The organism is Mesorhizobium caraganae, assembly GCF_016836705.1.
GTDB classification, from domain to species: domain Bacteria; phylum Pseudomonadota; class Alphaproteobacteria; order Rhizobiales; family Rhizobiaceae; genus Mesorhizobium; species Mesorhizobium caraganae.
In genome coordinates this window covers 220,351-275,303 of record NZ_JAFCGY010000001.1, presented here as the reverse complement: position 1 = coordinate 275,303, position 54,953 = coordinate 220,351, and the positions used below count along the sequence as shown (strand labels likewise).

Below are 54,953 nucleotides of genomic sequence, written 5' to 3'. Positions count from 1 at the left end.
GATCGCGGCCGACCAGTTCGGCCTTGACCGTCTCGCCCGAAGCCAATGTCAGTTCGATCTCTTCGCCGGCCTCGACGGCTTCCTCGGCGGTGACGAAATAGCCGTCACGCCAATGGAAGGCGCTGGCGGTGCGATGGTGATGGGTGGTGAAACTTGCCGTCACGGGTGCCGCCGCAGCCGCGACGTCGGCGATGGCCGCGGAAAAGGCGCTGAGATTGAAAGCGCTCATTTTGGTCTCCTGGGTTTCTTGCATGCCCCAGATATCGCTCGGCAGCCGGCTCGCAGATACTCGCCTGACGGCTAGTTCATGGTTTCACTGGCCATCTGGTCAGGTCGCGGCGCTTCCCGCCGCTTCGCACATATAGTGCGTGTCGCCCAAAAGTGCTCAGCGGTTTTGGGATAACGACGCGCACAGGAAAAAATCACGAACAAGCCTGAAAACACGGAGCCCGCCAATGGCCGTCGCCGCCGCCAAATTCCAACCGGACGACACAATGCTCGACGCCTATTCGACGACGGTGGCAGACGCGGTCGATCGCATCGGCCCCGCCGTCTGCCGCATCGAGCGCATCGGCGGCCAAGGCGGCCACGGCTCCGGCTTCGTCATCGCGCAGGACGGCTTGGTCGTCACCAACTTCCATGTCGTCGGCGACGCCAGGACGGTGCGCGTCTCCATGCCCGACGGCGCCTCCAGCGAAGGCCGCGTGCTTGGCCGCGACCCCGACACCGACATCGCGCTGGTGCGCGCTGACGGCAGCTTTGCCGATGTCGTGCCGCTGGGCGATTCCAAGCGGCTGCGGCGCGGCCAGATCGCTATCGCCATCGGCAATCCGCTCGGCTTCGAATGGACCGTCACCTCCGGCGTCGTCTCCGCGCTTGGCCGGTCGATGCGCGCCTCGACCGGGCGGCTGATCGATGATGTCATCCAGACCGATGCGGCGCTCAATCCTGGCAATTCCGGCGGGCCGCTGGTCTCGTCGGCCGGCGAGGTCATCGGCGTCAACACCGCCATGATCCATGGCGCGCAAGGCATCGCCTTCGCGGTTGCCTCCAACACCGCGAACTTCGTCATTTCGGAGATCATCCGCTTCGGCCGGGTGCGGCGCGCCTTCATCGGCATCTCCGCCGACACCACCAATTTGCCGCGCCGCGCAGCGCTTCTGTCACAGGTGTCGACCAACACCGCGGTACGGCTGCGCAGCGTCGAGAAGAACGGCCCGGCGGCAAAGGCCGGCCTGAAGGAGGGCGACATCATCGCCGCAATAGACGGCCGCCCCGTCACCGGCGTCGACGACCTCGTGCGCATGCTCGATGCCGAGCGCATCGGCCGCGAGACGCTGTGCACTGTGGTGCGCCGCACCGGCGTCAGCCAGGTCACGGTGACGCCGGTGGCAAGGGCGAGTTGAACCCTATCGCTGCTTGAGCACACGCCCGAGCAGCGACACCAGCAACGCTGCGAGGTCGCCGTCCGGGTCGAGGTCGGGATCGTAGATGGTCATGTCCATGCCGATGCAGCGCTGGTCCCCTGCCAGCGCCGACAGGATCGCAACCAGATCGTTGGGATCGATGCCGGGACTGCCTGGCGAATCCACCGCCGCCATGATTGTCTGGTCGAGCACGTCGACATCGAGATGCAACCAGTAGGGACAATCGGCGCGCGTCAGCGTGGCTCGGGTCTTTTCCAACACTCCAGCCGCGCCGAGTTCCTGCGCGGCAAAGACATCGATACGCGTGATGGCGGTCGCATTGATGTCGGGCCAGGCGAAATCGGCATCGCGGCCCTCGCGTTCACCGATCTGCACCACCGTCTCGTCGGCAACAAGCGGACCGGCAATGCCGGGCCACTCCGTCAACAAAGGCTCGCCACGTCCGGTGGCAAGCGCCAGGTCCATGCCGGCGGCCGAGCCGAGCGCGGCATCGACGTCGTAATTGCCGGGATGGCGGAAATCGCTGTGGCCATCGATATGGACCAGCGCGACCGCGCCGGACCGTCGCGCGGCCGCCAGCGCGCCAAGCAGGATCGAACAATCGCCGCCGATGACCAGCGGGAATTCGCTTTTCCCGAGCGCACTTACGACGATCTCGGCAAGGTCGAGATTGAAGCGGCGGATCGCCGGACCATTGCGTAGGCGGGTGCCCGGTTGCGGCTCGGTGCTGTAAGCGGGCCTTTCGAGATCGACCACCCGCGCCGGGACCAGCACCTCGATCAGACCGGCCTCGCTCAGCGCCTGCGGCGCGCGCCAGGTGCCGGGCACATGGCCGGCGTGCAGCGGCCGAAGGCCGAGATTGGATGGCGCACGAACAAGGCAGATGTCACGCATGCAACAGGACCAGCTTCAGCATCATCCAGCATAGACTGCATCGCGTGACCCCGGCCACAGAGGCCGGAGCCGCTGCCGACACTTGCTGCCATCGCTTAGGTGCCCGCCGCGCCCTCCGCGAACTGCGCCAGAAACTCCTCGCTGGGTGGAATCGGCTTGATGACGTCGATCAGCACGCCATTGGGGTCTCGGGTGATGAAATGGCGCTGGCCGAAGGGTTCGTCGCGCAGCGAGCGCAGGATCGGCAGGCCGGCCGCAACGATCCGCTCATAAACCGCGTCCGGATCCCTGACCTCGAAATTGATCAGCAGCCCCGACGTGCGGCCGCGCCCCTCTTCCGGGATCGTTTCGTGGTCGCCGTGGACGATGCCGAGATTGACCCGGCGATCCTCGGCCGACTGCAGATGTACATACCAGTCGCTCGCAAACAGCGGTTTGAAGCGGAAGTGGTTGATATAGAAGGCTTTCGTGCCGGCTACGTCGCCCGTCATCAACACCGGATAATAGCTCGTCGTCTTCATCTTTCTTTCTCCCTTCAGCTAACATACAGTCTGCATGTAAGTTGAAATAACATACAGGCTGCATGTATGCAACGAGAAACCGCGCGCCGCTCCAATCGCGATCGCACCGAGGCAACGCGTGCCGACCTGATCGCCGCCGCGCGCAAACTGTTCATTGAAAAATCCTATGCCGAGACCGGCACGCCGGAGATCGTAGCGGCCGCCGGCGTCACCCGCGGCGCGCTCTACCACCATTTCGCCGACAAGCAGGCGCTGTTTGCCGCCGTGGTCGAGCAGGAGGCAGAAGCTGTCGCCGCTGAGATCGATCGCGCCTCGCCGCCATCGCTGTTTGCCCGCGACGCGCTGATCGCCGGATCGGACGCCTATCTCGCCGCCATGCGCGCGCCCGGCCGCACCCGACTGCTGTTGCTCGACGGACCTGCCGTGCTCGGCCGCGCCGCCATGGACGCGATCGACAACCGCCACGGCAACCGTTCGCTGCGCGAAGGCCTGGTTGCAGCGATGCGCGAGCAGTCGTTGATCAGGCTGCCGGTCGACGCGCTGACCGCTTTGCTCGCCGCCGCTTTCGATCGCGCGGCACTTGCCGTCGAGGCCGGCGCCTCAGCCGAAGACTATCGTGCCGTGCTCATGGCGCTGATCGATGGGCTGTCCCCGGCTCTTCCTCAGGCAGGTGGTCCGGCTCGAACTCGTTGAAACAGCCGAGCTGGCGTTTGAACTGGTCGATCAACCAGGCCGCCGCCGGCTTCGGGCTGCGGTCGACGCGATGCATGGCATAGAGCGATGAGCGCACCTCGCTGTAGGGTTCGAGGTCGAGTTCCACCAGCCTGCCGCTGGCCAAATCGTCGGCGATCAGCCAGCGCGGCAACCCGCCCCAGCCCAGCCCCTCGCGCATCAACGTGTGTTTCGTACGCACGTCCGTCAGCCGCCAGGTTCGGTAGGCGAAGACACCGAAGTCGCGTCCCTTGGTGCGTTCGGACTGGTCGGTGACAACGAGTTGGGTGTGTTCGCGCGCATCTTCGAGCGCCACCGGCTTCGGCAGCCGGGCCAGCGGATGGCTGGGCGCGGCAGCCAGCACGATCGACATGAAGCCGATGCGCACGAGATGCACGTCGACCTCGCCCAGCAGGCCACCAATGCCAAGATCGGACTGTCCGCTGACGACATGATCGGGGATCAGGCCGAGCGAACCGATATGCAGGCGCAGCATCACGGTTGGAAACTGCGCCTCGAATGCCTTCAGCACCCGCACCAGCACCGGCGAAGGCAGCGTCGCGTCGACCGACAGGGCGACTTCCGCCTCCAATCCCTGATGGTGGCCGTCGACGCGCGAGCGGATGCTCTGCAGCACGCCGACCATGCGCCGCGCATCCTCCAGCATTGCCCGGCCGATCTCGGTCAGTTGCGGCTCGCGCGTGCCCTCGCGCTCGAACAGTTTCAGCCCAAGCTGCGCCTCGAGATTGGCGATACCATAGCTGATGACAGACTGCGCCCGGTTCAGCTTGCGCCCGGCGGCGGAGAAACTGCCGGTGTCGGCCACCGCCACCAGGATTTGCAATTGGTCGAGCGTCGGATTGGGTTGGATGGCATATCTACTTTATGGATGGATCATATAGAAAATATACCAGTTTTTTGAATGGATCGATAGGCCCATATCAAGCGGGACAATTCAATTCCCACTGGAGAGAACCGCCATGTCCATCCTTCTTGTCACTTCGAGCCCGCGTGGCTCGGCCTCGCACTCGACCCGCATCGCCACCGAATTCGCTGAAAAGCTCCTCGCCGCCGATCCGTCGAACACGCTTGTCGTGCGCGACCTCGTCGCCAACCCGCTGCCGCACATCGACCCCGATTATGCGACCGGCATCTACACCCCGGCTGAAGCCCGCACTGCGCACCAGGCCGAAGTCGTGGGCGTTTCCGATGTCGTCCTCGACGAGCTATTCGCCGCCGACACCGTGATTCTTGCTACCGGCTTCATCAACTTCAACATCTCCTCGACGCTGAAGTCGTGGGTGGACCACATCACCCGTTCCGGCAGGAGCTTCTCTTACGGCGAGGGCGGCCCCAAGGGCCTCGTCACCGGCAAGGAGGTCTACATCGTGCTCGCTTCCGGCGGTATCTATTCCGAAGGCGCGGCCGTCCAGATGGACCACGCTGTCCCCTATCTGCGCTCGGTGCTCGGCTTCCTCGGCATGACCGATGTCGAAGTCATCCGTATCGAAGGCGTCGGCATGGGCGCCGATGCCGTTACCGCAGCGCTCGCCAAGGCGACAGCCAAGGTCGACGCCGTGGTGGCCGCGGGTGCTGCCGAGCGTGTTGTGGCGGCGGCGTAAAACGCAAGCCCGTCACTCACTCGAATTGAAAAGGCAGGCGCCCATCGCCTGCCTTTTCTGTTGTCAACGCACCAGGCGCTAACAAGGGTGTGTTGAGATTCAGGTCAGGCCGAGCTGAGAGTGGCTGTACCGAGAACCGGAGTGGAGCGTACTTTTCGTACGTGTGCATCGGAAGCGCAGGAAGCCGGCATTCGCAGGCCGGCATCACCTGAATATCGACATACCTAGCCGAAAATCTTCTCGCCCTGCTCGTCGACGAGCTGGATGCCCTTCTTGATCGAGATGTCGACAGCGTCGTCGAGACCGGCGAAACGGTCGGCGCGGATGAAGCGGTGTTCCTTCATGACGCCGCCGACTTCCTTCGAAACCACGCCGCAGGTCTGGTACTGGCCATCAGCCTTATAAGGCGTGGCGCTGATCAGGAATCCCTTGTGCTCGATCTGTTTTGCCGGAGCGGCGCTCTTTGGCTCGCCTGCCTCACCGCCGCCTCCGCCGCCGAAAAGACGTTTCAGAAAAGACATGGGGGACCCTCCAACGGCAATCATCCCGCATCACATGGTGTGATGCGAGATGATTTTCACTAGCGGTCCTTGGCTCGGTGGGCAAGGGCCGCGGCCCTGCCGCTAATGCATGTCGCCCAAAAGTGCCCAGCGGTTTTGGGATGACGACATGCACAGAAAACCAGATCAGCCGCGCGATAGCGCCTCAAGAGCTTCGGCGGCCCCTTCCAGTATGGCGATCGCTTCGGCCTGCTTTTCGGCCGGTGCGTCGACGATCTCGCCAAGGGCAGCACGCAGCCGGTGGCGCACGGCGCGGAACTCGTCGCGGGCTTCCGAACGGCCGCCGCGGCCGCGTCGTCCGCCATCCTCGCTCTCGTCGTTCCAGCCGAACCACTCGCGCGCCTTGGCCATCTTGCGGCCGAAGCGCTCGAGATGCTCGAGCACGCCGTCGATCATTTCGCGGTTTTCGTTGAGGTGCGCCTGGCCGGCCTCGGTGATCGAAAACACCTTCTTGTTGCCGTCGGCCGCAGAGGCGGCATAGCCTGCCTCTTCGAGGAAGGTCAGCGTCGGATAAACGACGCCCGGGCTTGGGCTGTAGATGCCGCTGGTGCGCTCCTCCAGCGCCTTGATGATGTCGTAGCCGTGGCGCGGCGCCTCGGCCAGCAGCGACAGCGTGATCAGCTTGAGATCGCCGTCGGCCAGCATGCGTCCGGCGCGAAACATGTCGCCCGGGCCGCCGCGTCCGCCGCCACGTCCGCCGTGACCGAATGGGCCGAAGCCGCCGCCGCGCCCGCCGAACTTGCCGGCCATATGCAGGAAGGCGCGCTCGGCGCGCTCGCCAAAGGGATGATGTCTGTGCATTGATTGCTCCTTGAGTTCTATCTTACGATATATCTTAACTAGGCGCACACACTCGACGAGTCAAGATATATCTTACGATGTATCTAAGAGCGACGCCAGAGCGGTTGATTTCGCCGACGCTGACAGCTAGAAGGCGCGTGAGGGCTTTGCGCCTCTCCGTAGCGTCTGACGTCAAGCAACGCATCCAACCCCGGTCCTTCCGGGCAATTCCGCCGGAATCCCGGCAGGAGTGGATGCCATGCGACGGACCGGATACTTCAGGGAAAATCCCAATGACCACGACCCGTAAGCGCGGCAAGCTGCCGGCGCGCTATGCTGCCATCGTCAGCCCGCTGGTGCTGTCGCTGCTGATGACCTTCATCGTCTCGTTCATCTCGACGCTGAAAAGCCTTGGGCCTCAGCCCAACCTGCCCTCTGTCTGGCTCACCGCCTGGGGCTTGTCCCGGCTGGTGGCGTTTCCGACGCTGCTGCTTGTGTTGCCGGCCGTGCGACGCATCGTCGGCTGGCTATGCGAGCTGCCGGCCCGATAAGGCTCACGACGGCAGGCCCGAAGACACTTTCGGGCTTGCCCCCTTACCAACGTCCGTTGCGTCGATTCCAGGCATAGAGAAGGTCAGCAAAGCGATCATAGGCGAACCGGGTCAGCGGCAGCGCGACCGGATTGCCGAAGAGCGTCGCCAGCCACCCCTCGCCAGGCGTCGCCCTCCAGACTGCGACAGCGACATCGGCGCCGACCAGCAGCTTGCCCTGATCATCCGTGGCATGCAGCCGGCGGCGGATGTCCTCTAGCGAGGCGCCGTGGCCGGCGAGCGCCGCCGGTTCGAGATTGATGTCCCGAAACGCGATCCGGCCAGCCTTGATCGCTTCGATCAGCCGCCGTTTCTGCCTGGTGATGCCGCCATCGCAGACGGGGCAGCGTGTGTTGTACCAGACGGTAAGCGCAGGCTTGGGCATGGCTTTCAGACCGCGACCTGAGGGACGGAACCGACTATCCCTGCAATGCTATCGGCCTGCAACATGGCGAAGCGCCGCGCTTGATCAGAACTCGTAGCCGAAGCGCTCGAAGTCTCTGACATAGAGCCGCCGCACGATCGCTTTCGCCTCCTCATCGTAGAGGGCGCGATAGTCGACCGGCGCCCCGACATTCGATCGCGGAAGCTCGCCGGGAAGGCCGAGCCGCTCGGCCAGGACATTGAACTGCTCGGCCAGCGTTTCGAAGCGCAGCACCTCGTCGATAATCAGCTTTCCATCCCTGTCCGAAATCCAGCTCGTCTGATCCACCCGCGCCAGCCGGTTCTTGCGTTCGAGGTAGCGCAGGAACGCCTTGAAGTCCCAGCGCTGCGCCTGGCGATGCCGGCGCCGCGAGGTTTTCCGGCGCAAATGCTGGTAATTGGAAACGACCAGCGCGAAAGGGTTGCGCACCACGGCGAATTTGTAGGCGCCGTCATAGAGCCGGGGCGGCAGTTTGCGCCGCAGCCAGGCGGCTCTGTCATGCCGCTTGAAATTGACCTTCTCCGGCGCCTCTGGCACCGGCAGCCTCGACAACAGACGCTGCCAGCGCGTCGGCTTCGGCTTCAAACACCATGGCCGCAGCGAACGGGTGATCGAGGTCCCGGCCGTCTTCGGGATATGGATGAAAATGAAGTTCTTCTCGAGCGAGAGGAGCATTTCTCCTCAATATCGGCGGCTCGGGCGCCGTCAAGCGGCACCCGCACCGACCGCCAGGAAATGCATCCGGCCGCGTTGTCTCAAGCAGCCGCGCCTATCCAAGCGAGGTGATGATCTCGCGATAGGCAAATTCGGGGAAAGCCTTGAGCGTTCGCGTCTTGACGCTACCACCCGCCCCGAGCATCAGTGCAAAACGCGCCAGCACCGCATCGTCGGGCGCCTCGACCACGGCCACCATGTCGCATTCGCCCATGGTGAGATAAAACGCCTTGAACGATCCGCCCATGTCGGCCAGCTGCTTCTTGGCGGCATCGAGCCGTTTCGGCGACTCGCGCACATTCCTGGAGCCCTGTTCGGTCCAGTTCATCAGCAGGATGTAGGTCGTCATCGCACACCTCCCTCCGGCGCCACGGAGCACGGCTCAGGTCGTGGACCTGCGCCGGGGCGAACATCCGGTTTGTCACCCAGAACACGCATCCGACGGGGAAGTATCCGCCCGCAGCGAGCTTCGTGCAAGGACTGCCGCGCCAGCCCCATTGATGCGTGAAGGCGATTCTCCAAGCGCCAGGGCGGCGGCATGGCGACGACCGCAAAACTGTCGGCGCCGACCAGGGAAAGCCGGTTTAATAATCCGCCTGACTACGGCAATCTCACGTTCGTGGCCATCGACCTGGCGGAAATCCCCGCCGATCCAGCCATTGGAGAGTTTCATGCGCGAGAGCATCGACCTGCCGCCCGGACAGATCGAGATTCCTGCCGCATGGACTGGCGAGGAAATGGCGAAGCATGCTGAAAATTGGCTGGTCGAATTGGACAAGCAGGATGTCGCGGAACTGGAATTGGCGGCAACCGGCTTTCTCGCCCGTTCGCAAGATATCGGCAACCTGAGCAAGGCCGACTTCCCCTTGCCCCGGCTTGCCGGCCATCTCACCGCCCTCCGCGAAAAACTGATCGCAGGCATTGGGTTCGAGGTGCTTCGCGGCCTTCCGGTCGAGACATATTCCGCGCAAATGTCGGCAACGATCTTCTGCGGGATTGGCGCGCATCTTGGAGGCGCACGGTCGCAGAATGCTCAGGGCCACATTCTCGGCCATGTCCGCGACACAGGCGCTGACGCCAGGGACGCTACGACGCGCATCTACCAGACGGCGGAGCGCCAGACATTTCACACCGACTCCGCCGACGTCGTCGGTCTGCTCTGCCTGAAAGATGCCATGCAAGGTGGCGAGTCCCTGCTGGTAAGCACGGTGACGATCTACAACGAGATGCGCAAACGACGGCCCGATCTGGTCCGCCTGCTGTTTGATCCGATTGCCACCGACCGGCGCGGCGAGGTACCGGAAGGCGAAAAGCCCTACTTCGAAATCCCGGTCCTCAACTGGCATGCGGGATTGTTGACCGGCATTTATCAACGCCAGTATATCGACAGCGCCCAGCGCTTCCCCGCTGCCATGCGGCTAAGCCCCGCGCATGTCGAAGCGCTGGACCTCTTCGACAGCCTTGCCAATGACCCTAAACTGAACCTGTCGATGCGGCTGCGGCCCGGCGACATGCAGTTTGTCTACAACCATTCACTGCTTCACGACCGCATGGGTTTTAGGGATTGGCCAGACTCCGACAAGCGGCGCCATATGCTGCGCCTGTGGCTGTCGATTCCCGGCGACCGCCCGCTGCCCGAGTGCTTCAGGCAGCGTTATGGCTCAATAGAAGTTGGCGACCGAGGCGGCATCATCGTCAAGGGGACACGGCTGAACGTGCCGTTGTGAGCAATTCGATGAACCACTTGAAACGAAAAGGGCGCCTCGATGGGCGCCCTTAATTTCTTTGCAATCGGCGAGTGTCAGCTGTCGAGGAAGCTCCTGAGCTTGCGCGACCTGCTCGGGTGCTTGAGCTTGCGCAGCGCCTTGGCTTCGATCTGGCGGATACGCTCGCGGGTGACCGAGAACTGCTGGCCGACTTCTTCCAGCGTGTGGTCGGTGTTCATGCCGATGCCGAAGCGCATGCGCAGCACGCGCTCTTCGCGCGGCGTCAGCGAGGCGAGCACGCGCGTGGTGGTCTCGCGCAGATTGGCCTGGATCGCCGCATCGATCGGCAGGATCGCCATCTTGTCCTCGATGAAATCGCCGAGATGCGAATCCTCCTCGTCGCCCACAGGGGTTTCAAGCGAGATCGGCTCCTTGGCGATCTTCAGCACCTTGCGGACTTTTTCGAGCGGCATTGCGAGCTTTTCGGCCAGTTCCTCAGGCGTCGGCTCGCGGCCGATCTCGTGCAGCATCTGGCGCGAGGTCCGCACGATCTTGTTGATCGTTTCGATCATGTGCACCGGAATGCGGATGGTGCGCGCCTGGTCGGCGATCGAACGCGTGATCGCCTGCCGGATCCACCATGTCGCGTAGGTCGAGAACTTGTAACCGCGGCGGTATTCGAATTTGTCGACCGCCTTCATCAGGCCGATATTGCCTTCCTGGATCAGGTCGAGGAACTGCAGGCCGCGATTGGTGTACTTCTTGGCGATCGAGATGACGAGACGCAGATTGGCCTCGACCATTTCCTTCTTGGCGATCGCGGCTTCGCGCTCGCCCTTCTGCACCTGATTGACGATCTTGCGGAATTCCAGGATCGAGATCGCCGTTTCGGTGGCGAGGTTCTGGATCTCCGAACGCAGCTCCTTGATCGCGTCCTTCTCGTTCTTGGTGAATTCCTTCCAGCCGCGCGAGGTCAGATTGCCGATCGAGCGGGTCCAGTTCGGATCGAGCTCGGAACCCTGATATTCCTTGAGGAACTCCTCGCGGCGCACACCATAGCTTTCGGCCAAGCGCAGCAGCTTGCCTTCGTTCTGCACCAGCCGCTTGTTGATGTCGTAGAGCTGCTCGACCAGCGCCTCGATGCGCGCGGTGTTGAGCGACAGCGACTTCACCGCCTTGATCAGCTGGTCCTTCAGTTCCTTCAGGCGGCGGTCCTGGCTGGGCGACAGCGTGCCGGCCGCGGCCAGCCGGTTCTCGACCTGCTGGTCCTGCAGCTTGCGCAGCTTCTTGTAGGTGTCGGCGATGACGTCGAGCGTCTCCATTACCTGCGGGCGCAGTTCCGCTTCCATCGCCGCCAGCGACAGGCTGGCCTCGTCCTCGTCTTCCTCGTCGTCATCCGTTAGCCCGCGCGTGTCAGCGCCGACATTGGTGATGTCGTCTTCCTCGTCGCGTCCACGCCGCGGCTTTTCCTCGGGCTTCGGGGTTTCCTCGATGCGCTCGACCACCGGCGCCTGCTTGGCTTCGGGGCCGGCATAGGTGGCTTCGAGGTCGATGATCTCGCGCAGCAGGATCTTGGATTCGTTGAGCTCGTCGCGCCAGATGATGATGGCCTGGAAGGTCAGCGGGCTTTCGCACAGGCCCGCAATCATCGTCTCGCGGCCGGCCTCGATGCGCTTGGCGATCGCGATTTCGCCCTCGCGCGACAGGAGCTCGACCGAGCCCATTTCGCGCAGATACATGCGCACCGGATCATCGGTGCGGTCGGTCGGCTCTTTCTTGGTGGTCGTGGCGGCGACGGCGGTGCCGGTCTGCTCGGCCAGTTCGTTGGCGTCTTCCTCGGCGTCGGCATTGCTGTCGGCGGCCTCGGGCTCCTCGCCCTGGTCGTCGTCCTCGACCACGTTGATGCCCATGTCGGACAGCATCGCATTGATGTCTTCGATGCGATCCGGATCGGTCTCTTCCGAAGGCAACACCGCATTCAGCTCGTCAAGGGTCACATAGCCGCGCTTCTTGGCGGCCTTGATCATCTTCTTGACAGCATCATCGGAAAGGTCGAGCAGCGGGCCATCGGTGGCGCCTTCACGTTCGGTCTCGACCTCTTCCTTTTCCTTTGTCGCCATAGTCTTTATCTTCTCCTAGCGGCCGAACATCGAAGCCGCGTAAGCTGCCGCACCGGTCAAATTATGCGCTCGTGACGAAACGCGCTTCACCGGGCCGGTAACCGCATCAACTCTTTTGTTTGGTTCATATCGTGCCCCAAAACCGGTTTTCACTTTTGGGCGACATGCATTAAGTCCAGATTAACCCTGATATCTGTGGCAGGCTAACAGCCTGTCCAGTGATCAGCACCTCACATCGCTGCATTTCCCATCGACGCCGGCACAGGTTAAGGTTTCGAATCGTCCTGATTCCGTCATTCTGCCAGAAGGTCAAGCGCCTCTCGCATGATTCGCATCAAAAAAGCGAATCAATTACCCGACTTAGAGGCGTCGATTCGATGCGCAGCACGTTTCAACTTCACTCTTGCGCAGGTTTCAACCTACACGCGTCCAGCCTTGCCCGAGGACACGCCGAACCCTTCGATCAGCGCTTCCGTTGCCTGCACATCACGAAATTGCGCCTGAATCTCGACGAGATGCCGGTAGTTTTCGTCTGTGGGATCGCTGGCGAGCGCTGCTTCCGCCTGCTTGAGCTCCTTATGTAAGGTGCGCGCGCTGCGCTGCAAGTGCAGCGCCTGGTTGAAGGCGTCACGGGCATCGTCAAGGGCGGCGGTTTCCAGCGCCGGCCATTGCCGGGCGCGTTTGATCAGCATCACCGCCCGCTCCCAGATATCGCTGCAGCCGGCGCGCTGGATCGTGGCGATCACCGCGTCGCGGTCATTGGCCATGTCATGCGCCATGGCGTCGAGGATGGCGGCGTGCAGCCGCTGCAGATCGGTGTTGGCGAGATCGAGGAACTCGACATGGGCGAAATTCTCGTCGATCAACGCGGGATGGTTGACCAGCGCCACGATGATCGTCGCCTCCCGCACCGACATCATCTCGCCGCCGCGCTTGACCATGGCGGAGCGGCCGAGGCTTTCGGTGATCGCGGCGCGCGCGCCAACGCCGCTGCCTTTCGCGAACTGCCCGCCGGGTGCGGCCGTTTTGCCCTGCCCCGGTTTCCAATCCTGACGACCCTGGCGGGCACTGCGCTGCGAGCCGAAGAAGTTCAGCACGCGCTCGCGCATCTCCTGCTGGTAGTGGTAGCGCAGGCTCTCGTCGCGGATGCGGCTGGTCAGTTCGCGCAGCGTCTTTTCCAGCTCCGCCCGCCGCTCCGGCGTGTCGAAGACGCCGCCTGCCGTCTCGCGCATCCAGAGCAGGTCGGCCAGCGGCCGCGCTTCGGCAAGCACGGCGCGAAAGGCGTCCGGCCCTTCGGCCTTGACCAGATCGTCGGGGTCCTTGCCCTCGGGCAGCAGGGCAAAGCGCGCCGAGCGTCCCGGCTGGATCGACGGCAGCGCCATGTCGGCCGCCCGCCATGCCGCCTTCAGCCCGGCCTGGTCGCCGTCGAAGCAAAGCATCGGCTCGGGCGCCATGCGCCACAGAAGTTCGAGCTGGTTTTCGGTGAGCGCGGTGCCGAGCGGCGCCACGGCATTTTCGAAGCCGGCCTGCGCCAGCGCGATGACGTCCATATAGCCTTCGACGGCAATCACTGTACCGCCCTTTGCGAGCGCTTTGCGGGCGCGGGCGAAATTGTAGAGCACATTGCCCTTGTGGAAGAGCTCGGTGTCGGGCGAGTTCATGTATTTGGCCAGCGCATCGGCGGCCAGCGCGCGGCCGCCGAAGGCGATGATCTTTCCACGCGAATCGGGGATCGGGAACATGATCCTGTCGCGGAACCAGTCATAGGAGACCGGGATGTCGTCGCCATGGCGCACCAGCCCGCAGGCCTCAATATCGGCCTTGGGCACGCCCTTGGCGGCAAGATGCTCCTTCAGCGCGTTGCGGCTGTCCGGTGCAAAGCCCAGCCGGAACGATTGCTGTGTCGCCGGCGTCAGCCCGCGGTCGCGCAAATAGGCGCGGGCTTTCGCCCCTTCCGGACCCTGCAGCCGCTCCTGGAAGAACGCGGTCGCCATCTCCATGACGTCGGTCAGGCTGGCGCGTTCCTTCTCGCGCTGTTCCTCCCGTTCGTCGCGCACCGGCATCGGCAAGCCGGCCATCTCGGCGATCTTCTCGACCGCTTCGGGAAAACTCATGCCGTCGAGTTCGGTCAGGAACTTGAAATGATCGCCCGACACCGAACAGCCGAAACAGTGGTAGCGGCCTTTCTTGTCCTCGCAGTGAAAGGACGGGCTCTTCTCGCCATGGAAGGGGCAGCATGCCCAGTAATCGCCGCGCGACGCGTTGGTCTTCTTCCTGTCCCACGCGACGCGCTGGCCGATAACCGATGAAATCGGCACACGGTCGCGTATCTCGTCGAGAAAGGCGGGCGGAAAGCGCATCGGGGAACTCGTTTCCCCAACATATAATCATGCCGGCGAAATCCGACGACCCCGAATACCGGCCATACCCAGTTTCCACAGGCAAAAAGAAAGGCGGCCGTTGCCGGCCGCCTCCTTTCAAGCTCCAGCAGTGCGCTGGTCAGGCTTACTGCGCGGCAATGGCGCCGAAGATGATGCCGGACAGGATGCTCACCAGCACGTAGTCGTTGCCGACGCGGATCCATTCCTGGCCGCGGCCGGGACGATGCAGGCCATATCGGCCATAGTCGCGGATCGGCTGGTGCTGCCTCCAGCTGGAATATTTCTGGCCATTGCGCCAATGGTTCCGCTTCACGACTACCTTCTTTTCGAAACGCTTATGGATCACGCGCTTCTGGATGACACGCTTCTTGACATCCCTGTTGGTGGGCTTCTGCCAGTCGACGTTGGTGTAGTTCGACTGCGGTGCAGCCGGCGTGTTCATCGGTGCGGCCTGGCCGGCAAGCGAAGTCGCGGCCAGCATCGAGAAAGCGAGGGCGGAAAGAACAATGCGGTTCATAACGGGGCTCCTTGGATGTTGATGCCCAGGGAATAGCGCCCGAAGGATGAACTGAAACTGAACGTCAGAATTACAATTATGTAATGAAATCATTCGCTTATATCAGATATGTGAAGATCATCATAAAGGTTGTCGCCAAAAGCGCGTCAAACTTCGCCAATCCACTGCCGTGCCATGAACCCGCCGTGCTGTGATCTGCGCGTCCGTCTATTTTCCGACACGGCCTGTCGCGTCGCGACGGCCCCTTGGAATCGACAAATTTTATTATCCGGCTAAAATATTCCAGCTAATATAAGCGACTGTCATGACCATGATTCGCACCCTCGTTGTCCCCTCCAGGCGTCGCGCTATCAGCATCGCGCGTCCTGTCCGCATGCAGGCGCCGACATGAGCGGTTCGGTCGTTCTCCTGCATCTGGCCGGCGCCGTGGCGCTGATGCTGTTCGCCACCCGGATGGTCAAGACCGGCGTCGAGCGCGCCTATGGCGACGTGCTGCGCCACCGGCTGCGCGCCACCATGCGCAATCCGATCATGGCGGTGCTGGCCGGCTGCGGCCTGTCGGTCGCGCTTCAGAGTTCGACCGCGGTCACGCTTCTGGTCGGCTCCTTCGCCGGCGCCGGCATCGTGTCGGGCATGTCGGGCCAGTTGGCGGTGCGCGGCGCCGAAATCGGCTCGGCTCTGGTGGTCAAGCTCTTGACCTTCGATCTGACGCTGCTGGTGCCGATCTGCCTTGTCGCCGGCACCGTCATGTTCATGGCGACCGAGCGGCGCGACTGGCGCCAGTCCGGCCGCATTCTGGTCGGCATCGGCCTTTTGCTTCTGTCGCTGGAGATGATCGGCCAGGCGTCCGAGCCGCTGCGCCAGAGCACGCTGATGCCGCTCATCGTCAACTACTTCTCCGGCGATTTCGTCACCGCCTATCTGCTTGCAGCCCTCATCACCTGGCTGTTCCACTCCTCGATCGCCGCGGTGCTGCTTTTGGTGACGCTGGCCGGCCGCGGTTTCATCCCGCCGGAACTCGGCATCGTGCTGGTGCTCGGCGTCAATCTCGGCTCGTCGATCATCGCGCCGCTGCTCACCCGCAACGCCGAGCCTGGCGTGCGCGTCGTGCCGATCGGCAATCTCTTGATGCGCGGCATGGGCTCGCTGGTGATGCTGATCCTGTTCATGACGCTGAAGCCGCCGGTGGCCTTCCTCGGCGCCACCGTGCCCGACCAGATCGTCAACGCCCACATTCTGTTCAATGTGCTGATCCTGCTCGCCGGCCTGCCGCTGGCCAGTCTGGTCTATCGCGTTTCGGAGAAGATCGTGGCGATGGGCACCAAGTCCGAACCGGCCGCAGCTCTCGACGTCATCGAGCTTTCCGCGCTCAACGACAGCGCGCTGGACGTGCCTAGCCAGGCGCTGGCCAATGCCACCCGCGAGGTGGTGCGGGTCTGCGAAACGGTCGAGATCATGCTGAAGCGCATCATCGAACTCTACGAGAGCGCCGACGCCGACAAGATCAAGGCGCTGGCCGCACTTGACGACCGTGTCGACAGGAAGCACGCGGCGATCAAGCTCTATCTGGCCAAACTGACCAGGAACTCGCTCACAGAGGACGAGGCCCTCCGCTGCCAGGAATTGATCGGTGCATGCGTCAAGCTCGAGCAGGTCGGCGACATCATCGTGCGCAACATGCTGGTGCATGTGAAGAAGAAGCTTGAGCGCGGGCTGGAGTTCACGCCCGAAGGCTGGCGCGAACTCAGCGCCTTCCATGCCTCGGTGCTGGCCAATGCCAGGCTCGCCTTCAATGTGCTGGTGTCCCGCGACCCCGAGGCCGCGCGCCAGCTGGTGCTGGAAAAGGACCGACTGCGCGACCGCGAGAAGGAAACCAGCGCCAGCCATTTCGTGCGCCTGCGCGACGGCACCGCCAAGAGCGTCGAGACCAGCTCCATCCACCTCGACACCATCCGCGACCTGAAACAGATCAACTCGCTGCTGGCGTCGATGGCCTACCCGGTGCTGGAAGAGCGCGGCCTGCTCGGTGGGTCGCGGCTGAAGGCCAGCTGAGTCCGAACAAGCGCCTGCTGCGGCGAAATTAGTCTTTGCGCGCCCAGCCCTCCCTCGGCTAAGCATCGGGTCAGTCCACCGGGAGGATAGTCTTTGGATACCCATTCGCGCAGCTTCGCCAAGGCGCTATCGTGGCGCGCCACCGGCACCATCGACACGATGATCATCTCGCTCGTCGTCACCGGCAGCATCAAGCTTGCCGCGGCCATCGGCGCCACCGAGGTCGTCACCAAATCCTTGCTGTATTACCTTCATGAGCGGGCGTGGCTGAAAATCCCCTACGGCAGGAAGAACGCCGCTTAGACTTGGCGGGTGCCGCCAGCTGGAATGGGCGGGATCAAGAAAACCTAAAGCGGCGTCGACAATTTCTGCGTTGCCGGCAAGCGCCATCCATGATTTGAGGCGACCTCGTCTCAGGATCGCTTCCGCGCCATGCTTCCGCTCATTGCCCTGTTCATCGCCGCCTTCGCTTTCGGCACCACCGAATTCGTCATCGCCGGTGTATTGCCGCAAGTGGCCGATGGTCTGGGCGTTTCGATCCCGACCTCCGGTTATCTCGTCTCCGGCTATGCCGGCGGCATCGCGGTTGGCGGGCCGCTGCTGGCGCTCGCCACCAAAGGCTTTTCCCGCAAAACCCTGCTGCTTTGCCTGACCGTCGCCTTCACCATCGGCCAGGCCGCTTGCGCGCTGGCGCCCGACTTTGCCTCGATGCTGCTCCTGCGCATTGCGGTCGCCGTCGCGCACGGAGCCTATTTCGGCGTCGCCATGGTGGTGGCCGTCGGCCTTGTGCCCGAGGACAAGCGCGGCATGGCTGTCGCCGTCATCCTCTCCGGCCTCACCGTTTCCAACGTCATCGGGGTGCCGGCCGGCACCGCGATCGGCAATCTCTGGGGCTGGCGCGCCACCTTCTGGGTGATGTGCGCGCTTGGCGTAGTAGCGTTTGCTGCGATGGCCGCCCTCTTGCCGCACAAAACGGGCGCGTCGAGCCCGCCAGCCAACCTTGGCCACGAGGTGCGCGTCCTAGCACGCCAACAAGTCTGGACCTCGCTGATCCTGATGCTGATGCTGATGATCGGCCAGTTTGGCCTGTTCACCTACATCACCCCGACCTTGCTTGAAGTGACCCATCTCGACGAAAACCTGATCCCCTGGGTGCTGCTGCTCAACGGCGTCGGCGCCACCATCGGCGTCTTCCTCGGCGGCAAGCTTTCCGACTGGAAGCTGATGCCGTCGCTGATCACCATGCTTGCCCTTCAGGCGGTGATGCTTGGCGTGATCTATGCCGTCAGCCCCTACCCGCTGCCGATGGTCATCGCCATCGTCATTTGGGGTGGCCTCAACTTCGCCATTGGCACGCCGATCCAGACCCGCATTCTGGCCTGGACGGCGGACGCCTCCAATCTCGCCTCCTCGCTCATACCGTCGGGCTTCAATGTCGGCATCGCGCTCGCCGCATCGCTGGGTGCCGCCATGCTCAACGCCGGCTATGGCTATCGCAGCCTGCCGGTTGTGGGTGCCGCGGCCATGTTGGTCGGGGTGGCGGTTGCGCTGGCCTCCTACATCTGGGAAGGGCGCAGCCGCTCAGCGCCGCCGCTGCCGGCCGCGGCGGAGTAGCAGGCGCTACAGATCGATCCGGAACAGCAGGCTCTCGGCGCCGCCATAAGCGACGTCCTTGATGAACGGGCCAACCAACCGGCCGCCATTGGCCAGCACCACCTTCTGCGAGGCTGGATTGTCGAGATCGGTGGTGAGCTCGACATAGTCGAGGCCGACCGCTCTCGCCTCGGGAAGCATCAGCCGCAGCGCTTCGGTGGCATAGCCGCGGCCGCGCTTCCACGGCACCACGGCATAGCCGATATGGCCGAGCACATGCGACGGCAGCGCCGACGTTCCGGGCTGCCAGCGAAAGCCGATCGAGCCGGCGGCCTCGCCGTCCCAGATCCAGCGGCGGAAGCTCGGCAGCCGCGGCACGGTCGTGCCATCGGGCAAGGCGATCGGCGGCCCCTTCGCCTCGGGATCGTCGAGGCTGGCAAGGAACGCCACCGGATCCGCCTCGATGGCGGCAAGCTGCTCGCGCGTCGCTTCCTCAAGCCGCACATTATCCGGCGACCAGCCACGCTCGAGCGCCGCCTTGTAGGACAGCAGATGTTCGAGCGCGGGTTTGACGATTTCGATCATGATTCTCAATGCATGGAACCGGGAAGCAGGGCGACGGCGAGACTAGGCAAAGCCTCCGGCCTGGAAACGAACTTCGCCCTTGTTGAGAAAACATGCCTTGTCGAACAGCGACAGATCCAGCGGGTTCGGCAAGCGGACGTCGCTGATATCTGGACAGGACTTGATCCGCGGATCGTATGATCGATCGATCTGGGAGATGAAGACCATGATCAGCCCTCGTTCCCGGGCAAATGACTTCAGCGTGCGAACCTGGGCCATCAGGTCGGGGTTTTCACGTTTCTGATCGAGCAGTTGCAGATAGTCTATGACCACCAGCGTGCCACGCGGCGCCGATCCCAGTTTGCCTATGATGTAGTCGGCGCTGACGGCGTCGGAATTGTCGAATTCGAACAGGCCGCCGAACTGCGCCGGGTCCGCCCCGATGGCGCGAAATCGGTCCAAAACGTCTCGCTCGCTGTACTCCAAGGTAAAGAATACGCCGCGATTGCCCGACCTCATGGCCTCCAACGCGAGCTTGAGGCTCATCAGGGTCTTGCCCTGGCCCGGCCGCGCCCCCACCAGAACCAGGTCACCGGGCGCCATTTGCGCAAACAATTTGCCGGCAGGCGTCGCTGCGGAGGCTTTGCTCGCAAGCAAGCTCCAGTTGTCGAAACCTTCCCTGGCTGCAATGCGGTCAAGCGCTTGGTGAAGGGGAATATTGTCTTTGCGCGCCAAGAGTTTGGCTTCACGCTTCAGATGGTAGACCGGCGCTGACAACCTCATCGAAAAACCTCCTATTGCGAGCAATCTTCGCAACCCCTCCTTATGCTTGGTGCTCGAACAGTCGGTTTTGATGATCGCATGGCCCCGCATGATCAATGCTTCCCGCTGGAGGGAGGAGGCGTGGGCGCGCCGGAATCAGATCATAGCTGAATCTTTGCCGATCGAAAATGCGTCGCCATACGGCAAGACGCTGCAAGACGCCTTGAAGGCCGGCTGCTACTGCAGCAGGCCTTTGACGATGCCGCTTGCCTTGCCGAAGTCCATCTGGCCGGCATATTTCTGCTTCAGCGCGGCGATCACCTTGCCCATGTCCTTCTGGCTGGCGGCACCCGTGGCTGCAATCGCCTCGCGGGCCGCCGCAGCCACGGCCGCATCGTCCAGCTGCGTCGGCAGGAAGCCGCGGATGATCTCCATCTCGCCGCGCTCCTGGGCCGCCAGTTCCGGCCGCTTGCCGTCTTCGAACGCCTTGGCCGATTCCTCGCGCTGCTTCACCATCTTGGCCAGTATCTGCAGGATCTCCTCGTCGCTGGCGGGCTCCTTGCCCGAGCCGCGATTGGCGATGTCGCGGTCGTGGATGGCGGCCTGGATCAGCCGCAATGTCGGCAGCCGGTGCTTGTCCTGCGCCTTCATCGCGCTCTTCAGGGATTCGGCGATTTTTGCGCGCATGATGCTTTCTCCTTCGAACGGCGCGGACAATAACCGTGGCGAACTCGTAAAGCAAACGCGCCAAGCCACTGATATCGTTCGACGAAACAAATGCCCGCCGATTTGGCCCGGCATCATTGACCGCTCTGGCGCCTTCCCCTATGTACTCGGCCTTGCATAAGACAATGAATTGATGCGCGCAGGCTCGAGAAATCGGCCGCGCCGTTTGCTGCGCAGAACCATCGAAGCGCGCAACCTGACAGGAGCGCCGCCATGGCCGAGATGACGCCCGCGTTGACCCCCGCCTGGGCAACCGAAAAGCCGACTGCCCTGCTGGTGCTGGCCGACGGCACCGTCATCGAGGGTCGCGGTCTTGGCGCCGCCGGCTCCGCCGTCGCCGAAGTCTGCTTCAACACCGCGCTCACCGGCTACCAGGAAATCCTCACCGACCCGTCCTATGCCGGCCAGATCGTTACCTTCACCTTCCCGCATATCGGCAATATCGGCACCAATGACGAAGACATCGAGGACTTGAACCCGGTCGCCCGCGCCGGCGCCGTCGGCGCCGTGTTCAAGGCCGATGTCACCAACCCGTCCAACTACCGTGCCGCCGGCCACCTCGACCAGTGGCTGAAGAAGCGCGGCATCGTCGCGCTCTCCGGCATCGACACCCGCGCGCTGACCGCGCTGATCCGCGAGAAGGGCATGCCCAACGCCGTCATCGCGCATGCGCCCGACGGCGTCTTCGACCTCGACGACCTCAAGCGCCGCGCCGCCGCCTGGTCGGGCCTCATCGGGCTCGACCTCGCCAAGGAGGTCACCTCCGGCCAGTCGTCGGTCTGGCGCGAAACGCCCTGGGTGTGGAACGAAGGTTTTGGCGAACAGGCCGAACCGTCCATGCACGTCGTCGCCATCGACTACGGCGTCAAGCGCAACATCCTGCGCCTGCTTTCCGGCCTCGGTGCCAAGGTCACCGTGGTGCCTGCCAGCACCGGTTCGGAAGAGATCCTGGCCATGCAGCCCGACGGCATCTTCCTCTCCAACGGTCCCGGCGATCCGGAAGCCACCGGCGATTACGCCGTGCCGGTGATCCAGGACCTGCTCAAGACCGACATTCCGGTGTTCGGCATCTGCCTCGGCCACCAGATACTGGCGCTGGCGCTGGGCGGCAAGACCGCCAAGATGCACCAGGGCCACCACGGCGCCAACCATCCGGTCAAGGATCATACCACCGGCAAGGTCGAGATCGTCTCGATGAACCACGGCTTTGCCGTCGATGCCGACTCGCTGCCGGAAGGCGTCGAGGAAACCCATGTCTCGCTGTTCGACGGCTCGAATTGCGGCATCGCGTTGACGGGACGCCCGGTGTTCTCGGTCCAGCATCATCCCGAGGCTTCGCCAGGCCCACAGGACTCCCACTACCTGTTCCGCCGCTTCGTCAATTTGATCCGCGAAAAGCGTGGCGAGGAATTGCTAGCCGAGCGGACCTGAGCCTCTACGCCACCGGCCGGCCTTCGCTTGCCTCCAGAATGGCGAACCATTGCTGGCGGTCGAGGCTGATTTCCAGCGCCTTGACCATCGCCAGATGCCGCTCGGTTTCATCGTTCCGGAGGCGCGCAGCTGCCGTCGAGCAGGCGCCAGGCGCCGAAGACCAGGCGCGCCACAGCGATACTCCCGTCCCTGGTCAGCGCAATGCGGCTGACGTGCCTCATACCTGTGCTCCATCTTCCGCAACACCGGTGGTGACATTTGCCCGGGCCGTCGGCCGCGCCACTTTCGTCACAAAGACGATGACTGCAAGCGTCAGGAAGCACGCGCCGAGCAGATAAGGCGCGCCGCCAAAGGTCACCGGCGCATTCGGCCCGGTGAACCAGGAAAAGATCGCGGTGTAGAGCAGCGGCGTGATGATCGAGGTGATCGAGAAGATCGAGGTCATCGCGCCCTGCAGCTCGCCCTGCGCCGAAGGCGGCACCTTGGCGGCGGCGAGGCTCCTCAGCGGCGGATCGGCCAGCGCTTCCAGGCAGCCGACAACGATCACCGCATAGATCATCCAGCCTTGTGAGGCGAAGGCATATCCAAAGGCGCTGGCCGCGGTGAATGTCAGGCCGATCACCGCCGTCCTCCATTCGCCAAGTTTTGGGATCACGCGCGGCAGCACCGTCGCCATGACGATCGCCCCGCACAGGCCGAAGGCGCCGAGCGAGAAGCCGATCTGCTGCTCACTCCAGCCATAGCGGTAATTGGAGACGAACGACCACACCGCCGGATACATCATGTGGCCGAGCGTCATCAGGAAGAAGGCGAGTCCGATCCACCCGATGCCCTGGTATTGGCGCATCTGCATGAGCGTGCCGACCGGATTGGCGCGCTTCCATTCGAAGCGGCGGCGGTGCTTCTGCTCCAGCGTTTCCGGCAGGAAGAACAGCGCGATCAAAAAATTCACGAAGGCAAGCCCGGCGGCGAAATAGAACGGGACGCGCGGCCCGAACGTGCCGAGCAGCCCGCCCAGCACCGGCCCGATGACGAAGCCAACGCCGAAGGCGATGCCGAGCAGACCAAAGTTCTTCGCCCGGTTCTCATCGTTCGAAATGTCGGCAATGAAGGCCGATGTCGTGGAATAGCTGGCGCCCGAAATACCAGCCAGCACGCGGCCGATGAACAGCATCGGATAGGACCAGGCGATGGCGCAGATCAGATTGTCGATGGAGAAGGTCAGCACCGAGGCGAGCAGGATCGGCCGCCGCCCGAAGCGGTCGCTCAATCCGCCCATGATCGGCGCGAAGAAGAACTGCATCGCCGCATAGACGAAGAACAGCCAGCCGCCTTCGATCGCCGCTTCGCTGATGCCGACGCCACTCAACTCCCTCAAGAAAGCCGGCAGCACCGGCATGATCATGCCGAAGCCGATAATATCGAGCAGCAGCGTGGTGAAGACGAGCGCAAGGCCCCGCCTGGCGGTTTTGGGGTCGATCATGATGGTGCCTGCTCCCTGGGCCGCCTTTGGGCGAAGGCGGGCGCCCCTTATAGGCGAGGCGTCATTCCGGAACAATAAGGGAACGCGCAGGAATCGCTGATCCTGACATTCCCTGACGGCAAGTTGGCGGTTGGTTTACGCTGGGAAGTGCGGGCCTGAGACAGTCTCGTCAGATTGGACCCGTCAGCGTGTTGCAATCCGACAGCTTGCCGCTCTTGTAGCCACGCGCCAACCAGGTCTGCCGCTGCTGCGAGGTGCCATGGTTGAAGCTTTCCGGAACGACATAGCCCTGCATCTTCTTCTGCAGCGTGTCGTCGCCGATCTGCTTGGCGGCGTTCAGCGCCTCTTCGATGTCGCCCTGTTCCAGAATGCCTTTCTGCCCGGTGAAGTGTGCCCACACGCCGGCGAAGCAGTCGGCCTGCAACTCGATGCGCACCGACATCTGGTTGGCTTCCGCCTCGCCCATGGACTGACGCATCTGGTTGAACTTGGGCAGGATGCCGGTGAGGTTCTGCACATGGTGACCGACCTCATGGGCGATCACATAGGCCTGAGCGAAATCGCCCGAGGCGCCGAACTGCTGGTCGAGCTGCTGGAAGAAGGTGGTGTCGAGGTAGACCTTGTGGTCGCCGGGACAATAGAAGGGGCCGGCTGCCGTCGAGGCGGAGCCGCAGGCCGAGCGGATCTGGCCACTGAACAGCACCAGCTTCGGGTCCTCGTACTTCAAGCCCTGTGACTGGAAGATGCCGGTCCAGGTCTCTTCGGTCTCGGCCAGCACCGTCGCCACGAACTGCTTCATCTCGTCGGAAGCAGGCGTGCCGGCACCCTCGTCCTGGCCGCTGCTGTTGTCGGTGATCTGGCCGCCGCCCCCCGGCAGCACACCGCCGCTGTCGCCGCTGCCCAGGATCTGCGACGGATCGAAGCCGAAATACCATCCGGCCAGCACCACAAGGATGACGAGCAGGATGCTGCCGCCGCCACCGGTGCGGCCGCCGATCGGGACGCGGAACTGGCCAGGGCTGCCGCCGCCGAAACCACCGCCGCCGCTGTCGCTGCGCTCGTCCTCGACATTGTCACTCTGACGGCGGCCCTTCCAGAGCATGGCAACTCCCCGTGATGCAAAATTCCCGGCAGACCCAGCCGATGGTATGGCCCGGTCCGACCCAACAAACGAATATCCCAATGGTTGCACCAAGTCACAGTATTTTTCGCGCCGCCGGCATCGCGGCTTCGCGCTCTGGTCGAGGCGGCCTGCGCGCTGTAGCATCCGGTTCGAACGGGGGGTATCAGGGGCTTGCGGACGATCGGTCGATTTCTGTTGCTGGCGGCGCTGCTGTGCCTCGGCCCGTGGCCGGCGTGCGCCGTGACGCTCGATTCCAGCGTCGCCGTCACCGACCCCGACACATTGCAGGCGCTCGAGCGTGGTGGTCTTTCCATCAGCCGCCTGCTCGGCCCGGCGCTGGGTCTCACGCGTGAGGTCGACAATCGCGGCCTGTTTTCGGTGCGTGCGCTGACCCCGGTGCGCAACGCCGTCAAGCAGGAGATCGCCGACGAGCCCGCCGGCAGTCCCGACCCCTATGTCGCCGCTATGGCGAAGACGAAGGACCCCAGCCAGAAATTCAACCCCAACTACATCGATGACGATGGCTCGACGCTGGACCTGACTGGCGTCGTCAACCGCATGGACCGCGGCTATCTCGGCCACACTGAATGCGGCGAGATCAGGCTGATCTACCGTTTCCATTATTCGGTGGCGGAGAAGCCGGCGAAAGGGAAGACGGCACAACGCATTTCGTCGCGCCTGCCGCTGACCATGAGCCTGGTCTTCAACGCCAAGCCCGGCGAGGCTCGCGCCCGCGCTTCGAGAGACCGTCCAAGCGCCCCCGCCGTGTCCTGTGCCGATGTGGCCAGGCGCTGGCTTGCCACCGGGCAAAAAGACCTTCCACCCGATCAGCTGGCAGCCTGGCTGCGCTCCGATGAAGGGCCGCTGTCCAACGCCATGCTGAATTCATCGCAGATCATGCGGCTCGAACTCAACATGCAGGTTCTCCGGCTATCGGCCTCGAGCCGGCGCGATTTCGGCGGCCACGCCGAATATCTCCTCAAGATTTTCAAATGGGACCCGGCGACTTCCACCTTCCAGGAATCGAAGATGGAGAACCAGATCGACAGGAAGGTCGTGCTGGCCAACCGGCCGGCCTTTGCCAAATGGTTGCTCACTGACCGCAACATCTACGACCTCGATCGCGGCCGGCTGGTCATCGACGACAAATTCCTGGCGACCAGCGCCGTCTCGGTCGCGCCCGGCGGCATGGCCAGATCGCAAAACAACATCGCCTATGGGCTGCTTGAGGATGCCGATATCGAAAAGGCGCTGAAGGACTATGTCGCCAGGGGCAACGAACTGCGAAGCGTGAAATCGGTGGCCGGCTTCAATTTGCGCCTCAATGATATGACCTGCACCGGCTGCCACCAGACGCATGGCATTGCCGGCTTCCACTATACCGGCGCCGATCCGGCGAGCGAGCCGCGCCGCAACGCTGTCTTCGTACCGGGCTCGGCGGTGTTCTTCGCCGACCTGCCGCGCCGGCGCGCCATCGTCGAGGACTTCGCCGCCGGCAGCCATCCGGATTTCTCCCGCGGCTTCGCCGCCCGTCCCGATGCCAAATACGCCGAGGCGCTGAAAGGCACCGACCTCTACAATGGTTGGGGCGCGATCTGCTACAGCGGCGAGGATGCAAGTTTCAAGGACTGGAGCTGTGGTGAAGGCCTGCGCTGCGCTGGCGTCCATGAAAGCGCCATCCATCCTGGCTTCGGCACCTGCGTCAGCGAGAAGGGCACCGCCGTCGGCGATCCCGTCGAGTTCGGCGAGATCAAGATGTCAAAATGGGGCAGCGACCAGTATTGCCGCCTGTCACCGGCCACCGCAAAGGCTTGCGCCATCGATCCTGCGCGCGACAAGAAACCGGTAATCAGGCTCGCCGGCTATGGCGCGGCGCGCCAGCGCTACGACAATCCCGAGCAGAAGACCGGCGGCTTTCCCGGCGGCATGCTGCGCAAGGCGAGCTGCGACAAGCTTCCGGACGAGGCAAGCTGTGGGCGGCTGGCCAAGACCGGCTTCAACGACTGCATCGCTTCGGGCAAGGACCACAAATTCTGTACCAAGGAATTCACCAAGACCGCCGGCCTGCGCGCCTGCGACAAGGCGCATCCCTGCCGCGAGGACTATATCTGCACCGCCGGCTACGACGATCTGGCCGAGGCCAAGCACGGCAAGGGCACCTGCATTCCGCCCTATTTCATCTTCCAGTTCCGCGTCGACGGCCATCCGCGCAGCTGGGTACAGGATGTGAGCGAAGAATAAGCAGCGCGTTGGCGCTTGCGAGCGAGAACTCAAATCTTCTGCTTGGCGCCCGCGCTTTTGCCATCCGAGCTTTTGGAGCGTTCCTCGAAACGCGCGGCGCCCTTCTTCAGCGGCCGGCCGGTTTCGGCCTCGGTCTTGCTCGTCCTTTGCAGCTGCCTGCTTCAATCCCCTGGCGGCCTGCTTGCCCTTCGCGGTCGGTGCCTGTTCGACGCCCATGGTTTTCCTCCTTGGCGCGCAACAATCGCGCGCGACGCCGGGAGCAACGAGCCTGAGGTGCAGAAGGTTCCCGTGGACTTTGGTTCGAGGCTGGCAAGGCTCAGCGCGGCGCGATCATCGCTTTGCGGAAGGCTTCCAGCGTCTCGGCGCTGACATGATGCTCGATGCCCTCGGCATCGATGCGCGCCGTCTCGGCGCTGACGCCGAGCGAACGCAGGAAGGCTTCAACCGTTTGGTGACGGATGCGGCTTTCCTCCGCCACCTTGCGGCCGGCATCGGTCAGGAACACGCCGCGATACGGTTTTCTGGAGACCAGCCCGTCGGCACACAGCCTGGTCAGCATCTTGGCCACCGTCGGCTGGGCGACACCAAGCCTTGCCGCGATATCGACCTGACGCGCCTCATTGCCGTCCTCGATCAGGTCGGCGATCAGCTCGACATAATCCTCAACCAGCGCGCTGCGGCGCGCTTCGCGCGTCTGCCGGAAGCCTTCGGAATGGACATCGGCATCCGGAAGCGGCTCTTCGCGTCGAACCGGTTTGTGCTTCAGCGCCAATACGCGCTCCTTCCTGGCTTTCGACAAATCAATCCGCCTTTGCCATTCATAGCACAGGCTTAACTGTTCCAGCCGTTTATTTGCATTCCATGGCAGGCGCAACCGGCGTTTGTGATCACCCCTGCGTGTCCATTGGCTGCCCTCACAAGAAGCACATACAATGAAATATAGCCTATTGCATAATGTTGAGCCCTGGCATAGATAGGATGGCAGATACCAATCCATTCAGTGGAAAACCATACATGTCCGAAGCCGACGCAACCGTGGGATCAACCTGGCGATTTGACAGGCCGGAGGACAATCCGCCCAGCCTGCGCGAGGTGAATTCGACGATCACGGTGCCGCAATCCGGCGTCTGGTTCCGCCGTCTGTTCGCCTTCATGGGGCCGGGCTACATGGTTTCGGTCGGCTATATGGACCCGGGCAACTGGGCGACCGATCTCGCCGGCGGCGCGCAGTTCGGCTACACGCTTTTGTTCATCATCATGCTGTCCAACCTGATGGCGATCCTGCTGCAGGCGCTCGCCGCCCGGCTTGGCATCGCCACCGGCCGCGACCTCGCCCAGGCCTGCCGCGCCTACTATCCCCGTCCCGTCAGTTTCGTGCTGTGGATCGCCTGCGAACTCGCCATCATCGCCTGCGACCTCGCCGAAGTCATCGGCACGGCGATTGCGCTGCAGCTTCTGTTCGGCATTCCGCTTATCGGCGGCGCCATGCTGACGGCGCTCGACGCCTTCATCGTGCTTTTGTTGATGAACAAGGGTTTCCGCTATCTCGAAGCCTTCGTCATCGCGCTTTTGATCATCATCTTCGGCTGCTTCGCCATCCAGATCTTCGCCGCCGCCCCGCCGGTCGGCTCGATCCTGCATTCGATGTTCGTGCCGTCGACGGAGATCGTCACCAACCCGGCGATGCTCTACATCGCCATCGGCATCATTGGCGCTACGGTCATGCCGCACAATCTCTATCTGCACTCCTCGATCGTGCAGACACGCGCTTATGAGCGGACCGAAAAGGGCAAGCGCGACGCCATCAAATGGGCGACGACCGACTCGACCATCGCGCTCATCCTGGCGCTGTTCGTCAACGCTTCGATCCTGATCGTCTCGGCTGTCGCCTTCCACGGCACCGGCCATCAGGACGTCGCCGAAATCGGCCAAGCCTTCGAACTCCTGTCGCCGCTGCTTGGCCTCGGCATCGCCTCGATCCTGTTTGCGGTGGCACTGCTGGCCTCGGGCCTCAACTCGACGGTTACGGCAACGCTTGCCGGTCAGATCGTCATGGAAGGCTTCCTGCGCCTGCGCATCCCGCAATGGGCGCGCAGGCTGCTGACGCGCGGCATCGCCATCGTTCCAGTGGTGGTCGTCACCGCGTTCTATGGCGAAAAGGGCACCGGCCAGTTGCTTGTCTTCAGCCAGGTGATCCTGTCGATGCAGCTTCCCTTCGCGGTCATCCCGCTGGTGCAGTTTGTCTCCGACAAGAAGAAGATGGGCAACCTTGCCATTCCGCGCGGCTTGGCGGCCCTCGCGTGGGTGGTCGCCGCGATCATCCTGGTGCTCAATTTCAAGCTGCTCTACGACACCGTCTTCGGCGTCGGCTGAGTTTCTTCTCGAGTAGTTCGCCGTTTCGCGGAAACGGCGACCTGCTCTATCTCTTTGTTTTAACGCAATTCCCAAGGGAAAGCGCTACGCGCTTTTCCCGGGAAAACCGTTTCACACCATTCCTGGAATTGCTCCGGACCGCGACAAACTGGCGGCTTGCGCTATCTTGTTCGCCATCATGACAAATGTCGAAGACGCCAGGAAATTCTATGCGCAGTTGATGGCGGCCAGTGCCGGCTCGGCCGATCCGCGTCTCGAACAGGCTTTCGCCACGGTGCCGCGCGAGGCCTTTCTCGGCCCCGGACCGTGGACGGTGGTTGCTGGCAGGGCGCTGATCACCGGCAACGGCAAGATCATGACGCCGAGCGCCGATCCGGTTCACATCTATCAGGACGTGCTGGTGGCGCTCGATGCCGACAAGGGCATCAACAATGGCGAGCCCTCCCTGCACGCCATGTGGATCGGCCGGATCGCCCCCAGACCGGGTGAGGCCGTCACCCATGTCGGCGCCGGCACCGGCTACTACACCGCTTTGCTGGCACGGCTGGTTTCGCCTGGCGCGGTCACCGCCTTCGAACTGGAGGCCGACCTTGCCGCCAAAGCGACAAAGAACCTCGAAACCTATGACAATGTCAGCGTCATTCACGGTGATGCCGTCACGAGCGATCTGCCGCCTTCCGACATCATCTATGTCAACGCTGGCGTCATCGCCTCGCCGGTTGCCTGGCTGCGAGCGCTAAAGCCCGGCGGCCGCATGATCTTTCCCTGGCGCCCGTCCCAGAGCGTCGGCCTTGCCGTGACGGTGACCCGCACCGACAAGGGCTTTGCCTGCGACCCGTTCATGCGCTCATGGTTCATCCCTTGCGTCGGCGCCTCGGTCGCCAACTCGGCGGCGAAAATCCCCGACCTCCAGCAAGCGGCGCGAAGCCGCTCCATCTGGCTGACATCAGACAGGGCGCCGGACCGGACCGCCACCGCTGTCATCGGCGACGTCTGGTTTTCGTCGCAGGCGCTTGGCGGCAGGCGACAGCGGCAATAGGTATTTTGCGTCGGCGAGCGGCGATTTTTTACCCGGGCCTGTCGGACTGCCGCCTGCCCGTCCGTCCTTGGATCGAAGTCCGGCCCGACGGCCCGGCCCAAAGAGAAGGAAAAATCCAATGAGGAAGATCATCGCCGCCACCTTCGTCAGCCTCGACGGCGTCATGCAAGCGCCAGGCGGTCCGGAAGAGGATCCGGTTGGCGGCTTCGAGTTCGGCGGCTGGACCTTCCATTATTTTGACGAGGTGGCGGGCGTGGCGATGGAAGAACTGTTCTCCAAACCCTTCGCGCTGCTGCTCGGCCGCAGAACCTACGACATCTTTGCGGCGTACTGGCCTTACCAGAAAGATCCGATCGGAGATGCCTTCAACCCTGCGACGAAATATGTGGCGACGCATCGACCGGACAGCCTGACCTGGGAGAACACGCAATGGCTTGGGGAAGATATCGTCGCGGCGTTGCGCCGCCTCAGCCAAGAAGACGGGCCTGATCTGCTCATCCAGGGTTCCGGCGAGCTGATCCAGACTTTGCTGGCCAACGGGCTGATCGATGAAATCCGGCTGATGATCTTCCCGCTGCTGCTGGGCAAGGGAAAGCGGCTGTTTGGCGACGATGCGATGCCGGCCGCCTTCAAGCTTGTCAAGTCGCAGGCGACAACCACCGGCGTCATCATGGCAACCTACGAACGATCAGGCGAGATCAAGGTCGGGTCGTTTGCCACGCAGGAGCCGTCCGACGCCGAGCTCGAGCGGCGCAAAACCTGGAAGTGAGTGGTTATTTCTCCCCGTCACTATACGGGGAGAAATGCCCGGCAGGGCAATGAGGGGCAGCGCTGACCTCGCCAATTGGACGAAAAGTCTGTTTATCTGAAAACGGATCGGTTCGCGCCGCCACTCATCCGCCTGCCGGCACCTTCTCCCCGTATGGTGACGGGGAGAAGGGGCGCACCCTCAAGCCGCCACAGCCCGCCGTGCCAGCCCATCCCTGATATACCGCGCAAACTCCTGCGCGGCCGGCGCTGCGCCGTACTTGGGCAGGTGCAGGTTGATCGAGAAATTCGGCAGCGGCGGCAGCCCTGAATCGGAAGGCAGAATGTCGAGATCGGCCGGCACGGTGGAGGCGAGCCATGTGGTGACTGCGAGGTCGGAGCGCACCGTCGCGGTTGTGGCGTCAATGTTACCGTTTTCGAACACGGTGCGCCATTCCAGCCCGTGTTCGTTCAGCGCCGACAGCACCACCGGGCGGAAGGCGCAGGTGTCGGCGACGATCGACACCGGCAGTGGTCGCTTGGCGCGGGCGACGCCGCCCTTGGCCCCGACCCAGACCAGCCTGTCGATGACCAGGCACTCGCCCGCCGACGGACCCACCCGTTCCTCGATGACGGCAAGATCGATGGTGCCGGCCGCAAGGGCAGCGGTAAGGTCCGGCGAGGCAGCACAGAGCAGCGATATCTCGACCCGCGGATAGGCCTCGGCATAGGCCTTCAGCACCGGCGCCAGCAAGGTGCCGACGAGATCGTAGGGCACGCCGAGCCGCACCTGGCCGGCCACGTCCGTGCCCGCCATCTCGGTCCAGATTTCGTCATTGAGGCCAAGCAGCCGCTTTGCCTTGCCGAACAGCCGCTCGCCGGGCCGTGTCAGCCGCAAGCCGCGCCGGTCGCGCTCGAACAGGCTGCAGCCGAGCGCCTCCTCCAGCCGCTTGACCTGCTGGCTGACGGCGCCTTGCGTCAGGTGCAGCGCATTCGCCGCCGCCGTCATGCTGGCCTTGTCGGCGACAGTGACAAAGGTGCGGATCAGCGCCGTGTCGAGGTTTCGGATCATGATTAGCATTATATATCCTAATGCCATGCATCGCAAACATTGCATTTACTGAAGCAGGCGGCGGTCTACCATGGGCCTTCGATGAAGGACGTCCCATGCTCCAGCCCATCCTGCCGCTTATCCTGTTTGCCTTCGTGGCCACCGCCACGCCTGGTATTGCCACGACCTTGTCCACCGCTTCGGGCGCGCAGTTCGGCTTTCGCCGCTCCCTGCCGCTGATGGCCGGCAGCGCCGCCGGCCTCGCCACGGTGACCGGTGCCGCCGCCGCCGGGCTCGCCGGCCTGCTGCTCGCCATGCCGTCGCTGCAGCTGGCGATGAAGATGATCGGCTCGCTCTATCTCATCTGGCTGGCCATCAAGATCGGCCGCGCCGGGCCGCCCAATCTCGATGTGACGATGGCCAAGCCCAACAGCTTCTTCGGCGGCGCAGGCATTCAGTGGATGAACCCGAAGGGCTGGGCGATGGGACTGGGCGCCGCCGCCTCGTTCGCAGCACTTGCTGACGGACCGGGACAACTGGCTTTGCTGCTCGGCTCGACCTTCGGCCTGACGGCTGCGATCTCGCTGTCCGTCTGGTGCGTGGCGGGCATGGTGCTGGCACGGCTGCTCAAGACCGAATGGCAATGGCGCGCGCTCAACATCGTGCTGGCGCTGGTGCTGGCGGCGTCAATCATTCCGATGTGGCGGGCTGCTTAATCTGTAAAGCTTACGCCAGCACCCCCACCCGGACCTGCGGTCCGACCTCCCCACAAGGGGGAGGTAGGGAGCGCGCCTTCTACCCTCCCCCTGTGGGGGTCCGAAGGACGGGCGAGACCCGTGACTCGCCCCGGCAAGTCGCGAACGAAGTGAGCGGGGTGGGGGTTCGCGAAAGCGAACCAGCCTCCTCAAGCCGCGTAGCGGGCCGCCGGCTTGTCGGCGTGCAGGCTGCCGTAGAAGGCTTGCCGGGCGCCGAGGAAGGCGTCGAGCTTGGCCGCATCGGCAAGCGCCGGCACGGTCACGGCTTCACCCCTGGCGAGACCTACAAGTGCCGCATCGACCATATCGTCGGCGCTCATGATAATTTCCTTCGGCAGGTTGTCGATATCGCTGCCGGCAAGCTCCCAGAAATCGGTGCGGGTCGCGCCCGGCAGCACCGCCTGGACCTTCACATTGGTGCCCGCGACCTCGCGGTGCAGCCCTTCGGTGAAGTTGACGACATAGGCCTTGGTGCCGCTGTAGATGCCGCCGAACGAGGTCTCATAGGCGAGCACCGAAGCGATGTTGACGATGGCGCCGCGGTTGCGCGCCAAAAGCCCCGGCAGCACGGCGCGGGTCAGGCGGGTCAAGGCAATGACATTGACCTTGATCATGCGCTCGGCCTCGTCGGCGTCGGCGGTCGCCACGATCTGCTGGCCGCCAATGCCGGCATTGTTGACCAGCAGCGTCACGCTGTCGTCGGCGGCGATCGCCTGCTCGACGTGGCGCACATCATTGTCGTCGGCGAGATCTGCGGCAATCACGCTGACCTTGCGCTTGTAGGCATAACGCAGCTTTTCAGCCAGTTCCTCGAGCCGGTCGGCGCGCCGCGCCACCAGCACCAGATCGTAGCCCTGCCCGGCCAGCCTGTCGGCGTAGACCGCTCCGATGCCGGCCGACGCGCCGGTGATGACTGCGGTGCCCTTATTGTCCTGTCCACTCATTGTCCTGTTCCTTTTTAGCTGCCCGGCGAGATGGGATGTCCCCGCTCGCCGCCTGATTTCCAATTAGTGGCATATACCACTATCTGTGAAATAGGTATATGCCACCATCTTGTCAACGGAGGCGGCAGAAACTATTTCTGCGGCAGGCTGGCGGCGCTTTTTGCCGGTGAGGAGTCGTGATGACCAAGACTGCGATGCCGGGATTTAGCCCTTGCAACAATGCCACGCTGCGGCGCGCCGCGCGCAAGCTCAGCCGCTTCTATGACGATGTGATCGCGCCTTCTGGCCTGAAGGGCACGCAATACGGCCTGCTCTACCAGATCTATGTCGGCAGCGAGCCGGCGATGGGCACCATAGCCGAAGAGATGGTCATGGATCTGTCGGCGCTCGGCCACACGCTGAAGCCGCTGATCCGCGACGGCTATATCGAGGCCTTCGCCGACAAGGACGATCGCCGCATCAAGCGGGTGCGGCTGACAACCCAAGGCCTCGCCAAGCTCGAAGAGGCGACGAAACTGTGGAGCACTGCCCAGCAGCGCTTCGAGGACATGGTCGGCAGGCAACGGGCGGCCGATTTGCGCGCCATGCTGGATGAAGTCGCGGAGCTGGATTACGAAGTACCACCGGCCGCCCCTTCAAGCTGAAGAAGCGGCCGGCGATCATGTCTGGAAACGGCATTACTCCGCCGGCATGGCGACTGGTCGTGCCGCCCAGCGGCCGGCCAGCACGACGCCGAGCCCGATAACCGGGAACACCGCCGCCACCACGCCGAGATCGGCCGGCACGCCGTAGCGCAACACCGCACCGCCGACCACCGCGCCCAGCGCCACGCCGAGATAGAGCGCCGAGGCATTGAGCGACAGCACGATCGGAGCGGCGTCTGGCGCCAGCTTGATGATGCGGCTGGCCTGCGCCGGCGGGAACGCCCAGCCGACGATGCCCCACGGCACCATCATGGCCATCAGCACCGGCCCGGCGATGTGCTGCGGCAGGAAGGTCGGGACGACCGAGAGCATCACCAGCATGGCCGCGCTCAGCGCCAGCGACCAGCCGACGGTGCGCGTCGCGCCGAAACGGTCGGCGGCCTGGCCACCGGCAATGTTGCCGATGACGGCGCCGACACCGAAGGCGAGCAGCATGCCGGGCAACGCAATCGGGCTGAGGCCCCCGCCTTCGATGGCCAGCGGTGCGACATAGGCAAAGACGGCGAAGGCACCGATCAGCGCCAGAGTCGTCGTCAACAGGATTGGCATGACGCCGGGGCGCACTGCTGCCGAAAGCCGTGCCCGTAGCGGCAGTCTGGTGCCGATGATGCCACGCGGCAGCCGATACCACAGGATGGCGCCGACCAGCGCGCCGAGCCCGGCAATGGCAAAGAAGGTGCCGCGCCAGCCGGCAAAGGCGGCGACCAGCGCGCCGAGCGGTGCGCCGAGCGCAACCGCCACGGTGGTGCCGCCGACGACCACGGCAATGGCGCGCGCCCGGTGATGGTCATCGACCAGCGCCACCGCCGTGCCTTGCGCGGTTGCGGCAAACAGGCCCGAGGACAGCGCCATGATGATGCGGGCAATGAGCAGCAGTTCGAAGGACGAGCTCAGCGCCGCAACCAGATTGCCGATGACGAAGAACGTCAGCGTCCAGAGGATGACGCGACGCCGGTCCCATTCACCGGTTAGCGTCGCCAGGATCGGCGTGCCGATCGCATAGGCGAGCGCAAAAGCGGTGATCAGCGTGCCGGCGAGCGGAATGGAAATGCCGGCGTCGGTGGCGATGTCGGGCAAGAGGCTGGAAATGACGAAGCCTTCGGTCGAGATCGTGAACGATCCGAGCGCAAGCCAGAAGAGGCGCTTGTCCATTGGGGGTGTCCTTAGTTCAAAACTTATTGAACAATTGGACATAACAGGGCATGATGTCAATGAAGATGGCCAAAAATAGCTGAACCCTGCTGACAGCCCTGTGTCAGGACAGCCATTGAGCCAATCGCGAAACGGAGAAACGCTGTGCATGCGCAGGACGAGATGGACGCGTTGAAATCGCCACCGACTGTGCTTAGTTTCGGGCCATGACCTTGCCGCACCCCAACACAGACCAGATCAGCCTGCCGATCGTGCTCGGCGTGCTTGGCGACCCGACCCGGCTCGCCATTGTGCGCTATCTCGCCAGCAAGGAAGGCGTGGCGCTGAACTGCAGCCAGTTCCTCGACCTCGGCTCGAAGACCAATCTCAGCTATCACCTGGCCAAACTGCGCGAAGCCGGCGTCACCCGCGCCGAAGTGGTCGGCACCAACCGCATGATCACGCTGCGCCGCGCCGATCTCGACGCCCGCTTCCCCGGCTTGCTCGACAGCGTCATCGCCGCGGCCGGCGACGACCCTGCCCTTCCGGCGGTCGGAGGCCACGACATCGAACTGCCGGCCTAGCCGGGTCCGAAGTCAAGTTCTGACGCTCCTAGCGCTGCCAAAAACCGATATGCGGGGCGAGAAGTTCCTCTTCCATCTCGGGGAATGGGCCGTGGATCTCGACCGGCTTCTGCCCGGAGGCGAGGACTGTGCGCGACGAGAGGTTCATCGTCGGATTCTTGGCGTGGTCGCCAGTCAGCGCGAGAAGCTTGGTCTCCTCGTAGCCATAGACCAGCCGGCCGATATTGGCCCAGTAGAGCGTTCCGGTGCACATCGCACAGGGCTCGCCGGTTGTGACCAGCGTGCAGGACCACAGGAATTCCGGCGGATAGGCGTCCGCGGCACGCCGGGAGAGTTCGGTTTCGGCGTGGCGCACGGTGTTGATGTTGCCTTGCCGCATCAGGATGCGATCGTCGGGGCCGACGAGCACACAGCCGAAAGGATGATGCCCATGCGCGGCAGTCTCGCGCGCGACGTCATTGGCGGCGCGGAGGTGGGCAACCATCTGGTCGCGGGTCATCGCCTGGTCCCTCCAAGGCTGTCTTGGGCAGATCTCCCCCCAGATGAACTCTGGAATGGCGTGGACGGTAGCAGATAGAGTGCTTCCGCAAAAGCCACAGGTGGGGCTGCCGGCTGTCCCGAACGATCTCAAGGGCTTGATACCGAAGGCACGGGCTTGATAACGAAAACGGGCCGCAAAGCCTCCAACGCGGCTGCACCAGGGAGCCCGCCGCATGCGCATCGCCGTCCTCGCCGACATCCACGGCAACGTCCTGGCGCTGGATGCCGTGCTCGCCGATCTGGAGCGGCGCGGCGGCGCCGATCTTACCATCAATCTCGGCGATTGCGTCTCCGGTCCGCTGTGGCCGCGCGAAACGTTCGAGCGGCTCGAAGCGCTCGACCTGCCGACCGTGCGCGGCAACCATGACCGCCGCGTCGCCGTCGATCCGGCAGACGATACGATGTGGGCTTCCGACCGCTACGCGCAGGAGCGGCTGACGGAGGCGCAGCGCGAAGCCCTGTTCGCCCTGCCCTTCACGCTGGAGATCATTCCGGGCGTGGTCGCCTTTCATGCCCGGCCCGATCATGATGAGAAATATCTGCTCGACGCGATCGTCGATGGCCAACTGGTGCGCGCGCCGCTCGCGGCTATTCAGCGGCGGCTGAAGGGGCTCGCCTGCCGCATCGTGTTGTGCGGACACAGCCACCGCCCAGAGCTGATCCGCATCCCCGACGGCCCCGTGATCTTCAACCCCGGCAGCGTCGGCGCTCCCGCCTATGACGACGACACCCCGCCGGCGCATGTTTCGGAGCAAGGCAGCCCGCATGCGCGCTACGGCATCGTCACCTTGGATGGTGAAGGACCCGACCGTTTCGAGACCATCGCCGTCGACTACGACCACGAAGCGGCAGCCGGGCAGGCTGAACAGGCGGGGCGGCCTGAATGGGCGCATGCGCTCAGAACCGGCTTCATGCCCAAATCCGCTGGGCAAGGCTCCGTTTGACGCCACAGCCGTGCCCTGCGCCGCCCTCCCGGCACCAAACATCGGACGCATTTTCGGACTTACATGGCGCCGTATCGTCCCTTATAAAATCGCCTCGGCATGCGGCAGGACCTGCCGCGGCAAAGGTACAGAGTATCAGTGTACGGCCAATGATGAGGCGCATCGTTACGCTCCGAACAAGTTTGCATGCGCTGATTGCCGCTCCGCTGCTGACGGCGGCGTGGCTCGCCGTTGTCCCGGCTCACGCCGAAGAGGCGCCCTTCATCTCCATCGTCACAGGGCTTGCCCCCGACGATCTGCTCAACATCCGCGCCAAGCCATCGCCGATGGGCAAGACCGAGGCGCGGGTGGCCGCCGGCGCGAGCGTGCGCAACCTCGGCTGCAACGACATTGACGGACATCCCTGGTGCAAGGTTGTTTCAGACAATCCCAAAGTCACCGGCTGGGCGCCGGCGCGCTATCTCGTTCCGGTCAATCCTGCGACCGTAGCCGAATCCGACCAGCCGGCGGATGCGTCCACTGTCGCCACTGCCACCGATGCCGGCCAGACGCCGGACGCCACGACGCCTCCCCCTGCGCCGCCGCCTGACCTGACGCAGCGTCTCGGCGGCACGGATCCAGGCGCGCCAAAGTCCGCCGCCGAGATCGGCAGGACCGCGATGGACGATGCCTATGGCATGGCGTTCGCGGCGATCGAGCCCTCCCCTGCTCCGCTCGCGCCCAGCGTCCCCTGCGCGCGCCATGTCGGCGAGCCGATGACCCAGTGCCAAATAAGCGTCGCCCATACCGGCGGCGACAGCGCCGTGACCGTGACCTGGCCGGACGGCGGCGCGCGCATCATCAGCTTCCATGGCGGCTTGCCAGTTGGCTCCGACTCTGCCGACGAATTCCGCTTCACCCGCGAAGGCAGCTTGAACATGATCCGCATCGGCACCTCCGAGCGCTTCGAGATCACCGACGCCGTGGCGACCGGGGATTAGGGTTCGGCGCCATCGCAAGATGGATTCTGCCACGACTGACCATTTGTCGACGCCGGCGCCCGGCAAGATGCGATTTCAAACTTGAAGCGATTGCCCCGGTTGTGAAGCCGCGCGCAATCCCTCATTTTCGGGGTTACATCCGCCAAAACTCTTCCCTATAAGGCCCTCCTAGCCTGATACCAGAATCGCAAGCACAACCGGCCGGGTCTTCCCGTCCCGGTTTTTCGTGCAAGCCGCTCGCCGAACGGAACTCATAACGATGCCAAGACGCACCGACATCAAGTCGATCCTGATCATCGGGGCCGGCCCCATCGTCATCGGCCAGGCCTGCGAGTTCGACTATTCCGGCACACAGGCCTGCAAGGCGCTGAAGGAAGAAGGCTTCCGCGTCATCCTGGTCAATTCCAACCCGGCCACCATCATGACCGACCCGGAGCTGGCCGACGCCACCTATATCGAGCCGATTACGCCGGAGGTCGTCGCCAAGATCATCGCCAAGGAGCGCCCCGACGCGCTGCTGCCGACCATGGGCGGCCAGACCGCGCTCAACACCGCTCTGTCGCTGCGCCGCATGGGCGTGCTCGACCGTTACAATGTCGAGATGATCGGCGCCGATGCCACGGCAATCGACAAGGCCGAGGACCGCGCGCTATTTCGCGAGGCGATGAAGAAGATCGGCCTGGAAACGCCGAAGTCGATGCTGGCCAACGCCACCGACGTCAAGAACACCGACCGCAAGACGCATGAGGCCGAGCGCGCCGCGCTGAAGGCCGAGGCGCCTGCCGATCTCGACGCAGCGCTCGACGCGCTGGAAACCCGCTGGAACCTCGGCGAAGGCGACCGCAAGCAGCGCTATATCAGCCACGGCATGGCGATCGCCGCCCAGGCGCTCGATCATGTCGGCCTGCCCGCCATCATCCGCCCCTCCTTCACCATGGGCGGCACCGGCGGCGGCATCGCCTACAACCGCGCCGAATTCTACGACATCGTCCAGTCCGGCCTCGACGCATCGCCGACCACCGAAGTGCTGATCGAGGAAAGCGTGCTCGGCTGGAAGGAGTACGAGATGGAGGTCGTCCGCGACAAGGCGGACAATTGCATCATCGTCTGCTCCATCGAGAACATCGACCCGATGGGCGTGCATACGGGGGACTCGATCACAGTCGCCCCGGCGCTAACCCTCACGGACAAAGAATACCAGATGATGCGCAACGCCTCGATCGCGGTGCTGCGCGAGATCGGCGTCGAGACCGGCGGCTCCAACGTGCAGTTCGCCGTCAACCCGGCCGATGGTCGCCTCGTCGTTATCGAGATGAACCCGCGCGTCTCGCGCTCGTCCGCCCTCGCCTCCAAGGCGACCGGCTTCCCCATCGCCAAGATCGCGGCAAAACTCGCCGTCGGCTACACGCTGGACGAGCTGGAGAACGACATCACCGGCGGCGCGACGCCCGCTTCGTTCGAGCCCAGCATCGACTACGTCGTCACCAAAATCCCGCGCTTTGCCTTCGAGAAATTCCCCGGCGCCGAGCCGGTGCTGACCACCGCCATGAAGTCGGTCGGCGAAGTCATGGCCATCGGCCGCACGTTCCAGGAGTCCTTGCAGAAGGCGCTGCGTGGGCTGGAGACCGGCCTGACCGGCCTCGACGAAATCGAAATCCCCGGCCTCGGTCATGGCACTGCGCCCGCCAGCCACGTCGACGACCGCAACGCCATCCGCGCTGCACTCGGCACCCCCACCCCCGACCGGCTGCGCATGGTGGCGCAGGCGATCCGCATGGGCACCTCGCTGGAAGACGTGCACGCTATGTGCAAGATCGACCCGTGGTTCCTCGAGCAGATCGCCGGCATCCTGGCCATGGAAGCCCGCATCCGCGAGCACGGCATTCCGCAAGACGCCGTCAATCTGCGCATGCTGAAGGCCATGGGCTTCTCCGACGCCCGCCTCGCGTCGCTGACGAACACCGACGCCGAAGTGATTCAAAGGATTCGCGAAAAGCTCGACGTTCATCCGGTTTATAAGCGCATCGACACCTGTGCTGCCGAGTTCGCCTCACCCACCGCCTACATGTATTCCACCTACGAGGTTCCGTTCGCCGGTGTGCTGGCTAATGAAGCGCAGGTGTCATCGCGGAAAAAAGTCGTCATCCTCGGCGGCGGTCCCAACCGCATCGGCCAGGGCATCGAGTTCGACTATTGCTGCTGCCACGCCGCCTTCGCGCTTCGCGACGCCGGCTATGAAGCGATCATGATCAACTGCAACCCCGAGACCGTGTCGACCGACTACGACACCTCCGACCGGCTCTATTTCGAGCCGCTGACGGCGGAGGACGTGCTTGAGATCCTGCGCGCCGAACAGGCCTCTGGCGAACTGGTCGGCGTCATCGTCCAGTTCGGCGGCCAGACGCCGCTGAAGCTCGCCGATGCGCTGGAGAAGGCCGGCATCCCGATCCTGGGCACATCACCCGACATGATCGATCTCGCCGAAGACCGCGACCGCTTCCAGAAGCTGTTGCACAAGCTCAACCTGACCCAGCCGAAAAACGGCATCGCCTATTCGGTCGAGCAGGCCCGCCTTGTCGCCGGCGAGCTCGGCTTCCCGCTGGTGGTGCGCCCCTCCTACGTGCTCGGCGGCCGCGCCATGCAGATCATCCATGACGAGGGCATGCTGCAGAGCTACCTGCTTGACACCGTGCCCGGCCTGGTGCCGGAGGACATCAAGCAGAAATACCCCAACGACAAGACCGGTCAGATCAACACGCTGCTCGGCAAGAACCCGCTTTTGTTCGACACCTATCTCTCCGGCGCCATCGAGGTCGATGTCGACTGCCTCTGCGACGGCAAGGAGACCTTCGTCTCCGGCATCCTGGAGCATATCGAGGAGGCCGGCATCCATTCGGGCGACTCGGCCTGCTCGCTGCCGGTGCATTCGCTGCATCCGGACCTCGTCGACGAGCTGGAGCGGCAGACGGCAAGCCTCGCCCGCGCGCTCAATGTCGGCGGCCTGATGAACGTGCAATACGCGATCAAGGACGGCACGGTCTATGTGCTGGAGGTCAACCCGCGGGCATCGCGCACCGTGCCCTTCGTCGCCAAGACCATCGGCCGGCCCATCGCCAAGATCGCCGCCCGGATCATGGCCGGCGAGAAGCTGGAAGACGCCTTCGCCCATTACGGCGCCATGCCCGACCCGAGAAACCCCGGCCACATCGCGGTCAAGGAAGCCGTCTTCCCCTTCGCCCGCTTCCCCGGCGTCGACATATTGCTCGGCCCGGAAATGCGCTCGACCGGCGAGGTCATGGGCCTCGACCGCGACTTTGCGCTCGCCTTCGCCAAGAGCCAGCTGGGCGCCGGCGTCGACCTGCCGCGCTCCGGCACGCTGTTCGTCTCGGTGCGCGACGAGGACAAGAAGGGCATATTGCCGGCGGTCAAGCGCCTCGCCGGCCAGGGTTTTAAGGTTCTTGCCACCTCGGGCACCCAGCGGTTCCTCGCCGAAAACGGCGTGGTCGCCGAGAAGATCAACAAGGTGCTCGAGGGACGCCCCCACATCGAAGACGCCATCCGCAACCGCCAGGTCCAGATCGTCTTCAACACCACGGACGGCCAGAAGGCGGTGTCGGACTCCAAGTCGCTGCGCCGCGCGACGCTGATGCAGAAGGTGCCGTATTACACGACGCTCTCAGGGGCGGCTGCCGTGGCCGAGGCGATTGCGGCGTTGAAGGCAGGGAGCCTGGAGGTCAGGCCGCTGCAGGAGTATTTTGCTTAGACGATTAGCTAATCTCCCTCCTTGTGGGGAGATGGCCGGCAGGCCAGAGGCGGGCGCTGTCCGGCCAACGTTGCTCATGGCCTGCAATCAATCGACAGTCTGGCCGATCAGCTCGCAATTTCAACCTGTTTGGAAAACTCTAAGAACGTCGGTTGATGGATCTGTTTAAGCGATTCAATAACGCCTACAAAATTCGGAACTGATTTTTGACCGTCTCATTCGAGATACGGTTTCTAGAAAATGCCGGGTCAAGTTGATTCGACAGCGACAGCATCAAGTCAACGATAGGAGTCCATAATCTCGATGCCTTTTCTGGAGAAAAATTGGCTTTAAACTGCAGGTTAAACTTATTTGAAATCGGCTTGCCGAGTATTGTCTCCATGCACGTGGCTATGACATATACTAGAAGGTAAGCTGCACCTTTCTTACTCAGGAATTTCAAGTAGGCTCTCTCGCTTTGGGTTAGACTCGCGTCGTCCTTTCTCTGCTTCTGAGTCAGGGACAGTCTCCGCATGTTGATCTCTTCCAGAAGAGAAAAACAGAAGACGACGTGCCGAGCGGTTGTCCTGTCCGTGAAAAATCTCCTGTATATATTTTCGCTAGTCCAAATTTCGGATTTTTTGTCGTACGCAGTCACCGGATCACCATGAAAAGCGGCAAGTGACTGACCCACGGTGTAGGATGGGAGAGTAAATTTACTCCTCTTTATCGCGTCGCTGACGCCTCCTCTGCGCCCACCTTCATATTCGGCATCGGGTATCTTCCCAAATTCATTTCGAAGTCGCTCTTGAATCTGATCCGTGCTTCGAAAGTCTGCAGCCTGCAACTTGTTCTGCGAATTATTATACCTGACAACCTTTGTAACAATACTATCCTTGTTTGATTTAACAAATCGAATAGGAACAAGAACCGATTCAGGGGGCGGGAATCCTAAACTACTGATCGACCCTGTTGTTTGGGCACCATTGACAATCGATATCCCCTTTATCTTTAATTTCCTTCCACTTCTCGATCTTGAACCAAGATTGTAGTCAACGACAAGGGCGGTAAGACCGTTATTGAAGACCCAGAAATTTTCAGGTTCTTCTGTCGCAGTGGTTTTTATACCATTGTTGATATTTGAGTCACTGGCGCGCGACCCAAGATAGCCACGAAGATTTGCTGAAAAGAGGTCAGTCCCATACTCACCATACAACTCGCTGAGCCATCTCGCACTGACGGTCGTAACGACGGAACTCCAGTCTTTAGATTTTATTTCAATCGCATCCGGAACCCTTGTCTCCAACGCATCCGTGACAATTACTGTGCGTTCGGCCTGAGCATAAAGGCGGCTAATTTGCTCCGTGCCAATCTCTTCAGCAAAAATATTGATCTCGCCACCGTTTGCATATGACTTGAGAGCCAATGTAGCGGTGCGCTCAACGGTTTTTAATTCGTCCGACACATTCTTCGAAGACGGAAGATTGTGGACATACCAAATATATATTTGTTTTATCTCATTCGAAATTATCGCGCTTCGGAATTCGTCGGCGCGACCCTTGAGACTATCGGGGAGGTGGTCGAGATCTCTTGTTAGCAACCAACCAATAGCGGTATTTAGATCTGAAGCCTTGTTTGACGGTGCTGCCGGCTTCTTAGTTCTTGAAAAATAACATTGCGCAATAACCCCAATTTGGAGTTCTTTGTCCACGTAGAGGATATCACATTTCTTATCATCGCCACCACCGGTTATAGACTCAGCAGCGACTGACTGCATATCCTCCAGACGAAACTTAAGTTTTAATGCTAGAAGCCCAATAGCATCGTCAGGAAGGTTCAAGTCAGCTTTTAGAGTCGCAAGAACCTCTTCCCAGTCTGTAGAACTGTTAGCCATTTTATCCCCCTGTGCCCAACGCGAACATAGTATTATTGTTTGGGAAAACAAGTCCGCCATGTGGTAATCACAATAATCTAGCTGGCCCAAGAAGCCGCCCTCATCCCACCGCCACACACTCGATCTCGATATCGAACTCCATCGGCCATGACGCCACCGGCACGAAGGTGCGCGAGGGCGGGTTTTCCGGGAAATGCCTGGCGTAGACGCGGTTGATGGCGTTGTAGAAGCCGGCATTGGCAGCGTAGATACGCACCATCAGCACGTTGTCGAGCGAGCTTCCCGCCGCTTCCAAACAATGGCGCAACGCCTGCAGCGACGCCTCGGTCTGCACCTCGATGTCGCCCTTGACCAGTCTGCCGCTTGAGAGATCGAGCGGCGGCGTGCCGGAGACGAAGACCAGCCCCGCCCCCTTGGTCACCAGCGACAACGGCACGCCCAGCGCCCGCACCGCCGCCGACAGCACCGGAACTTCGATGATTTGCTTTTTCATGGTGGTGCTCCCTTTTGCTGGACAGGCTGGCGCCAAGCCCCCTCACCCAGCCTCCGCTTCGCTCGGCTGACCTCTCCCCGAGGGGAGAGGAGACTTTTGGCGCCGGCGCCACCCTCTTCTCCCCAGCGGGGAGAAGGTGGCCGCGAAGCGGCCGGATGAGGGGGCCTGCGCCGATTCTGCGATTGCTTGGAGACTACACTGTCACATCGCAAACGCTAACGGACGCAAGTCGCTCACCCCTGCCCCGGGTACGGCGTGCCGTCCTTGTGCAGGAACCTGCCGTCCGAACTCGGGCTCATCATGTCGATGTCGGCGCAAGTGATGACATCGTCGGGATTGCGCGAGCCGACTTCGAGATAGCGCGCTGTCATCGTCGAGCGATTGATCATGTGATGGCCGTCGCCGCTGTTCTTGGCGAAGGTCGCGCAGTCGCCCGCCTTCAGCAGCGGCTCGCCGCCATCCTCGACCAGCACCAGCTCGCCTTCCAGTACATAGACGAGTTCGTCCTCATGGCTGTGCCAATGGCGCTGGCTCGACCAGCCACCGGGCGGCAGGGTCATCAGGTTGACGCCGAAATCGGTGAGGCCGCCGGCGTCGCCAAGGCGCCGGCGCGTGCGGCTGGCGCAAGGGGCGTCGAAAGGTGCGGGGTAGCCGGAGCCTGTGCGGACAGGCACGGTGGACAGGTCGATCCTGGGCATGGGATGTTCCTCCATTCCACGTCGAAGTCTACGTCACAATTGCCCGGTACACAGGCCAGGCCAATCACGGATCTTGGCGCCGCCCCTCATTGCCCTGCCGGGCATTTCTCCCCGTATAGTGACGGGGAGAAAGAGGCTTACGCCGATGGTTTCGCCAACTGCTAGCGTTGCAGGAAGGGTGCCGGCCTTGCGGCCAGCCCCCTTCTCCCCGTCACTATACGGGGAGAAGATGCCGGCAGGCAGATGAGGGGCAGCCCCAGCGCCTGGCGAGCTGAAACGATGCCGGGGCACGAGCGCCTCACCCTGCCCTCAATGACAGCACCCCTCGCCATACTGCAGCTGCTCATGCCAATCCGGCCGCCCCTCCGGAGTAAAATCCATCAAATTCCACAGGATCTCGCAGGTCCCGATGGCGCGCGGGTCCTGGCCGGGATCTGTCGGCGCGAAGCCGAGCTCCGACGACCAGAAATGCCTGATCCCGTCCGCGTCGCGGTGAAACACCGACATCAGCGGCAGTTGCGCGCCGTCATCGGCCTCGGCGTGGTAATCGCGCTTGAAGGTGTTGCCGGCTGAGGAAACGAGCCGGATGTTCCTCCAGCCGCGATCGCGGCCGAGCGCGATCATGTTATCCAGTGCGGTCTTGCCGACCACGGCGAAATTGAAGCCGGCGCCTTCGAGATGCTCGACGGCGCCGTCGAGCTGATCGAGCAGCGCCGTGCAGGACGGGCATGGCTGATCCTTCCTTGCCAGCTTCGCGGTCTCGCCGCTCGCCGCCACATCGCGCTTTTCCTGCGGATGGCGTGGAAACATCATGTTGTAGAGGATCAGCGAATCCTTGCCCGGCGCAAACAGCTCCGACAGTTTTATCCGCGCCGGCTTGCCGTCCGGCCCAAGCCCGTCGAAGACATAGTCCTGCGGCACCAACCCGCCTGGCGGCAAAGCGCGCCGCGCGACTGCCACGGCCTCCATGGCGCGGCGCAACTCGATTTCCTTCTGCAGGAGTTTTTCACGCGCGGTGCGATATCTGGCGGATTCGTTGGGGAAGGTGATCATGATCGTCTCCTTGGCCGTCGCGCCAAACCACGGCGCGGATTGCTTTACGGCCTAAGGACGTTTCACCGCGATCGGTTCCGACATTTTCGGGCCGGCTCGCACAGGGCGACCAAGCCCTCGAAGCCGGAAGCTATTGCGCCGCCGGCACCGGACAGTCCAGCACGCCTTCCTCGCAATGGAGATAGGCCTGCAAATCCTTCAGCCTGAGGTTGGTAAGTCCCGCCCGGCAATTGGCAACCACCATCGGACGAACGCTGCCCGCGGTCTCAGGAGGGCCGCCCTGGAAGGCGCATTCAGCATCGCGGAAAGCGATCCAGTCGCGCTGCGCATCGACCAGCAGTTTCTTCGACGCCGCATCGCCCTTCAGCCGGTCCATGATTTGCCTGTAGGCATCGTTGAGCTTCTTGTCGGCGGCGTCGAAATCCTTGCCGGCGCATTCGTCCATGGTGGCCTGGTCCTGCGCATTGGCGCAGTCGTCCGCCCGCGCCGCGCCGGCAAGCGGCGCCACGGTAAGGATCAAGGTGGCGAGACTGGAAAGCAGAAGCCGCATCATGTTTCCTCCGGTTTCAACAGAGCCCCTGGCGGAGAAGCTTACTAACCGGGCGGCCATCGGCAAGATGCCGCCTGTCTTGTTGGTGGACGGTTTCTTTCCGGACTACGCCGACAGACAGTGCAGCAAATGTGGAACCGCTTTCGCTTCGCTGCATTGCGTCCGCTGGTTAAGCTTCCGAGGCTTGGGGGAGAAACATGCACGACACCGAAGAGATCGACCTGGGCGGCGACGAGGGCCGCGCCTGGGCGCTCGATCTCAAAAAGAAGATCGGCAATGCGCCTGATATCTAAGGGGCGGCTGATATTTGAAGGCTGGCTGTAGACGACTGGCGGGCCCCAAACCCCCGCCTGGGACCCGCCAAGGAGTGGCTGAACACATGCCGGTGCAGCCGCCTCCACATCTGCCAGTCGTCGATCCGCAATCGGACGAAAGGCATGGATGGTAGGTAGCATCCGGTTGCAGCGGCCTATGTGAAGCACTTCACAAATCGGAGGTTTTCAACAGCCGCTTTAGCCTTCCCAGGGGACTTGAATCATTCCCAGCCGCTTTAGCCTTCCCAGGGGACTTGAATCATTCCCAGCCGCTCGTAGAGCCTGAGCGCGGCGGCGTTCTCGACCGTGTTGGTCTTCAGGTCGACATGACCAGCGCCTCGATCGCGAAAGGCGTTGAAAGCCTGCCACATCAGCGCTTCGCCAATGCCTTTGCCGCGCGCCTCGGGGTGAACGGCGAGGTCCTTGACGAAGGCCCTTGTCCAGCACAGCGCTGCCGCCGCCAGCCGTCCCTTGGCGTCGATGACCAGGAAACACAGCGCCGGGTCGAATTCGGCATCGCTTGATATGCGCGGCCACCATTCGTCGAAGGGTCCGTCGGTGCCGTCATCGAACACCTCGCTCAGCAGCGCATGCAGGGGCTGCGCGTCACCATGTTCGAAGCAGCGCATGGCAAAGCCGTCCGGCCAGTGCGGTGCAACGAGCGTCTCGTCGAGGATCTTGCGCAGCCGGATGTCGTTTGGAGCCGGCGGCCGCGGTTCAGGCATGGCGCTCAGGCGTCGGGCTGCAGCCGGCGGCGCTTGCGGTCGACACCGAGGCCGGTGGCCTCGAGCAGGCCTTTGCGCTTGGCGTCGAAATAATAGCCGGTCTGGTAGAGCCAGTCGGCCTTCTTGGCGTTGCCGTCGGCACACAGCCATGCGCCGCGCAGATATTTGACCGCGTATTTCAGATTGGTCTCGGCATCGAACAGGCCCTTGGCCGGGCCGTCATAGCCCATGCCGCGCGCGGTCGCGTGCTTGATCTGCATCAGCCCCCAATGGCCGTTATTGTAGGCCTTGGGATTGTAGGTGCTTTCGCGGCTGACGACATGGCGCACCAGATCCACCGGCACCTCGTAGAGTGCAGCATATTTCTGGATCAGCTGGTCGATGTCGCCGCGCATGCCGGTGGCATGCTCTTCTGCCGGCGCGGGGCTGAGCGGCGCGGCGGGGAACTGCACCAGGGCAGCCGGATTCTGCGGCCCAACATAGGCGACCTGCTGCACGCCGGGCAAGGTTTTCTGGCCACCTGCGGCAGTCGCCGGCATGACAAGCCCGGCGGTCGTATACGTCTCAGCCGAGACTGGCTGCCCGGCCTTGGCCGGCGCAGGCGCCTGCCAGGCATTGGCGGTCATTGCGGCGGACATGGCTGCCACCGTCGGCGTCGCGCCGGCAAAAGCCGCTGTCGCGGCAGCCGGCTGCGCGGCGGCATCGAGTGCCGGCGTGGCGGGTGTCGCTTCGGCCGCCTGGACGGGTGTAACCCCTGAGGATTGCGGCAGCACCGAAACCGTGTCGGGCAGCGGCACGGTGAAGCCGGCATCGCTGCCAGCGGCGGTTGCGGTTTCGGTCAGCGCAGGCGTAGCCTTCATCTGCGAGGTCGATTGGCAGCCGCTGAGTGCTGCGGCGCCGACGATCACGCAGATCGCAATAAGGTTGAATTTTGCTGGCAAGCCGCGCGGGTCCGGTTTGTCGGGTTGTTAAGAAGTCCTTACACCAGCGATTCCTGGTGAGCAATCGGGGCTATCCGCTGGTTTTCGGGTGGCAAGAGCTAGGCCTAGATGCCATATTGTTCTGCATATGTACCGGTCGTTATGCCGGTTTTCGCCACTTTGCGAAAAGGAGCGCATCATGGAAACGACATCTTCGATCACAGCCGGCCACGCAGTGTTAGAAACAGTGATCGGCTTGATGGGCATCGCCTGGAGCGAAAAGGGCCTGATCCGGCTCTGCCTGCCCGAAAAGAGCCGCGAAGCGGTGGAGCGCCGGCTGATGCGCCATGCCGGTGTTGCCGCTACTACCGAGCAGCCGCAATGGGTCGTCGAACTGATCGCCTCGATCAAGGCTTATGCCTCAGGCGAGGACGTCGATTTCTCCGGCGTACCGGTCGATCTCGAAGGCGTCGACGACTTCCGCCTCGCCATCTACGACGCGGCGCGAAAACTCGGTTATGGCGAAACAACCACTTATGGCGAACTGGCCAAGCGCGCCGGCCAGCCCGGCCTGCCGCGCGAAACCGGCGCCGCGCTCGGCGCCAACCCGGTACCACTGGTCATCCCCTGCCACCGCATCCTGGCCGCGGGCGGCAAGATCGGCGGCTTCTCCGCGCCCGGCGGCTCGGCCACCAAGGAAAAGATGCTGGCCATGGAAGGCGTGCGCGTCGGCCCGCCGCCGCCGGCGCAGGTCTCGTTCGGGTTCTGATAATTCAGATCCCGAACGGACTAATGCCGGCGCAGGAACCGCCGATGAAAATGGTCGTTCTCGATCCGCTTGCAGAGATAGACCGGGCAGGATTCGGTATCAGCGCTCGGCACATAGGCGCGTTTCCTGACCTCGCCGATGTTGCAGAATTGCTGGCTCTGCACATAGCGGTCGAAGAGCGGCAGCCCCGGCACGCGCCTGGACTGATAGCGCAGGATCACCGCGCCCTGGCGGGCGATCGTGCCCTGCACCCTGTCGCAGCTCATACGAGTGGGGTCGTAGCGCGAAATCGCCTGCGCTTCGGCGGCCGCCAGCGTCAGGCAGACAGCCAGCAGAATGGTTTTCACGACGGTTTTCATGGTTGTCTCCCAAAACCGGACTAACGCCGTGGGGCGTGCCGATCTTCCCGATTGCTCAACGCTTTCATGCGATTGGGGCGGGCTTTGGGCGGCGCCGCGGCGGCGCCATTTTTCGACCCATCTTGTTTTTGGTGCAAAACCCGCCTATATCAGGTCCATTGATATTTCGGCCGATCGATCCGGGCCTCGCGATCTTCGCGTTTGCTGACGTCTATCTCCAAAATCTCGATACACACCGGCTGAACCTCGGTTCGGTCAAACCAAAGCAAATGCGAGGACTATTCATATGGCAACTGGTACGGTCAAGTGGTTCAATGCCACCAAGGGCTTCGGCTTCATTCAGCCTGATTCGGGCGGCGCGGACGTTTTCGTCCACATCTCCGCTGTCGAGCGCGCTGGACTGTCGACCCTGGTCGAAGGCCAGAAAATCAACTTCGAGATCGAGCAGGACCGCCGCACTGGCAAGTCGTCCGCTGGTTCTCTGAGCAAGGCAGCCTGATTTTGCAAACAGCGCGCGCCGGACGAGAGTTCGGGGCGCGCGGCAAGTCACGGATGTACTGACAGTCGCGCGAGAAGCGCGCTGGAGTGGAAAGACCCGACCAGCTGGATCAGCAGATAGCTGCCAGCCCGGACTTAAAGCTCCCGATCAGGCTACCGAAAATGGGAAGGCGGGATTTATCCCGCCTTTTTGTTTGTCTGGGGTTCAGACAATACAGCGTCCTCTCCCCGTTCACGGGGAGAAGGACGCTCCTCATTAACGCCGCAGATGCAACGGCACCACTTTGTTGTCCGTGCCCAGCAGCGCCTCGATCGACAGCGGCTCCTGGTTGAAGATCGTGCCGGCCAGCGCCGGGCGGCCAAGGTGATACCCCTGCAGCAGGTCGACACCGCCATCCAGTGCGACGCGCAGATGCACGGATTGCTCGATGCCTTCGACCAGCACCCTGGCGCCGCGATCGTGCAGCGACGAGACAAGCGGCCGGAAGAAGCGCTCGGCGGCAGCGTGGCGGCAGAATTCGGCGAACCAGCCGCCGTCGATCTTGACGATGTCAGGTTGAAGCAGGCTCATCCGCTCGGCGGTCGAATGGCCGGTACCGAAATCGTCGATGGCGACGCGAACGCCGTGCCGCCGTATCTCGCGCACAAGCGAGGCGAGCACATGATCGTCGGCGGCCTGCTCGGTGATTTCGCAGACAAGCATGCCGGTGTGCAGGTCGAGATCGCCAAGATGCCGGGTCATCAGCCGGATCTCGGCCAGCGCCCGCCCGAGATGATCGTTGATCATCGGGTTGTAGTTGAAGAACAGGTCGAGTCCATCGACGCCGATGTTGCGGAAGTTTCTCAGATGCAGCATCCGGCACATCGTCTCGACAAACAGGCGGTCGCCTGCCGCGATGGTGTCGAAGAACACGGCCGGCGCAACCGGCATGGCAGCGCGGTGCGGTTCGATCAGCGCCTCGACGGCGACCGCGGCCAGCGCGCCGCCGCGTGGCGCAAAGATCGGCTGGTAGGCGCTCTTCAACCGGAACGCGCCATAGATGCCGTATTCGATGCCGACCTCGTCGGCGAAGATCGCTTCGCCGACATCGCGCCGCCGCTCGCGCTGCCCGGTCATGGCCCGGTCCTGCGCCCGAACACCCGGCCCGGTCGTGCTGAAGCGGTTCGGCCGGCAGGCGCCTTGACTGGCTCGGTCGCCGCGACGGGTGGCTGCGCATCCTTGCCGAAAACGCGAAAACTGGTCGGCGCCAGTTCCGGCTTCGCCAGCGCGAAACCCTGCACCATCGAGGCGCCCGATTTCTCGGCGAGTTCAAGTTGCCAGCCCTCCTCGATGCCCTCGAACACGGTCCGGATGCCTTGCTGTTCGAAGTTCGTCACCATGGTGGTCAACAGGGCGAAGCCGGCGCCTGACTCCATCAGCTGCGTAATCCAGTGCGCATCGAATTTGACGATGTCTGGCTTGAGTTCCTTGATGCGATTGATGTCGGAATCATCGGCGCCATAGTCGTCAACGGCGATGCGGAAGCCATTGGCCCGCAGCGCCTCGACGAAGCTGTAAAGCGTTTCCTGCGACGCCGACTTCTGCTCGGTCACCTCGCACACGATGCGGCGCGGATCGATCCCGGCCTCGTGCAGCACCAGCCGCATGTCGCGCAGCGCACTGTCGGCGATGGAACGCTCGGTGAACACCGACGGGTCGAAATTGATGAAGATCGAGGCCTCTTGCGGCAGGCAGGCGCCGGCGTTGAGCAAATGCAGCGTGCGCGTCAGCGCCTCGATATGCAGGCGGTCGCCGGCCGGACAGGTCGAGAAGAAATTCATCGGCGATTGCGGCTCGCCGTCGCGGAACGGCCGGATCAACCCTTCGAACGCCACCACCGACAATTTGCCCTCCTTGAAGGCGAAGATCGGCTGGAAGGCACTCTGCAGGGCATAGAGGCCCCAGACACCTGACGAGGTGCCGTCATCGTTACGGATGGTGTGGGCAAGCCCGATGCTGCGCGACAAGGGTCCCTCGCTCCGCGAGACAGGCGAAATGGCTGGCGATCCTGCCGTCAAAGGTTTTAGCGGCCGTTGATGAATTTATTCTTGCCGCGGATGCGCTCTGTGGATTGCTTCACACGAACGAGGTGTAATCCCGGCGCAGGCGGTGTTCCAAAGCCGATCTTCACAGGTCCTTGACCCCTGGCTCATCCGACAATGCTTGCACTTGGCGGGTTGATGCGACATGAGAAGCGCCGCAGCTGTTCCCGCTGCGCCGACCCCTCTGGAGATATCTGGTCATGGCCTTTCTTGCCGACGCCCTTTCCCGCGTGAAGCCTTCCGCCACCATCGCGGTGACGCAGAAAGCCCGCGAGCTGAAAAATGCCGGCCGTGACATTATCGGCCTCGGCGCCGGCGAACCGGATTTCGACACGCCCGACAACATCAAGAATGCGGCGATCGAGGCGATCCGCCGTGGCGAGACCAAATACCCGCCGGTATCGGGCATCGTGCCGCTGCGCGAGGCGATCGCCAAAAAGTTCAAGCGCGAGAACAATCTCGACTACAAGCCCGAGCAGACCATTGTCGGCACCGGCGGCAAGCAAATCCTGTTCAACGCTTTCATGGCGACGCTGAACCCCGGCGATGAGGTCATCATCCCCCGCCCCTACTGGGTCAGCTATCCCGAAATGGTGGCGATCTGCGGCGGCACCTCGGTGTTTGCCGACACCTCGATCGACAATGGTTTCAAGCTGACGCCGGCCGTGCTGGAAAAGGCGATCACGCCGAAGACCAAATGGCTGTTGATGAACTCACCGTCGAACCCGTCCGGCGCCGCCTATACGGAGGCCGAGCTGCGCGCGCTGGCCGATGTGCTTTTGAAGCACCCGCACGTCTGGACGCTGACCGACGACATGTACGAGCACCTGACCTATGGCGATTTCGTCTTCAAGACTATAGCCGAGGTCGAGCCGAAGCTCTATGAGCGCACGCTGACCATGAACGGCGTCTCGAAAGCCTATGCCATGACCGGCTGGCGCATCGGCTATGCCGCGGGTCCGGTGCAGCTGATCAAGGCAATGGACATGATCCAGGGCCAGCAGACCTCCGGCGCCTGCACCATCGCACAGTGGGCCTCGGTCGAGGCACTCAACGGTCCGCAGGGTTTCGTCGCCAAGAACAAGGCGATTTTTCAAGGGAGGCGCGACCTCGTCGTGTCGATGCTCAACCAGGCGCGCGGCATAAGCTGCCCGTCGCCCGAAGGCGCCTTCTACGTCTATCCGTCCTGCGCCCTGCTGATCGGCAAGAAGACCAAGGCCGGCAAGGTGATCGACACCGACGAGGCCTTCTGCTCCGAACTGCTCGAAGCCGAGGGTGTCGCGGTGGTGTTCGGCTCGGCCTTCGGCCTCGGCCCCAACTTCCGCATCTCCTACGCCACCTCGGAGACGTTACTGGAGGAAGCCTGCACGCGCATCCAGCGCTTCACGGCATCGCTGACCTGATCAGGCCAGTCTGAAACAGAAAACCCGGCGTCACGCCGGGCTTTTGTTGGCGCCTCATGCCTCTTGCTCCGGCATAGGCGGTGGCGAAGCGTTCGTGCATGCCGTTTCGCCCACCATGCGCTCAGCCGCCATATTGTTCAGGGGCTACCGCTTCCATCCAATCGGCATGGACGCCGTCCAGCGCCTCCTGCATGGCGACATGGGTCATCGTCGTCTTCGGACCCGCACCGTGCCAGTGCTTCTCACCGGGCTCGAATGAGATGACGTCGCCGGCCCTGATCTCCTGGATCGGCCCGCCCCATGTCTGCGCAAGGCCGGCGCCCGCAGTGACATAGAGCGTCTGGCCGAGCGGATGCGTGTGCCAGTGGGTGCGCGCGCCGGGCTCGAAGCTGACCAGCGTGGCGCGCAGCCGCGCCGGCGCTTGCCTCTCGATGATCGGTGTCTGCAGCACGCGGCCGGTGAAATACTTCTCCGGCGCGATGATGGTCGGCACGCTGCCACAGGCAATGATCTTCATCTGGCGATCCTCAATCCGGCAAACCCTACCCCCCTGCCTATCACCCCAGCCGCGGCCAGAACAGGCCGGCTCGGCCGCGATAGGCCTGATAGTCGCCGGCAAGCGGTGTACGCGAAAATTTCTTCTCTTCGTCGAGCGCGGCAAACACATAAAGGATGGCGATCCCGGCGACCGGCACCACCGCCCAGATCGACCACGTCGC

56 protein-coding genes and 1 pseudogene (2 of these 57 only partly in view) are annotated in these 54,953 nt (G+C 63.1%); 22 read left to right on the top strand and 35 right to left on the bottom strand.

Features of this window, described 5'->3' with window-relative positions:
- Positions 1-229, bottom strand: partial view of a S1C family serine protease gene (locus JQK88_RS01425; protein WP_203277269.1) — the 5' end (the start) only. Its footprint begins 644 nt before the window's first position; only the first 229 of its 873 coding nucleotides appear in the window; it begins with the start codon at positions 227-229; the stop codon falls past the left edge of the window.
- Between the two features lie 226 nt (positions 230-455).
- Here JQK88_RS01425 and JQK88_RS01420 point away from each other — a divergent pair, with 226 nt between their 5' ends.
- The gene (locus tag JQK88_RS01420) at positions 456-1,406 is read left to right on the top strand and encodes a S1C family serine protease (protein ID WP_203277268.1); all 951 of its coding nucleotides are present in this window, start codon (positions 456-458) and stop codon (positions 1,404-1,406) included.
- A 3-nt stretch (positions 1,407-1,409) separates the two neighbouring features.
- Here the strand turns inward: JQK88_RS01420 and JQK88_RS01415 are convergent, their stop codons facing one another.
- Together JQK88_RS01415 and JQK88_RS01410 are read right to left on the bottom strand one after the other, a co-directional pair.
- Positions 1,410-2,321, bottom strand: coding sequence for an arginase family protein (locus tag JQK88_RS01415; protein WP_203277267.1), 912 nt, complete (start codon positions 2,319-2,321; stop codon positions 1,410-1,412).
- A 95-nt stretch (positions 2,322-2,416) separates the two neighbouring features.
- Entirely contained in the window at positions 2,417-2,842 is a 426-nt protein-coding gene (locus JQK88_RS01410; RefSeq protein WP_203277266.1) for a VOC family protein, read from the bottom strand.
- A gap of 66 nt (positions 2,843-2,908) precedes the next feature.
- On the opposite strand from JQK88_RS01410, the gene JQK88_RS01405 reads away from it, so the two are divergent.
- Positions 2,909-3,535: a TetR/AcrR family transcriptional regulator gene (locus tag JQK88_RS01405; RefSeq protein ID WP_203277265.1), complete on the top strand. Its 627-nt coding sequence runs from the start codon at positions 2,909-2,911 to the stop codon at positions 3,533-3,535.
- Here JQK88_RS01405 and JQK88_RS01400 read toward each other — a convergent pair.
- On the bottom strand, positions 3,468-4,424 hold the full coding sequence (locus JQK88_RS01400; protein WP_192260009.1) for a LysR family transcriptional regulator: 957 nt from the start codon (positions 4,422-4,424) through the stop codon (positions 3,468-3,470). The genes JQK88_RS01405 and JQK88_RS01400 overlap by 68 nt on opposite strands.
- A gap of 109 nt (positions 4,425-4,533) precedes the next feature.
- Here JQK88_RS01400 and JQK88_RS01395 point away from each other — a divergent pair, with 109 nt between their 5' ends.
- A complete protein-coding gene (locus JQK88_RS01395; protein WP_203277264.1) occupies positions 4,534-5,175 on the top strand; it encodes an FMN-dependent NADH-azoreductase in 642 nt (213 codons plus the stop codon).
- 224 nt (positions 5,176-5,399) lie between these two features.
- On the opposite strand, the gene JQK88_RS01390 is transcribed toward JQK88_RS01395, so the two are convergent.
- Both JQK88_RS01390 and JQK88_RS01385 read right to left on the bottom strand, forming a co-directional pair.
- Positions 5,400-5,696 (bottom strand): HlyU family transcriptional regulator, encoded by a 297-nt coding sequence (locus JQK88_RS01390; RefSeq protein WP_192260013.1) that lies wholly within the window; start codon positions 5,694-5,696, stop codon positions 5,400-5,402.
- 165 nt (positions 5,697-5,861) lie between these two features.
- Positions 5,862-6,536 (bottom strand): PadR family transcriptional regulator, encoded by a 675-nt coding sequence (locus JQK88_RS01385; RefSeq protein ID WP_192260015.1) that lies wholly within the window; start codon positions 6,534-6,536, stop codon positions 5,862-5,864.
- 272 nt (positions 6,537-6,808) lie between these two features.
- Here JQK88_RS01385 and JQK88_RS01380 point away from each other — a divergent pair, with 272 nt between their 5' ends.
- The gene (locus tag JQK88_RS01380) at positions 6,809-7,066 is read left to right on the top strand and encodes a DUF2798 domain-containing protein (protein ID WP_203277263.1); all 258 of its coding nucleotides are present in this window, start codon (positions 6,809-6,811) and stop codon (positions 7,064-7,066) included.
- A 43-nt stretch (positions 7,067-7,109) separates the two neighbouring features.
- Here the strand turns inward: JQK88_RS01380 and JQK88_RS01375 are convergent, their stop codons facing one another.
- The 3 genes from JQK88_RS01375 to JQK88_RS01365 form a co-directional block, all read right to left on the bottom strand.
- A complete protein-coding gene (locus tag JQK88_RS01375; protein ID WP_192260017.1) occupies positions 7,110-7,490 on the bottom strand; it encodes a thiol-disulfide oxidoreductase DCC family protein in 381 nt (126 codons plus the stop codon).
- 84 nt (positions 7,491-7,574) lie between these two features.
- Positions 7,575-8,204 (bottom strand): sulfotransferase family 2 domain-containing protein, encoded by a 630-nt coding sequence (locus tag JQK88_RS01370; protein ID WP_203277262.1) that lies wholly within the window; start codon positions 8,202-8,204, stop codon positions 7,575-7,577.
- Positions 8,205-8,298: 94 nt separating this feature from the next.
- Positions 8,299-8,592, bottom strand: coding sequence for a GYD domain-containing protein (locus JQK88_RS01365; RefSeq protein WP_142866931.1), 294 nt, complete (start codon positions 8,590-8,592; stop codon positions 8,299-8,301).
- A gap of 40 nt (positions 8,593-8,632) precedes the next feature.
- Between JQK88_RS01365 and JQK88_RS01360 the strand changes: the two genes are divergently transcribed.
- On the top strand, positions 8,633-9,970 hold the full coding sequence (locus JQK88_RS01360; protein ID WP_312037218.1) for a TauD/TfdA family dioxygenase: 1,338 nt from the start codon (positions 8,633-8,635) through the stop codon (positions 9,968-9,970).
- Between the two features lie 74 nt (positions 9,971-10,044).
- On the opposite strand, the gene rpoD is transcribed toward JQK88_RS01360, so the two are convergent.
- The 3 genes from rpoD to JQK88_RS01345 all read right to left on the bottom strand — a co-directional run bounded on the left by rpoD (position 10,045) and on the right by JQK88_RS01345 (position 14,967).
- On the bottom strand, positions 10,045-12,069 hold the full coding sequence (rpoD, locus tag JQK88_RS01355; protein WP_203277261.1) for an RNA polymerase sigma factor RpoD: 2,025 nt from the start codon (positions 12,067-12,069) through the stop codon (positions 10,045-10,047).
- A gap of 419 nt (positions 12,070-12,488) precedes the next feature.
- Positions 12,489-14,429, bottom strand: a complete 1,941-nt coding sequence (gene dnaG / locus JQK88_RS01350) for a DNA primase (RefSeq protein ID WP_192260023.1) — start codon at positions 14,427-14,429, stop codon at positions 12,489-12,491.
- Positions 14,430-14,574: 145 nt separating this feature from the next.
- The gene (locus JQK88_RS01345) at positions 14,575-14,967 is read right to left on the bottom strand and encodes an RcnB family protein (protein ID WP_203277260.1); all 393 of its coding nucleotides are present in this window, start codon (positions 14,965-14,967) and stop codon (positions 14,575-14,577) included.
- Between the two features lie 387 nt (positions 14,968-15,354).
- Between JQK88_RS01345 and JQK88_RS01340 the strand changes: the two genes are divergently transcribed.
- The 3 genes from JQK88_RS01340 (at position 15,355) to JQK88_RS01330 (ending at position 18,633) form a co-directional block, all read left to right on the top strand.
- Entirely contained in the window at positions 15,355-17,019 is a 1,665-nt protein-coding gene (locus JQK88_RS01340; protein WP_192260027.1) for a Na/Pi cotransporter family protein, read from the top strand.
- 93 nt (positions 17,020-17,112) lie between these two features.
- Positions 17,113-17,322, top strand: a complete 210-nt coding sequence (locus JQK88_RS01335) for a DUF2061 domain-containing protein (RefSeq protein WP_192260029.1) — start codon at positions 17,113-17,115, stop codon at positions 17,320-17,322.
- Between the two features lie 129 nt (positions 17,323-17,451).
- Positions 17,452-18,633, top strand: coding sequence for an MFS transporter (locus JQK88_RS01330; protein WP_203277259.1), 1,182 nt, complete (start codon positions 17,452-17,454; stop codon positions 18,631-18,633).
- 6 nt (positions 18,634-18,639) lie between these two features.
- Here the strand turns inward: JQK88_RS01330 and JQK88_RS01325 are convergent, their stop codons facing one another.
- From JQK88_RS01325 to JQK88_RS01315, 3 genes are all read right to left on the bottom strand, one after another.
- Positions 18,640-19,197, bottom strand: coding sequence for a GNAT family N-acetyltransferase (locus JQK88_RS01325; protein WP_203277258.1), 558 nt, complete (start codon positions 19,195-19,197; stop codon positions 18,640-18,642).
- A 42-nt stretch (positions 19,198-19,239) separates the two neighbouring features.
- Positions 19,240-19,959: a DNA helicase gene (locus tag JQK88_RS01320; RefSeq protein ID WP_192260149.1), complete on the bottom strand. Its 720-nt coding sequence runs from the start codon at positions 19,957-19,959 to the stop codon at positions 19,240-19,242.
- 216 nt (positions 19,960-20,175) lie between these two features.
- Entirely contained in the window at positions 20,176-20,625 is a 450-nt protein-coding gene (locus tag JQK88_RS01315) for a GatB/YqeY domain-containing protein (RefSeq protein ID WP_142866940.1), read from the bottom strand.
- A 252-nt stretch (positions 20,626-20,877) separates the two neighbouring features.
- Here JQK88_RS01315 and carA point away from each other — a divergent pair, with 252 nt between their 5' ends.
- Positions 20,878-22,095 (top strand): glutamine-hydrolyzing carbamoyl-phosphate synthase small subunit, encoded by a 1,218-nt coding sequence (gene carA, locus JQK88_RS01310; RefSeq protein ID WP_203277257.1) that lies wholly within the window; start codon positions 20,878-20,880, stop codon positions 22,093-22,095.
- Between the two features lie 217 nt (positions 22,096-22,312).
- Here the strand turns inward: carA and JQK88_RS01305 are convergent, their stop codons facing one another.
- On the bottom strand, positions 22,313-23,578 hold the full coding sequence (locus JQK88_RS01305; protein WP_192260043.1) for a TCR/Tet family MFS transporter: 1,266 nt from the start codon (positions 23,576-23,578) through the stop codon (positions 22,313-22,315).
- A 169-nt stretch (positions 23,579-23,747) separates the two neighbouring features.
- On the bottom strand, positions 23,748-24,680 hold the full coding sequence (gene ypfJ, locus JQK88_RS01300) for a KPN_02809 family neutral zinc metallopeptidase (protein ID WP_192260045.1): 933 nt from the start codon (positions 24,678-24,680) through the stop codon (positions 23,748-23,750).
- A 192-nt stretch (positions 24,681-24,872) separates the two neighbouring features.
- Between ypfJ and JQK88_RS01295 the strand changes: the two genes are divergently transcribed.
- The gene (locus JQK88_RS01295; RefSeq protein ID WP_203277256.1) at positions 24,873-26,942 is read left to right on the top strand and encodes a hypothetical protein; all 2,070 of its coding nucleotides are present in this window, start codon (positions 24,873-24,875) and stop codon (positions 26,940-26,942) included.
- Positions 26,943-26,971: 29 nt separating this feature from the next.
- Here JQK88_RS01295 and JQK88_RS35915 read toward each other — a convergent pair.
- Positions 26,972-27,158: pseudogene (locus JQK88_RS35915) on the bottom strand (hypothetical protein).
- 100 nt (positions 27,159-27,258) lie between these two features.
- Entirely contained in the window at positions 27,259-27,714 is a 456-nt protein-coding gene (mntR, locus tag JQK88_RS01290; RefSeq protein WP_192260151.1) for a manganese-binding transcriptional regulator MntR, read from the bottom strand.
- Between the two features lie 242 nt (positions 27,715-27,956).
- Here mntR and JQK88_RS01285 point away from each other — a divergent pair, with 242 nt between their 5' ends.
- From JQK88_RS01285 to JQK88_RS01275, 3 genes are all read left to right on the top strand, one after another.
- Positions 27,957-29,315 (top strand): Nramp family divalent metal transporter, encoded by a 1,359-nt coding sequence (locus JQK88_RS01285; RefSeq protein ID WP_203277255.1) that lies wholly within the window; start codon positions 27,957-27,959, stop codon positions 29,313-29,315.
- A 178-nt stretch (positions 29,316-29,493) separates the two neighbouring features.
- Entirely contained in the window at positions 29,494-30,354 is an 861-nt protein-coding gene (locus tag JQK88_RS01280) for a protein-L-isoaspartate O-methyltransferase family protein (protein WP_203277254.1), read from the top strand.
- Between the two features lie 118 nt (positions 30,355-30,472).
- The gene (locus tag JQK88_RS01275; protein WP_203277253.1) at positions 30,473-31,123 is read left to right on the top strand and encodes a dihydrofolate reductase family protein; all 651 of its coding nucleotides are present in this window, start codon (positions 30,473-30,475) and stop codon (positions 31,121-31,123) included.
- Between the two features lie 180 nt (positions 31,124-31,303).
- On the opposite strand, the gene JQK88_RS01270 is transcribed toward JQK88_RS01275, so the two are convergent.
- Positions 31,304-32,173 carry a LysR family transcriptional regulator gene (locus JQK88_RS01270; RefSeq protein WP_203277925.1) on the bottom strand — a complete coding sequence of 290 codons (870 nt, stop codon included), beginning with the start codon at positions 32,171-32,173 and terminating at the stop codon, positions 31,304-31,306.
- Positions 32,174-32,268: 95 nt separating this feature from the next.
- Between JQK88_RS01270 and JQK88_RS01265 the strand changes: the two genes are divergently transcribed.
- Complete coding sequence (locus JQK88_RS01265; protein ID WP_192260057.1) at positions 32,269-32,868, top strand: LysE family translocator; 600 nt, start codon at positions 32,269-32,271, stop codon at positions 32,866-32,868.
- A gap of 188 nt (positions 32,869-33,056) precedes the next feature.
- On the opposite strand, the gene JQK88_RS01260 is transcribed toward JQK88_RS01265, so the two are convergent.
- On the bottom strand, positions 33,057-33,851 hold the full coding sequence (locus JQK88_RS01260; RefSeq protein ID WP_203277252.1) for an SDR family NAD(P)-dependent oxidoreductase: 795 nt from the start codon (positions 33,849-33,851) through the stop codon (positions 33,057-33,059).
- Between the two features lie 179 nt (positions 33,852-34,030).
- Here JQK88_RS01260 and JQK88_RS01255 point away from each other — a divergent pair, with 179 nt between their 5' ends.
- Positions 34,031-34,495 (top strand): MarR family winged helix-turn-helix transcriptional regulator, encoded by a 465-nt coding sequence (locus JQK88_RS01255; protein ID WP_203277251.1) that lies wholly within the window; start codon positions 34,031-34,033, stop codon positions 34,493-34,495.
- A gap of 33 nt (positions 34,496-34,528) precedes the next feature.
- On the opposite strand, the gene JQK88_RS01250 is transcribed toward JQK88_RS01255, so the two are convergent.
- Positions 34,529-35,707 (bottom strand): MFS transporter, encoded by a 1,179-nt coding sequence (locus JQK88_RS01250; protein WP_203277250.1) that lies wholly within the window; start codon positions 35,705-35,707, stop codon positions 34,529-34,531.
- 206 nt (positions 35,708-35,913) lie between these two features.
- Here JQK88_RS01250 and JQK88_RS01245 point away from each other — a divergent pair, with 206 nt between their 5' ends.
- Positions 35,914-36,270, top strand: coding sequence for an ArsR/SmtB family transcription factor (locus JQK88_RS01245; protein ID WP_112567379.1), 357 nt, complete (start codon positions 35,914-35,916; stop codon positions 36,268-36,270).
- A 28-nt stretch (positions 36,271-36,298) separates the two neighbouring features.
- On the opposite strand, the gene JQK88_RS01240 is transcribed toward JQK88_RS01245, so the two are convergent.
- Positions 36,299-36,769: a nucleoside deaminase gene (locus JQK88_RS01240; protein WP_203277249.1), complete on the bottom strand. Its 471-nt coding sequence runs from the start codon at positions 36,767-36,769 to the stop codon at positions 36,299-36,301.
- A 214-nt stretch (positions 36,770-36,983) separates the two neighbouring features.
- Here JQK88_RS01240 and JQK88_RS01235 point away from each other — a divergent pair, with 214 nt between their 5' ends.
- From JQK88_RS01235 to carB, 3 genes are all read left to right on the top strand, one after another.
- Positions 36,984-37,754, top strand: a complete 771-nt coding sequence (locus tag JQK88_RS01235; protein WP_203277248.1) for a metallophosphoesterase family protein — start codon at positions 36,984-36,986, stop codon at positions 37,752-37,754.
- Between the two features lie 149 nt (positions 37,755-37,903).
- Entirely contained in the window at positions 37,904-38,734 is an 831-nt protein-coding gene (locus tag JQK88_RS01230; RefSeq protein WP_203277247.1) for an SH3 domain-containing protein, read from the top strand.
- A 259-nt stretch (positions 38,735-38,993) separates the two neighbouring features.
- The gene (carB, locus tag JQK88_RS01225; protein WP_203277246.1) at positions 38,994-42,497 is read left to right on the top strand and encodes a carbamoyl-phosphate synthase large subunit; all 3,504 of its coding nucleotides are present in this window, start codon (positions 38,994-38,996) and stop codon (positions 42,495-42,497) included.
- Positions 42,498-42,681: 184 nt separating this feature from the next.
- Here the strand turns inward: carB and JQK88_RS01220 are convergent, their stop codons facing one another.
- The 7 genes from JQK88_RS01220 to JQK88_RS01190 form a co-directional block, all read right to left on the bottom strand.
- Entirely contained in the window at positions 42,682-44,370 is a 1,689-nt protein-coding gene (locus JQK88_RS01220) for an AIPR family protein (protein WP_203277245.1), read from the bottom strand.
- 100 nt (positions 44,371-44,470) lie between these two features.
- Positions 44,471-44,863: a RidA family protein gene (locus JQK88_RS01215; RefSeq protein ID WP_203277244.1), complete on the bottom strand. Its 393-nt coding sequence runs from the start codon at positions 44,861-44,863 to the stop codon at positions 44,471-44,473.
- A 233-nt stretch (positions 44,864-45,096) separates the two neighbouring features.
- A complete protein-coding gene (locus JQK88_RS01210; protein ID WP_203277243.1) occupies positions 45,097-45,561 on the bottom strand; it encodes a cupin domain-containing protein in 465 nt (154 codons plus the stop codon).
- 309 nt (positions 45,562-45,870) lie between these two features.
- On the bottom strand, positions 45,871-46,614 hold the full coding sequence (locus JQK88_RS01205) for a DUF899 family protein (RefSeq protein WP_203277242.1): 744 nt from the start codon (positions 46,612-46,614) through the stop codon (positions 45,871-45,873).
- A gap of 130 nt (positions 46,615-46,744) precedes the next feature.
- The gene (locus JQK88_RS01200; protein WP_192260155.1) at positions 46,745-47,164 is read right to left on the bottom strand and encodes a lysozyme inhibitor LprI family protein; all 420 of its coding nucleotides are present in this window, start codon (positions 47,162-47,164) and stop codon (positions 46,745-46,747) included.
- 550 nt (positions 47,165-47,714) lie between these two features.
- Positions 47,715-48,203, bottom strand: coding sequence for a GNAT family N-acetyltransferase (locus JQK88_RS01195; RefSeq protein WP_192260088.1), 489 nt, complete (start codon positions 48,201-48,203; stop codon positions 47,715-47,717).
- Between the two features lie 5 nt (positions 48,204-48,208).
- Positions 48,209-49,144 (bottom strand): lytic transglycosylase domain-containing protein, encoded by a 936-nt coding sequence (locus JQK88_RS01190; RefSeq protein ID WP_203277241.1) that lies wholly within the window; start codon positions 49,142-49,144, stop codon positions 48,209-48,211.
- Positions 49,145-49,322: 178 nt separating this feature from the next.
- On the opposite strand from JQK88_RS01190, the gene JQK88_RS01185 reads away from it, so the two are divergent.
- The gene (locus JQK88_RS01185; RefSeq protein WP_203277240.1) at positions 49,323-49,892 is read left to right on the top strand and encodes a methylated-DNA--[protein]-cysteine S-methyltransferase; all 570 of its coding nucleotides are present in this window, start codon (positions 49,323-49,325) and stop codon (positions 49,890-49,892) included.
- A 20-nt stretch (positions 49,893-49,912) separates the two neighbouring features.
- On the opposite strand, the gene JQK88_RS01180 is transcribed toward JQK88_RS01185, so the two are convergent.
- Positions 49,913-50,239 (bottom strand): hypothetical protein, encoded by a 327-nt coding sequence (locus JQK88_RS01180; RefSeq protein ID WP_112561170.1) that lies wholly within the window; start codon positions 50,237-50,239, stop codon positions 49,913-49,915.
- 298 nt (positions 50,240-50,537) lie between these two features.
- Between JQK88_RS01180 and JQK88_RS01175 the strand changes: the two genes are divergently transcribed.
- Positions 50,538-50,750 (top strand): cold-shock protein, encoded by a 213-nt coding sequence (locus JQK88_RS01175; protein WP_015316174.1) that lies wholly within the window; start codon positions 50,538-50,540, stop codon positions 50,748-50,750.
- A 255-nt stretch (positions 50,751-51,005) separates the two neighbouring features.
- On the opposite strand, the gene JQK88_RS01170 is transcribed toward JQK88_RS01175, so the two are convergent.
- The gene (locus JQK88_RS01170) at positions 51,006-51,866 is read right to left on the bottom strand and encodes an EAL domain-containing protein (protein WP_203277239.1); all 861 of its coding nucleotides are present in this window, start codon (positions 51,864-51,866) and stop codon (positions 51,006-51,008) included.
- Entirely contained in the window at positions 51,863-52,756 is an 894-nt protein-coding gene (locus tag JQK88_RS01165) for an EAL domain-containing protein (protein ID WP_192257888.1), read from the bottom strand. Before JQK88_RS01165 ends, JQK88_RS01170 begins: the two co-directional genes overlap by 4 nt.
- A gap of 275 nt (positions 52,757-53,031) precedes the next feature.
- Between JQK88_RS01165 and JQK88_RS01160 the strand changes: the two genes are divergently transcribed.
- Positions 53,032-54,234: a pyridoxal phosphate-dependent aminotransferase gene (locus JQK88_RS01160; protein ID WP_203277238.1), complete on the top strand. Its 1,203-nt coding sequence runs from the start codon at positions 53,032-53,034 to the stop codon at positions 54,232-54,234.
- Between the two features lie 121 nt (positions 54,235-54,355).
- Here the strand turns inward: JQK88_RS01160 and JQK88_RS01155 are convergent, their stop codons facing one another.
- Both JQK88_RS01155 and JQK88_RS01150 read right to left on the bottom strand, forming a co-directional pair.
- Complete coding sequence (locus tag JQK88_RS01155; RefSeq protein ID WP_203277237.1) at positions 54,356-54,751, bottom strand: (R)-mandelonitrile lyase; 396 nt, start codon at positions 54,749-54,751, stop codon at positions 54,356-54,358.
- Positions 54,752-54,791: 40 nt separating this feature from the next.
- Positions 54,792-54,953, bottom strand: partial view of a methyltransferase family protein gene (locus tag JQK88_RS01150; RefSeq protein WP_192257882.1) — the end only. It continues 387 nt past the right edge of the window; only the last 162 of its 549 coding nucleotides appear in the window; its start codon lies off the right edge, out of view; it ends in the stop codon at positions 54,792-54,794.

What these genes read in the sequence shown, in the direction of transcription:
- JQK88_RS01235 (WP_203277248.1), top strand. Translation starts at nt 36,984, where the DNA reads ATGCGCATCGCCGTCCTCGCCGACATCCACGGCAACGTCCTGGCGCTG.
- JQK88_RS01385 (WP_192260015.1), bottom strand. Translation starts at nt 6,536, where the DNA reads ATGCACAGACATCATCCCTTTGGCGAGCGCGCCGAGCGCGCCTTCCTG.
- JQK88_RS01210 (WP_203277243.1), bottom strand. Translation starts at nt 45,561, where the DNA reads ATGCCCAGGATCGACCTGTCCACCGTGCCTGTCCGCACAGGCTCCGGC.
- JQK88_RS01215 (WP_203277244.1), bottom strand. Translation starts at nt 44,863, where the DNA reads ATGAAAAAGCAAATCATCGAAGTTCCGGTGCTGTCGGCGGCGGTGCGG.
- JQK88_RS01280 (WP_203277254.1), top strand. Translation starts at nt 29,494, where the DNA reads ATGACAAATGTCGAAGACGCCAGGAAATTCTATGCGCAGTTGATGGCG.
- JQK88_RS01370 (WP_203277262.1), bottom strand. Translation starts at nt 8,204, where the DNA reads ATGCTCCTCTCGCTCGAGAAGAACTTCATTTTCATCCATATCCCGAAG.
- JQK88_RS01220 (WP_203277245.1), bottom strand. Translation starts at nt 44,370, where the DNA reads ATGGCTAACAGTTCTACAGACTGGGAAGAGGTTCTTGCGACTCTAAAA.
- JQK88_RS01420 (WP_203277268.1), top strand. Translation starts at nt 456, where the DNA reads ATGGCCGTCGCCGCCGCCAAATTCCAACCGGACGACACAATGCTCGAC.
- JQK88_RS01170 (WP_203277239.1), bottom strand. Translation starts at nt 51,866, where the DNA reads ATGACCGGGCAGCGCGAGCGGCGGCGCGATGTCGGCGAAGCGATCTTC.
- JQK88_RS01260 (WP_203277252.1), bottom strand. Translation starts at nt 33,851, where the DNA reads ATGAGTGGACAGGACAATAAGGGCACCGCAGTCATCACCGGCGCGTCG.
- JQK88_RS01230 (WP_203277247.1), top strand. Translation starts at nt 37,904, where the DNA reads ATGATGAGGCGCATCGTTACGCTCCGAACAAGTTTGCATGCGCTGATT.
- JQK88_RS01205 (WP_203277242.1), bottom strand. Translation starts at nt 46,614, where the DNA reads ATGATCACCTTCCCCAACGAATCCGCCAGATATCGCACCGCGCGTGAA.
- JQK88_RS01160 (WP_203277238.1), top strand. Translation starts at nt 53,032, where the DNA reads ATGGCCTTTCTTGCCGACGCCCTTTCCCGCGTGAAGCCTTCCGCCACC.
- ypfJ (WP_192260045.1), bottom strand. Translation starts at nt 24,680, where the DNA reads ATGCTCTGGAAGGGCCGCCGTCAGAGTGACAATGTCGAGGACGAGCGC.
- JQK88_RS01255 (WP_203277251.1), top strand. Translation starts at nt 34,031, where the DNA reads ATGACCAAGACTGCGATGCCGGGATTTAGCCCTTGCAACAATGCCACG.
- JQK88_RS01405 (WP_203277265.1), top strand. Translation starts at nt 2,909, where the DNA reads ATGCAACGAGAAACCGCGCGCCGCTCCAATCGCGATCGCACCGAGGCA.
- JQK88_RS01175 (WP_015316174.1), top strand. Translation starts at nt 50,538, where the DNA reads ATGGCAACTGGTACGGTCAAGTGGTTCAATGCCACCAAGGGCTTCGGC.
- JQK88_RS01315 (WP_142866940.1), bottom strand. Translation starts at nt 20,625, where the DNA reads ATGCGCGCAAAAATCGCCGAATCCCTGAAGAGCGCGATGAAGGCGCAG.
- carA (WP_203277257.1), top strand. Translation starts at nt 20,878, where the DNA reads ATGGCCGAGATGACGCCCGCGTTGACCCCCGCCTGGGCAACCGAAAAG.
- JQK88_RS01305 (WP_192260043.1), bottom strand. Translation starts at nt 23,578, where the DNA reads ATGATCGACCCCAAAACCGCCAGGCGGGGCCTTGCGCTCGTCTTCACC.
- JQK88_RS01330 (WP_203277259.1), top strand. Translation starts at nt 17,452, where the DNA reads ATGCTTCCGCTCATTGCCCTGTTCATCGCCGCCTTCGCTTTCGGCACC.
- JQK88_RS01285 (WP_203277255.1), top strand. Translation starts at nt 27,957, where the DNA reads ATGTCCGAAGCCGACGCAACCGTGGGATCAACCTGGCGATTTGACAGG.
- JQK88_RS01395 (WP_203277264.1), top strand. Translation starts at nt 4,534, where the DNA reads ATGTCCATCCTTCTTGTCACTTCGAGCCCGCGTGGCTCGGCCTCGCAC.
- JQK88_RS01340 (WP_192260027.1), top strand. Translation starts at nt 15,355, where the DNA reads ATGAGCGGTTCGGTCGTTCTCCTGCATCTGGCCGGCGCCGTGGCGCTG.
- JQK88_RS01155 (WP_203277237.1), bottom strand. Translation starts at nt 54,751, where the DNA reads ATGAAGATCATTGCCTGTGGCAGCGTGCCGACCATCATCGCGCCGGAG.
- JQK88_RS01380 (WP_203277263.1), top strand. Translation starts at nt 6,809, where the DNA reads ATGACCACGACCCGTAAGCGCGGCAAGCTGCCGGCGCGCTATGCTGCC.
- JQK88_RS01345 (WP_203277260.1), bottom strand. Translation starts at nt 14,967, where the DNA reads ATGAACCGCATTGTTCTTTCCGCCCTCGCTTTCTCGATGCTGGCCGCG.
- rpoD (WP_203277261.1), bottom strand. Translation starts at nt 12,069, where the DNA reads ATGGCGACAAAGGAAAAGGAAGAGGTCGAGACCGAACGTGAAGGCGCC.
- JQK88_RS01185 (WP_203277240.1), top strand. Translation starts at nt 49,323, where the DNA reads ATGGAAACGACATCTTCGATCACAGCCGGCCACGCAGTGTTAGAAACA.
- carB (WP_203277246.1), top strand. Translation starts at nt 38,994, where the DNA reads ATGCCAAGACGCACCGACATCAAGTCGATCCTGATCATCGGGGCCGGC.
- JQK88_RS01275 (WP_203277253.1), top strand. Translation starts at nt 30,473, where the DNA reads ATGAGGAAGATCATCGCCGCCACCTTCGTCAGCCTCGACGGCGTCATG.
- JQK88_RS01250 (WP_203277250.1), bottom strand. Translation starts at nt 35,707, where the DNA reads ATGGACAAGCGCCTCTTCTGGCTTGCGCTCGGATCGTTCACGATCTCG.
- JQK88_RS01325 (WP_203277258.1), bottom strand. Translation starts at nt 19,197, where the DNA reads ATGATCGAAATCGTCAAACCCGCGCTCGAACATCTGCTGTCCTACAAG.
- JQK88_RS01195 (WP_192260088.1), bottom strand. Translation starts at nt 48,203, where the DNA reads ATGCCTGAACCGCGGCCGCCGGCTCCAAACGACATCCGGCTGCGCAAG.
- JQK88_RS01375 (WP_192260017.1), bottom strand. Translation starts at nt 7,490, where the DNA reads ATGCCCAAGCCTGCGCTTACCGTCTGGTACAACACACGCTGCCCCGTC.
- JQK88_RS01265 (WP_192260057.1), top strand. Translation starts at nt 32,269, where the DNA reads ATGCTCCAGCCCATCCTGCCGCTTATCCTGTTTGCCTTCGTGGCCACC.
- JQK88_RS01415 (WP_203277267.1), bottom strand. Translation starts at nt 2,321, where the DNA reads ATGCGTGACATCTGCCTTGTTCGTGCGCCATCCAATCTCGGCCTTCGG.
- JQK88_RS01270 (WP_203277925.1), bottom strand. Translation starts at nt 32,173, where the DNA reads ATGATCCGAAACCTCGACACGGCGCTGATCCGCACCTTTGTCACTGTC.
- JQK88_RS01320 (WP_192260149.1), bottom strand. Translation starts at nt 19,959, where the DNA reads ATGAGGTTGTCAGCGCCGGTCTACCATCTGAAGCGTGAAGCCAAACTC.
- JQK88_RS01410 (WP_203277266.1), bottom strand. Translation starts at nt 2,842, where the DNA reads ATGAAGACGACGAGCTATTATCCGGTGTTGATGACGGGCGACGTAGCC.
- JQK88_RS01245 (WP_112567379.1), top strand. Translation starts at nt 35,914, where the DNA reads ATGACCTTGCCGCACCCCAACACAGACCAGATCAGCCTGCCGATCGTG.
- JQK88_RS01240 (WP_203277249.1), bottom strand. Translation starts at nt 36,769, where the DNA reads ATGACCCGCGACCAGATGGTTGCCCACCTCCGCGCCGCCAATGACGTC.
- JQK88_RS01200 (WP_192260155.1), bottom strand. Translation starts at nt 47,164, where the DNA reads ATGCGGCTTCTGCTTTCCAGTCTCGCCACCTTGATCCTTACCGTGGCG.
- dnaG (WP_192260023.1), bottom strand. Translation starts at nt 14,429, where the DNA reads ATGCGCTTTCCGCCCGCCTTTCTCGACGAGATACGCGACCGTGTGCCG.
- JQK88_RS01390 (WP_192260013.1), bottom strand. Translation starts at nt 5,696, where the DNA reads ATGTCTTTTCTGAAACGTCTTTTCGGCGGCGGAGGCGGCGGTGAGGCA.
- JQK88_RS01365 (WP_142866931.1), bottom strand. Translation starts at nt 8,592, where the DNA reads ATGACGACCTACATCCTGCTGATGAACTGGACCGAACAGGGCTCCAGG.